This is a genomic window from Herbaspirillum sp. GCM10030257, from assembly GCF_042666555.1.
Lineage (GTDB): Bacteria > Pseudomonadota > Gammaproteobacteria > Burkholderiales > Burkholderiaceae_D > Noviherbaspirillum.
Genome location: NZ_JBHTDH010000015.1, coordinates 57,672 through 114,769, shown reverse-complemented (window position 1 = coordinate 114,769; position 57,098 = coordinate 57,672). Strand labels below are relative to the sequence as shown.

54 protein-coding genes, 2 tRNA genes and 1 pseudogene (1 of these 57 only partly in view) are annotated in these 57,098 nt (G+C 55.9%); 33 read left to right on the top strand and 24 right to left on the bottom strand.

The genetic code is table 11. The features are described from left to right. From ACFQUU_RS20550 to ACFQUU_RS20525, 6 genes are all read left to right on the top strand, one after another. Window positions 1-748, top strand: partial view of a porin gene (locus ACFQUU_RS20550; RefSeq protein WP_382249985.1) — the 3' portion only. Its footprint begins 200 nt before the window's first position; 748 of the gene's 948 nt are visible here — the last part of the coding sequence; its start codon lies off the left edge, out of view; it ends in the stop codon at window positions 746-748. A 164-nt stretch (window positions 749-912) separates the two neighbouring features. After that, window positions 913-1,779, top strand: coding sequence for an alpha/beta fold hydrolase (locus tag ACFQUU_RS20545; protein WP_382249984.1), 867 nt, complete (start codon window positions 913-915; stop codon window positions 1,777-1,779). A 131-nt stretch (window positions 1,780-1,910) separates the two neighbouring features. Next, window positions 1,911-2,981: an ABC transporter substrate-binding protein gene (locus ACFQUU_RS20540; protein WP_382249983.1), complete on the top strand. Its 1,071-nt coding sequence runs from the start codon at window positions 1,911-1,913 to the stop codon at window positions 2,979-2,981. Window positions 2,982-2,989: 8 nt separating this feature from the next. Beyond that, a complete protein-coding gene (locus tag ACFQUU_RS20535) occupies window positions 2,990-4,561 on the top strand; it encodes a sugar ABC transporter ATP-binding protein (protein WP_382249982.1) in 1,572 nt (523 codons plus the stop codon). Further along, on the top strand, window positions 4,558-5,475 hold the full coding sequence (locus tag ACFQUU_RS20530; RefSeq protein ID WP_382249981.1) for an ABC transporter permease: 918 nt from the start codon (window positions 4,558-4,560) through the stop codon (window positions 5,473-5,475). The genes ACFQUU_RS20535 and ACFQUU_RS20530 overlap by 4 nt, the downstream gene beginning before the upstream one ends. Window position 5,476: 1 nt before the next feature. After that, window positions 5,477-6,463, top strand: coding sequence for an ABC transporter permease (locus ACFQUU_RS20525; protein ID WP_382249980.1), 987 nt, complete (start codon window positions 5,477-5,479; stop codon window positions 6,461-6,463). Window positions 6,464-6,821: 358 nt separating this feature from the next. Here the strand turns inward: ACFQUU_RS20525 and paaY are convergent, their stop codons facing one another. Further along, window positions 6,822-7,427 carry a phenylacetic acid degradation protein PaaY gene (gene paaY, locus ACFQUU_RS20520; RefSeq protein WP_382249979.1) on the bottom strand — a complete coding sequence of 202 codons (606 nt, stop codon included), beginning with the start codon at window positions 7,425-7,427 and terminating at the stop codon, window positions 6,822-6,824. A 201-nt stretch (window positions 7,428-7,628) separates the two neighbouring features. Between paaY and ACFQUU_RS20515 the strand changes: the two genes are divergently transcribed. The 3 genes from ACFQUU_RS20515 (at window position 7,629) to ACFQUU_RS20505 (ending at window position 10,913) form a co-directional block, all read left to right on the top strand. Next, on the top strand, window positions 7,629-8,246 hold the full coding sequence (locus tag ACFQUU_RS20515) for a TetR/AcrR family transcriptional regulator (RefSeq protein ID WP_382249978.1): 618 nt from the start codon (window positions 7,629-7,631) through the stop codon (window positions 8,244-8,246). A gap of 62 nt (window positions 8,247-8,308) precedes the next feature. Then, window positions 8,309-10,357, top strand: coding sequence for a phenylacetic acid degradation bifunctional protein PaaZ (gene paaZ, locus ACFQUU_RS20510; RefSeq protein WP_382249977.1), 2,049 nt, complete (start codon window positions 8,309-8,311; stop codon window positions 10,355-10,357). 70 nt (window positions 10,358-10,427) lie between these two features. Then, entirely contained in the window at window positions 10,428-10,913 is a 486-nt protein-coding gene (locus ACFQUU_RS20505; protein ID WP_382249976.1) for an SRPBCC family protein, read from the top strand. Window positions 10,914-10,968: 55 nt separating this feature from the next. Here the strand turns inward: ACFQUU_RS20505 and paaX are convergent, their stop codons facing one another. Continuing rightward, window positions 10,969-11,904 (bottom strand): phenylacetic acid degradation operon negative regulatory protein PaaX, encoded by a 936-nt coding sequence (gene paaX, locus ACFQUU_RS20500; RefSeq protein WP_382249975.1) that lies wholly within the window; start codon window positions 11,902-11,904, stop codon window positions 10,969-10,971. 253 nt (window positions 11,905-12,157) lie between these two features. Between paaX and paaA the strand changes: the two genes are divergently transcribed. The 9 genes from paaA (at window position 12,158) to ACFQUU_RS20455 (ending at window position 19,946) form a co-directional block, all read left to right on the top strand. Beyond that, window positions 12,158-13,150, top strand: a complete 993-nt coding sequence (gene paaA / locus ACFQUU_RS20495) for a 1,2-phenylacetyl-CoA epoxidase subunit PaaA (RefSeq protein ID WP_382249974.1) — start codon at window positions 12,158-12,160, stop codon at window positions 13,148-13,150. Between the two features lie 24 nt (window positions 13,151-13,174). Continuing rightward, entirely contained in the window at window positions 13,175-13,459 is a 285-nt protein-coding gene (gene paaB, locus ACFQUU_RS20490; RefSeq protein ID WP_057291497.1) for a 1,2-phenylacetyl-CoA epoxidase subunit PaaB, read from the top strand. 46 nt (window positions 13,460-13,505) lie between these two features. After that, on the top strand, window positions 13,506-14,261 hold the full coding sequence (gene paaC, locus ACFQUU_RS20485; protein WP_382249973.1) for a 1,2-phenylacetyl-CoA epoxidase subunit PaaC: 756 nt from the start codon (window positions 13,506-13,508) through the stop codon (window positions 14,259-14,261). Next, complete coding sequence (gene paaD / locus ACFQUU_RS20480; protein ID WP_382249972.1) at window positions 14,255-14,782, top strand: 1,2-phenylacetyl-CoA epoxidase subunit PaaD; 528 nt, start codon at window positions 14,255-14,257, stop codon at window positions 14,780-14,782. Before paaC ends, paaD begins: the two co-directional genes overlap by 7 nt. A gap of 144 nt (window positions 14,783-14,926) precedes the next feature. Further along, window positions 14,927-16,003 (top strand): 1,2-phenylacetyl-CoA epoxidase subunit PaaE, encoded by a 1,077-nt coding sequence (gene paaE, locus ACFQUU_RS20475; RefSeq protein ID WP_382249971.1) that lies wholly within the window; start codon window positions 14,927-14,929, stop codon window positions 16,001-16,003. A 102-nt stretch (window positions 16,004-16,105) separates the two neighbouring features. Then, window positions 16,106-16,897, top strand: a complete 792-nt coding sequence (gene paaG / locus ACFQUU_RS20470) for a 2-(1,2-epoxy-1,2-dihydrophenyl)acetyl-CoA isomerase PaaG (protein ID WP_382249970.1) — start codon at window positions 16,106-16,108, stop codon at window positions 16,895-16,897. Window positions 16,898-16,939: 42 nt separating this feature from the next. Further along, complete coding sequence (paaI, locus tag ACFQUU_RS20465) at window positions 16,940-17,404, top strand: hydroxyphenylacetyl-CoA thioesterase PaaI (protein ID WP_382249969.1); 465 nt, start codon at window positions 16,940-16,942, stop codon at window positions 17,402-17,404. Between the two features lie 58 nt (window positions 17,405-17,462). After that, window positions 17,463-18,791, top strand: coding sequence for a phenylacetate--CoA ligase PaaK (gene paaK, locus ACFQUU_RS20460; protein ID WP_382249968.1), 1,329 nt, complete (start codon window positions 17,463-17,465; stop codon window positions 18,789-18,791). Window positions 18,792-18,944: 153 nt separating this feature from the next. Beyond that, a complete protein-coding gene (locus tag ACFQUU_RS20455; protein ID WP_382249967.1) occupies window positions 18,945-19,946 on the top strand; it encodes an MBL fold metallo-hydrolase in 1,002 nt (333 codons plus the stop codon). Window positions 19,947-20,017: 71 nt separating this feature from the next. On the opposite strand, the gene ACFQUU_RS20450 is transcribed toward ACFQUU_RS20455, so the two are convergent. Then, a complete protein-coding gene (locus ACFQUU_RS20450) occupies window positions 20,018-20,581 on the bottom strand; it encodes a flavin reductase family protein (protein ID WP_382249966.1) in 564 nt (187 codons plus the stop codon). A 409-nt stretch (window positions 20,582-20,990) separates the two neighbouring features. Here ACFQUU_RS20450 and ACFQUU_RS20445 point away from each other — a divergent pair, with 409 nt between their 5' ends. After that, window positions 20,991-22,313 (top strand): polysaccharide deacetylase family protein, encoded by a 1,323-nt coding sequence (locus ACFQUU_RS20445; RefSeq protein ID WP_382249965.1) that lies wholly within the window; start codon window positions 20,991-20,993, stop codon window positions 22,311-22,313. A gap of 592 nt (window positions 22,314-22,905) precedes the next feature. Here ACFQUU_RS20445 and ACFQUU_RS20440 read toward each other — a convergent pair. After that, a complete protein-coding gene (locus tag ACFQUU_RS20440; protein ID WP_382249964.1) occupies window positions 22,906-23,817 on the bottom strand; it encodes a LysR family transcriptional regulator in 912 nt (303 codons plus the stop codon). A gap of 135 nt (window positions 23,818-23,952) precedes the next feature. On the opposite strand from ACFQUU_RS20440, the gene ACFQUU_RS20435 reads away from it, so the two are divergent. After that, on the top strand, window positions 23,953-24,333 hold the full coding sequence (locus tag ACFQUU_RS20435) for a tautomerase family protein (protein ID WP_382249963.1): 381 nt from the start codon (window positions 23,953-23,955) through the stop codon (window positions 24,331-24,333). 291 nt (window positions 24,334-24,624) lie between these two features. Here ACFQUU_RS20435 and ACFQUU_RS20430 read toward each other — a convergent pair. Beyond that, window positions 24,625-24,777: pseudogene (locus tag ACFQUU_RS20430) on the bottom strand (hypothetical protein); the annotation flags it as partial. Between the two features lie 188 nt (window positions 24,778-24,965). On the opposite strand from ACFQUU_RS20430, the gene ACFQUU_RS20425 reads away from it, so the two are divergent. Further along, window positions 24,966-25,781: a cysteine hydrolase gene (locus ACFQUU_RS20425; protein WP_382249962.1), complete on the top strand. Its 816-nt coding sequence runs from the start codon at window positions 24,966-24,968 to the stop codon at window positions 25,779-25,781. An 18-nt stretch (window positions 25,782-25,799) separates the two neighbouring features. Continuing rightward, window positions 25,800-26,999: a nicotinate phosphoribosyltransferase gene (gene pncB / locus ACFQUU_RS20420; RefSeq protein WP_382249961.1), complete on the top strand. Its 1,200-nt coding sequence runs from the start codon at window positions 25,800-25,802 to the stop codon at window positions 26,997-26,999. A gap of 303 nt (window positions 27,000-27,302) precedes the next feature. Here the strand turns inward: pncB and ACFQUU_RS20415 are convergent, their stop codons facing one another. From ACFQUU_RS20415 to ACFQUU_RS20405, 3 genes are read right to left on the bottom strand one after another with little or no spacing between them, the layout of a single operon-like run. Continuing rightward, window positions 27,303-28,115, bottom strand: a complete 813-nt coding sequence (locus ACFQUU_RS20415) for a citryl-CoA lyase (protein ID WP_382249960.1) — start codon at window positions 28,113-28,115, stop codon at window positions 27,303-27,305. Further along, window positions 28,112-29,314: a CaiB/BaiF CoA transferase family protein gene (locus ACFQUU_RS20410; RefSeq protein ID WP_382249959.1), complete on the bottom strand. Its 1,203-nt coding sequence runs from the start codon at window positions 29,312-29,314 to the stop codon at window positions 28,112-28,114. The genes ACFQUU_RS20415 and ACFQUU_RS20410 overlap by 4 nt, the downstream gene beginning before the upstream one ends. A gap of 21 nt (window positions 29,315-29,335) precedes the next feature. Continuing rightward, the gene (locus ACFQUU_RS20405) at window positions 29,336-30,109 is read right to left on the bottom strand and encodes an IclR family transcriptional regulator (RefSeq protein ID WP_382249958.1); all 774 of its coding nucleotides are present in this window, start codon (window positions 30,107-30,109) and stop codon (window positions 29,336-29,338) included. A gap of 201 nt (window positions 30,110-30,310) precedes the next feature. Here ACFQUU_RS20405 and ACFQUU_RS20400 point away from each other — a divergent pair, with 201 nt between their 5' ends. The 3 genes from ACFQUU_RS20400 to ACFQUU_RS20390 all read left to right on the top strand — a co-directional run bounded on the left by ACFQUU_RS20400 (window position 30,311) and on the right by ACFQUU_RS20390 (window position 32,245). Next, entirely contained in the window at window positions 30,311-30,955 is a 645-nt protein-coding gene (locus ACFQUU_RS20400; protein WP_382249957.1) for a hypothetical protein, read from the top strand. A 90-nt stretch (window positions 30,956-31,045) separates the two neighbouring features. After that, a complete protein-coding gene (locus ACFQUU_RS20395; protein WP_382249956.1) occupies window positions 31,046-31,798 on the top strand; it encodes a hypothetical protein in 753 nt (250 codons plus the stop codon). A gap of 243 nt (window positions 31,799-32,041) precedes the next feature. Continuing rightward, complete coding sequence (locus tag ACFQUU_RS20390; RefSeq protein WP_382249955.1) at window positions 32,042-32,245, top strand: hypothetical protein; 204 nt, start codon at window positions 32,042-32,044, stop codon at window positions 32,243-32,245. A gap of 266 nt (window positions 32,246-32,511) precedes the next feature. On the opposite strand, the gene ACFQUU_RS20385 is transcribed toward ACFQUU_RS20390, so the two are convergent. From ACFQUU_RS20385 to ACFQUU_RS20360, 6 genes are all read right to left on the bottom strand, one after another. Next, complete coding sequence (locus ACFQUU_RS20385) at window positions 32,512-33,120, bottom strand: hemerythrin domain-containing protein (protein ID WP_382249954.1); 609 nt, start codon at window positions 33,118-33,120, stop codon at window positions 32,512-32,514. A gap of 258 nt (window positions 33,121-33,378) precedes the next feature. Beyond that, complete coding sequence (gene mdtD / locus ACFQUU_RS20380) at window positions 33,379-34,797, bottom strand: multidrug transporter subunit MdtD (protein WP_382249953.1); 1,419 nt, start codon at window positions 34,795-34,797, stop codon at window positions 33,379-33,381. A 68-nt stretch (window positions 34,798-34,865) separates the two neighbouring features. Continuing rightward, window positions 34,866-35,117 (bottom strand): hypothetical protein, encoded by a 252-nt coding sequence (locus ACFQUU_RS20375; RefSeq protein WP_382249952.1) that lies wholly within the window; start codon window positions 35,115-35,117, stop codon window positions 34,866-34,868. 445 nt (window positions 35,118-35,562) lie between these two features. Next, window positions 35,563-36,975 carry an MATE family efflux transporter gene (locus ACFQUU_RS20370; protein WP_382249951.1) on the bottom strand — a complete coding sequence of 471 codons (1,413 nt, stop codon included), beginning with the start codon at window positions 36,973-36,975 and terminating at the stop codon, window positions 35,563-35,565. Window positions 36,976-37,011: 36 nt separating this feature from the next. Next, window positions 37,012-37,467, bottom strand: coding sequence for a MarR family winged helix-turn-helix transcriptional regulator (locus ACFQUU_RS20365; protein WP_382249950.1), 456 nt, complete (start codon window positions 37,465-37,467; stop codon window positions 37,012-37,014). Between the two features lie 116 nt (window positions 37,468-37,583). Then, window positions 37,584-37,928: a hypothetical protein gene (locus ACFQUU_RS20360; RefSeq protein WP_382249949.1), complete on the bottom strand. Its 345-nt coding sequence runs from the start codon at window positions 37,926-37,928 to the stop codon at window positions 37,584-37,586. Between the two features lie 277 nt (window positions 37,929-38,205). Here ACFQUU_RS20360 and ACFQUU_RS20355 point away from each other — a divergent pair, with 277 nt between their 5' ends. Beyond that, complete coding sequence (locus tag ACFQUU_RS20355; protein WP_382249948.1) at window positions 38,206-38,499, top strand: hypothetical protein; 294 nt, start codon at window positions 38,206-38,208, stop codon at window positions 38,497-38,499. A 190-nt stretch (window positions 38,500-38,689) separates the two neighbouring features. Here ACFQUU_RS20355 and ACFQUU_RS20350 read toward each other — a convergent pair whose 3' ends face one another. Further along, window positions 38,690-40,123, bottom strand: a complete 1,434-nt coding sequence (locus tag ACFQUU_RS20350; RefSeq protein WP_382249947.1) for a PLP-dependent aminotransferase family protein — start codon at window positions 40,121-40,123, stop codon at window positions 38,690-38,692. 542 nt (window positions 40,124-40,665) lie between these two features. Between ACFQUU_RS20350 and ACFQUU_RS20345 the strand changes: the two genes are divergently transcribed. The 3 genes from ACFQUU_RS20345 to ACFQUU_RS20335 all read left to right on the top strand — a co-directional run bounded on the left by ACFQUU_RS20345 (window position 40,666) and on the right by ACFQUU_RS20335 (window position 43,149). Further along, complete coding sequence (locus ACFQUU_RS20345; RefSeq protein WP_382249946.1) at window positions 40,666-41,415, top strand: c-type cytochrome; 750 nt, start codon at window positions 40,666-40,668, stop codon at window positions 41,413-41,415. A gap of 40 nt (window positions 41,416-41,455) precedes the next feature. Continuing rightward, window positions 41,456-42,751: a c-type cytochrome gene (locus ACFQUU_RS20340; protein WP_382249945.1), complete on the top strand. Its 1,296-nt coding sequence runs from the start codon at window positions 41,456-41,458 to the stop codon at window positions 42,749-42,751. Window positions 42,752-42,975: 224 nt separating this feature from the next. Continuing rightward, window positions 42,976-43,149: a DUF2970 domain-containing protein gene (locus tag ACFQUU_RS20335; protein ID WP_382249944.1), complete on the top strand. Its 174-nt coding sequence runs from the start codon at window positions 42,976-42,978 to the stop codon at window positions 43,147-43,149. A gap of 31 nt (window positions 43,150-43,180) precedes the next feature. On the opposite strand, the gene ACFQUU_RS20330 is transcribed toward ACFQUU_RS20335, so the two are convergent. From ACFQUU_RS20330 to ACFQUU_RS20295, 8 genes are all read right to left on the bottom strand, one after another. Continuing rightward, the gene (locus ACFQUU_RS20330; RefSeq protein WP_382249943.1) at window positions 43,181-44,974 is read right to left on the bottom strand and encodes a PHA/PHB synthase family protein; all 1,794 of its coding nucleotides are present in this window, start codon (window positions 44,972-44,974) and stop codon (window positions 43,181-43,183) included. A 485-nt stretch (window positions 44,975-45,459) separates the two neighbouring features. Continuing rightward, window positions 45,460-46,392, bottom strand: a complete 933-nt coding sequence (locus ACFQUU_RS20325) for a crotonase/enoyl-CoA hydratase family protein (RefSeq protein WP_382249942.1) — start codon at window positions 46,390-46,392, stop codon at window positions 45,460-45,462. Window positions 46,393-46,535: 143 nt separating this feature from the next. Further along, complete coding sequence (locus tag ACFQUU_RS20320) at window positions 46,536-47,177, bottom strand: TenA family transcriptional regulator (RefSeq protein WP_382249941.1); 642 nt, start codon at window positions 47,175-47,177, stop codon at window positions 46,536-46,538. Window positions 47,178-47,232: 55 nt separating this feature from the next. Further along, entirely contained in the window at window positions 47,233-49,407 is a 2,175-nt protein-coding gene (locus ACFQUU_RS20315; protein WP_382249940.1) for an ATP-binding protein, read from the bottom strand. A 9-nt stretch (window positions 49,408-49,416) separates the two neighbouring features. Beyond that, a complete protein-coding gene (locus ACFQUU_RS20310; RefSeq protein WP_382249939.1) occupies window positions 49,417-50,646 on the bottom strand; it encodes an EAL domain-containing protein in 1,230 nt (409 codons plus the stop codon). Window positions 50,647-50,899: 253 nt separating this feature from the next. Beyond that, window positions 50,900-51,283, bottom strand: coding sequence for a hypothetical protein (locus tag ACFQUU_RS20305; RefSeq protein WP_382249938.1), 384 nt, complete (start codon window positions 51,281-51,283; stop codon window positions 50,900-50,902). A 213-nt stretch (window positions 51,284-51,496) separates the two neighbouring features. Continuing rightward, window positions 51,497-52,288 carry a universal stress protein gene (locus tag ACFQUU_RS20300; RefSeq protein WP_382249937.1) on the bottom strand — a complete coding sequence of 264 codons (792 nt, stop codon included), beginning with the start codon at window positions 52,286-52,288 and terminating at the stop codon, window positions 51,497-51,499. Between the two features lie 75 nt (window positions 52,289-52,363). Beyond that, complete coding sequence (locus ACFQUU_RS20295) at window positions 52,364-53,359, bottom strand: bile acid:sodium symporter family protein (protein WP_382249936.1); 996 nt, start codon at window positions 53,357-53,359, stop codon at window positions 52,364-52,366. 91 nt (window positions 53,360-53,450) lie between these two features. Between ACFQUU_RS20295 and ACFQUU_RS20290 the strand changes: the two genes are divergently transcribed. From ACFQUU_RS20290 to ACFQUU_RS20275, 4 genes are all read left to right on the top strand, one after another. Continuing rightward, a complete protein-coding gene (locus ACFQUU_RS20290; RefSeq protein WP_382249935.1) occupies window positions 53,451-54,251 on the top strand; it encodes an AraC family transcriptional regulator in 801 nt (266 codons plus the stop codon). A gap of 212 nt (window positions 54,252-54,463) precedes the next feature. Further along, a tRNA-Arg gene (locus ACFQUU_RS20285) sits at window positions 54,464-54,540 on the top strand. Between the two features lie 99 nt (window positions 54,541-54,639). Continuing rightward, a tRNA-Leu gene (locus tag ACFQUU_RS20280) sits at window positions 54,640-54,724 on the top strand. A 375-nt stretch (window positions 54,725-55,099) separates the two neighbouring features. Further along, window positions 55,100-55,222 carry a hypothetical protein gene (locus tag ACFQUU_RS20275; protein ID WP_382249934.1) on the top strand — a complete coding sequence of 41 codons (123 nt, stop codon included), beginning with the start codon at window positions 55,100-55,102 and terminating at the stop codon, window positions 55,220-55,222. 50 nt (window positions 55,223-55,272) lie between these two features. Here the strand turns inward: ACFQUU_RS20275 and ACFQUU_RS20270 are convergent, their stop codons facing one another. Next, a complete protein-coding gene (locus ACFQUU_RS20270) occupies window positions 55,273-56,214 on the bottom strand; it encodes a DUF4214 domain-containing protein (protein WP_382249933.1) in 942 nt (313 codons plus the stop codon). Between the last annotated feature and the right edge of the window lie 884 nt (window positions 56,215-57,098).

Sequence of the window (57,098 nt, the reverse complement as noted above, 5' to 3'; positions counted from 1 at the left end):
CTTCTTCGACCTGCTGCATCGTTTCAACCCGGACACCGGGCAGAACAATGGCGGCACGGGCGGCCCGACCGGGCCGTTCTGGGCCGGCGGCTCGCTGGTGGGATTGAGTGGCAACTTCGGAAAGCTCATGCTTGGCCGGGCGGTCGCGGAATCCGCCATGACCTCCCAGATCCTGCCGGATCCCTGGTTCTGGGATAACGTCACCAGTTCGTATCCGATCACCAGCGGCGCGATCGGCCACGTCTGGTACAACAATGCCGTCAGCTATGAATACAGCCAGGGCGGCTTCTCGCTCGGCCTGCAAGTCGCCGATACCGACAGCAATTCCCTGTATGGCACGACGACGAAGCGCCCGGTGAACGGCGGCATGCGTTATGCGGCCGGTGCCTATTCCTTTGGCATTTCGCATGAAAAGACCGGCGAGGCCGACGCGCGCTGGACCACCGTGGACGCCAGCGCCGCGTTGGGCCAGGCGACCATCCATGGCTTGATCGGCGTCGGCCGCAACGCCGCGTCGGCCGACGTCAAGAGCGTTTATGTCTCGGGCAAGCTGCCCGTGGGCGCGGTCAACCTCCTGGCGGCCTATGGCCGCGTCCGGACGGCCGATGTCACCACGACCTCGAAACTATCCTTTGGCGCCTACTATGGCCTGTCCAAGCGCACCAGCCTTTATACCAATCTGGCGCATGACGACAAGGCCGCGAGCAGCAAGGTCGGATACGAGCTAGGGCTGCGTCACACGTTTTAACGTACACATATAAAGTTTGGCGCGCGGCGACAAGCATGTGGCTCAGAAAGCCAAGACGCCGCGCGCCAAAGCCAATATCGTGGATTGCATGCTCTGTCTTTCCGCAACAACGAAGCTGCCGCGCGAAAACCGGGCATGAACAATAACGAGACATGGAGACAACAATGCAAATGCAAGAATCGCGATTCTTCGTGCCGGCTGCTGATGGCCAGGCAATCGAAACGTTCCAATGGTCCGGCGCCTTTGTCCCCAAGGGCGCCGTGCAGATCGTGCATGGCATGGCGGAACATTCACGACGTTACCGCCACGTCGCTGAGGCCCTGGTTCAGGCCGGTTATGTAGTCTATGCCAGTGAGCATCGCGGTCACGGCGAATGCGCGCGTAAAAGCAACGCCCTGGGTGACTTCGGGCCGCGCGGCTTTGGCGGCCTAGTCGACGACATGGTGCAAGTCACCTGTCGCGTGCGCGCCGACAACCCGAACATTCCCGTGATCATGCTGGCCCACAGCATGGGTTCGATGGCCGCGCAGGTGTACATGCTCGATCATGCGCACCTGCTGGATGGCCTGGCGCTCTCGGGCACGACGGCCATGGAGCTGCTGGACGTGCGCACCTCGGGCTGGACCCTGGAAACCGCCAATGCCACGGTCGCCGACCCGGCAACACCTGTCGACTGGCTCAGCCGCGATCCCGCCGTTCCCGTCGCCTACATCGCGGACCCCTTGTGCGGATTTCCGCTGACGGAAGCCTCCATGGCGTCGATCTTCGACACCGGCCTGCGAGCTGCCGATCCCAAGCAGCTGGCGCGCATTCCGGCGGACTTGCCGATGTTTCTCTTCACCGGCGATTGCGACCCCGTCAACGACTGCCTGCGCTGGTTCGATCCGCTCGTAGCGCGCTTGCGCAGCGCAGGGCTGCGCGATGTCTCCACCCACGTGTATGGCGGCGCACGTCATGAAGTCCTGAATGAAACCAACCGCGCCGAAGTCATCGCCAACCTGCTGGCTTGGGTCGACCGCGTGACGGGCTGACCGCCCTTCCGGCAACACCGGGCACACTCCATCCCATCTTGAGGCCGCTCGCGGGCGGCCCAGGGGAGAGTTTTGCCCATCGCATTCCGCAATTTCCTGACCACATAACAACCAATCATATGGAGACGTTCATGAAACGCTTACTCGCTTTGTTGTCCCCGCTCGCGCTAGCGGCATCCTTGTTGCTGCCCAATGCGGCGGCCGCCTCGGACGTTGAACTGCTGCCGAGCGATCTGCTGACGCCGACCACCAAGGAGCAGACGCCAGCCAACCAATACAAGAAAAATGCGCCCTGGCGTGTCGGTGTTTCCTTTGCCGGCATGGGCAACACCTGGATCGTGCAAATGATCCAGGAGATGCGCTTCGAAGCAGCCCGCAACAAGAACATTGCCGAATTCATCCTGGTGGAAGCGAACTGGAAGCCGGCCAAGCAAGTCGCCGACGTGGAAGACCTGCTGGCCAAGAAAATCGATGTCCTGATCATGGTGCCGATTTCCCAGGCGGTGGGCATGCCTCTGATCAAGAAGGCGGCGCAGCAAGGGATTCCCGTCGTGACGCTCGGCGCCTATGGCAGCGCGACCATGTCCACCACGGAAATCTCCGCCGGCGGCGAGGTGTTCGGCAAGCAGGGGGGCGAATACCTGCGGAAGGTCTTGAATGGCAAGGGCAACATCTGGGCCTTCCGCGGCATCGCCGGCGTGGACGAGGAACAGCTTCGGTACGACGGCTTCCGCAAGGCGATCGCGGGATCGAACCTGAAGATTACCAACGAAGTGTTCGGCGACTGGAGCTATGCCAAAGGCAAGCAGCTGTGCGAGAACCTGGTCCTGTCCGGCCAGCCGGTCGATGGCATCTGGTTCTCCGGCGCCGACATGACGCGGGCATGCATGGATGTCTTCAAGGAGACGGGCAAGCCGCTGGTACCCATGACGGGCGAGGCGAACAACGGCTTCCTGCGTGCATGGAAACAGGCCAACGCCAATAGCGTCGCGCCGGTCTTCACGCCCAGCCTGGGCGCCGCATTCGTCCGTGCCGCGACGTCGCTGCTGGAAGGAAAGCAACTGTACCGCTCCTACTTTTCGACGCCGGAGCCGATCACGCGCGACAAGCTTGACAAATACATCCGCAATGACCTCAACGAAGCGTACTGGATGCCGTCCTCCCTGCCCGAGCCGAAACTGAAAGAACTTTTCCATCAGTAAGCCCCGCCATGAAACCTGCCAACCTGTTATCGCCGGGTGCGCCCGCACTGGACATCCGGACCGTCTCCAAGCGGTTCGGGAGCAACCTGGCATTGGACAACGTCAGCCTGAGCGCCAGGCACGGAAGCATCCACGCGGTCACCGGCGAGAACGGCGCCGGCAAGTCGACGCTGATGAAGCTGCTGGCCGGCGTCCATGTTCCAGACAACGGCGAGATCCTGATGGATGGACATCCGCTGCGTCTCACCAGTCCGGCAAGCGCGCGGGCCGCCGGGATCTCGACGGTCTTCCAGGAACTGACCGTCCTGCCCAACCTGACCGTCGCGGAAAACATTACCCTGGGGCGCGAGCGCGGACGATTCGGCATTCTGCATCGGGCGGAACAGGAGCGGGTGGCGATCGATGTGCTGCTGCGCGCGGGCATCGAACTCGATCACCACGCGCTCTGCGGTCGCCTGTCGATCGGCGATCAGCAATTGCTGGAGATCGCCAAGGGCATTGCGGCGGAGGCGAAGATCTTCATTTTCGACGAGCCAACCGCGCCGCTGAATCGCGCGGAAGTGGATAAGCTCGAACGCCTGCTGCGCCAGTTGGCCGAGGCCGGCAAGATCATCTTTTACATCAGCCACCGGCTCGAAGAAATCTTCCGCTTCTGCGATCACGTCACGGTATTGAAGGATGGCCGACATGTCAGTACCCAGCCGATTGGAGAACTGACTTCAGATTGCCTGGTTTCCCTGATGGTCGGCCGTCCATTGCAGTCATTGTTTCCACCGCGCGTGGCACAGGCAGCGGGCGAGGTCGTGCTGGAAGTGAGCGAAAGCTCGGGGGCGGACAAGGCGGGCATGCCAGCCATTCGTTTGCGCCGGGGGGAGATCGTCGGTATCGCCGGCCTGGAAGGGCAAGGCCAACGTGAACTCATGCGTACGATCGCCGGCAGCTGCCTTTCTCCCCGTTACGAGGTGAGGCACGGCAAGGCGCTCGCTGGCGGCATGCGCCGCCATCCCGCGCGGACGACTCCCGCGGCGGCCGTAGAGGCTGGCATCGCGCTGGTTCCCGAGGACCGCAAGAAGGAAGGACTGTACCTCGACTTGTCCATCTACCGAAACCTCCAGCTCGGCCGATTGCGCAACTTGGGCCTGCTGCGGATCGCACCGAAGGCCAGGCAAGCAATGGACGACCTCGCCGCGAGCATACAGCTGCGAGCGAAGCGGGAACAGGCGGTCGGCGCGCTCTCCGGCGGCAACCAGCAAAAGGTGATGATCGGCCGCTGGCTGGCGTCTGGTGTCGGCACGCTGCTGATCGAGCAACCGACGCGGGGTGTCGACGTCGGCGCGAAAGCGGAAATCTACCGGTTGCTGCGCGAATTCACGGCACAGGGCGGAACAGTGCTCACCGTATCCGGCGACCTGCTGGAGCTGATCGGCCTGTGCGACCGCATCCTTGTCATCCGTGGCGGAACGATCGTAGCCGAGGTGGAGGCGGACAACGCGACCGAAGAAACGATTCTCACCCTGGCGCTGCAGGAAAGCACGAAGCCTGTGCAAGCCGAAGCCCTTTATTACGGAGACCGACCATGATGACCGAACGTACCGGGTTGACGAAGTACAGCCTCGGCTTTCCCGCGATGATCTTCGCGGCACTGATGCTGGCCACGTCCGACTTTCGCAGCCTGCAGAACTTCGCCAACCTCGGCGGCCAGCTTTGCGCGCCCATCGTGGCTGCGCTTGGACAACTCTTCGTCGTGCTGGTCGGCGGCATTGATCTGTCGATCGGCTCGGTCGTGAGCCTTGCCGGCAGCATCATGGCCACGCAATCCGATCCGATTACCGGCATGTTGCTTGTACTGGTGCTGGGGGTGGCGGTCGGGCTGGTCAATGGCGCAGGGATTGCCTATACCGGTGTCCATCCGCTGGTGATGACACTGAGTACAGGCACCTTTCTCCAGGGATTGGCCTACGTCATCCTGCCCATCCCCGGCGGGACAATTGCCCCGTCGTTGGTCGATCTGGCAAGCGGCGCGTTCCTGGGCGTGCCCAAACCCGTGATGTGGGCGGCGGGAAGCACCGCGGCGGTCTGGTTCATCCTGCAGCGCACCAGTTTTGGCATCCATGTGTACGCAATCGGCGCCCAGCCTCACAGCGCCTATCTGAACGGCGTGCCGGTCAAACGCACCCTGATCGGGGCATATGTAGCGTCCGCCTTGTTGGGAGCGTTGGCAGGAGTGCTTCTCTCCGCGCGCATCGCCACCGGCGATCCGACCATGGGGGCGTCCTTCGCCCTGGAATCGGTGGCCGCGGTGGCATTGGGAGGTGTTGCGCTGACGGGCGGGGTGGGCAGCGTCGCGGGCGTGATTGCCGGCTCCGTAGGACTGGGACTGCTCGCGAATGGAATCAATTTGCTTGGGATATCACCCTTCATGCGTGGGGCGATCACCGGGTTGCTGCTGCTGATCGCAGTCAGCATGCAACGCAGAAAGACATTAGGACTATGAGATGACAACAGCAACTCTGCCTACAACCGGCAAGGGGCTCCGCCTCAGCCGCGCGGTATCTTTTCTAATCGGCCTTCCACCGGCCTACCTGTGCACGGCCCTGCTGATCGCCTGCGCCGCGGCGTACAGGCAGCATCTGCTATCGCCGATGCTGCTCCTGTTGATCTTCCGGCAAGCGGCGCCGCTAGGCATGGCGTCCATCGGCCAGGCCCTGGTGGTGCGCTGCCGGTCGCTCGACCTGTCAACCGGCGGCGTGATCGCAGCGGTGTCGTATCTGCTCACCAGCGGCACCGTCGACTTGCCGCCAGTGGTTGCTATCGCGGCCAGCCTGCTGCTCGGCGCCTGCATTGGCGCTTTCAATGGCGCGCTGATCACGACGATACGCGCATCTTCCGTGATCGTGACGCTGGCGGTATCGATGATCCTGTCGGGCATCGTGATTGCTTTGAGTCAATTTCATTCCCCCGGCCCCGCGCCCGAACTGGTGAAAGCGTTCGGCACTTCCCGTCTCGGCGGCGTACCGTTGATGCCCCTGGTCTGGCTGGCCATCCTGGTGCCGTTCGCCGGCTTCCTGCGGATCAGCGTGTTCGGCAAGGTGGTCGATGCGCATGGCGCCAATCCGACAGCGGCCAGCCTGTCCGGCCTGCCTAATGTGAAGGTGCTGTTCCTGGCTCACGTGGTTTCCGGCGTCATGTCCGCGGCGAGCGGTGTCATGCTCATCGGATTCGTGGGCGTGGGCAACGTCACATTGGGCCAGGATCTGGCGCTTAACTCGCTCGCGGCCGTGATCCTCGGCGGCGTCAACTTTGGAAGCGGCAAGGGCGGGATGATGGGACCTGCGGTGGCGTCCTTCATGCTCATGCTGCTGTTTAACGTGCTCACCAGCATGGGCTTGGGAGAGGCCGGGCGCCTGATGCTGCAGGGCGTGATTATTGCCGCGGCCGCCATGGCCTATGCCGTGCGCCAGGGTGGCGTACAGCGTACTTGATGAGTAAGCAGGACATGTTTGTTCAGTAGCGTTGCGGGCTTGTTCTTGCTCGCCCAGGCGGCCGGACTCTGGCTATTGCATCGCGGAGGTTTGCGTGTTGTTGCAACGTTGTCTCGTTGGGGGATGTCGGAATGCGATTCTGCCTCTTCTTTTTCGGGTGCCTCCAAAGAGGCGCCCGTTTTTTTCCCCGAAGGGGCTTGGCGAACTCTCCCCCCTCGTCGCCCGCGCGGGAGAGGTGAGCGGTTGGCGCGGTAGTTCGCTATAGAGAATGCCGACAGGCCGTTAAGGATTGATACCGGTATTTTGCTACTCGATACCAAAGTTTCGTACTCTATTACGGCTTACCACGGGCTCTAACTCATTTGTCCCGCTTAGTTGCAATCAAAGGTTTTACATCCGGCGCACGTAGTCTGGGACGGTCTGCCTCGACAACGGTGAGTGGATGCACTTCCTGCATGGTCGCAAGACAGCGCCTCGTCAGATCCTGATAGGTCAGTGTGCCTTCAAGCTTCCACTTGATTTCTTCTTCGCTGAGATCGCGGATCACCTTCGCCGGTACACCGGCAACCAGCGAGCGAGGCGGAATCTTCATGCCGGCGCGTACGAAGGCGCTGGCCGCGACAATCGCCTTCTCACCGATTTCTGCCTCATCCATCACGACCGCATTCATGCCGACCAGTGCATCGCGTCGAACCACGCAGCTATGCAGAACCGCGCCATGCCCAATGTGGCCGTTTTCTTCGACAACGGTATCCGCCGATGGGAAGCCATGGACGACGCAGGTGTCCTGTACATTGGCACCCCTGTGCAGGACTATGCGGCCAAAATCGCCGCGCAATGACGCGCAAGGGCCGATGTAGCAGTCAGGTCCGACGATAACGTCGCCGATCAATACCGCGCTAGGGTGAACATAGGCGGTCGGATCGACTACCGGGACGACACCTTCAATGGCATAGCATGGCATGCTGCCTCCTGTGGATGCTGCGCTTGGTGAAAGGACTGGCTAGGGCGTATCGCTGCGCGCCTTGCAATTTGAACGGGTTTCAATATAATTTAGTCCGACCGGTCGGTCAAGAATGTAAACGGGAAACACGCTCCAGAAAAGTCGTGCGAACGTGAATGCCTGGAGCCTGCCCGTTTATTCTACAAACAATAAGGACAATGCATGGCCAGAGGACGCGCGCCGGGATATGACAGCCAAAGGGAAACCATACTCGCGCGTGCGGCGGAGTTGTTTGCCCAACGCGGCTATGCCGGGACCTCGATGAATGAGGTGGCCGAAGCCTGCGGCTTATCGAAGCCGGCGCTGTATCACTATTTCAAGGACAAGTATGCATTGCTCGTCAATATCGCCGAAGGGCATGTATTGCGGCTGGAAGCGGTGGTCGATGAAGTACTTGATCAACAGTTACCTGCACAAGAGCATCTTGGTCAGCTGATTCGCTGCTTTGTCGAAGAATACGCGGACGCGCAGCACGCCCACCGCGTGCTGACCGAAGACATCCGTTTTCTCAACGACGACGACAGGGAGCGCATTCTTGAACGCGAACGCCGCGTGGTGTCGGCTTTTTCAAATGTGATACGCCAGATCCGGCCCGAGATCGACGCGGCGCGCATGGCTACGCCACTGACCATGCTGTTATTCGGCATGATCAACTGGATGTTTACCTGGCTGAAACCGGATGGCGAACTAACCTATGAAGCAATGGCGACGGTCGTCGCCGATCTTTTCTTCGGTGGCATTCCCGCGGTCAGATTGCCGACGCAACCAACCCTGCCTTAGACTTTTTATTTGGCGCGGGTAAGGATGCGCGCCTGTTTTCACACGCAATCAGGAGAGTTTACATGAGCGCCGTACCCACCTTGCAAAGCTTTATCGGCGGCCGTTGGCTCGGCGCCGAAGCCGGTCAGATGCTGGCCAGTGCCATCGACGGTCGGGCCGTCGCGCATACTCACGCAGACCGGATCGATTTCGGTGAGGCAGTCGCATATGCGCGCAGCGGCGGAAAGGCATTGATCGCAATGGATTTCCAGGAGCGGGCCGCGCGGCTCAAGGCGCTCGCCGCCTATCTTGCTGAACGTAAGGAGCAACTCTACGCCATCTCTCACCATACCGGCGCAACCCGCGCGGACAGCTGGATTGATATTGAAGGTGGTACCGGTACATTGTTTGCCTACGCGAGCATGGGGTCAAACGAACTTCCGTCCGGTAACATCATCCACGAAGGCCCGCCGGTGCAGCTCGGCAAGCAGGGCAAGTTCTTCGGTTCGCACATACTTGTGCCACGCGGCGGCGTTGCGATCCATATCAACGCTTTCAATTTCCCCGTGTGGGGCCTGCTCGAAAAATTTGCGCCGACTTTCCTTGCCGGCATGCCGTGTATCGCCAAGCCGGCGACGGCGACCAGTTATCTGACCGAGGCGATGGTGCGCATGGTGCACGAGTCCGGCATCCTTCCCGATGGCGCGCTGCAACTGGTGATCGGTGGCACCGGCGACCTGCTCGACCGGCTTGACGGTTTTGATGTGGTTACATTCACAGGCTCGGCCGACACCGCTGCCAAATTACGCGCGCATCCCAATCTGCTGCAGAAAGGTATTCCGTTTAATGCGGAAGCCGACTCGCTCAACTGTGCGATTCTGGCGCCGGACGTTACACCCGACGATGAAGAGTTCGATCTCTTCGTGAAGGAAGTGGCGCGCGAAATGACCATCAAGGCAGGGCAGAAGTGCACCGCGATACGTCGTGCAATTGTTCCGCGTCAGCATCTCGATGCAGTGGCACAGCGCTTGCGCGAGCGACTGGCAAAGACGGTCATCGGCGACCCTTCGCGAGAGGGTGTCAAGATGGGAGCACTTGCTTCCAAGGCGCAACAGTCTGACGTTGCCGAACGTGTTGCCATGCTTGCGCAAGGCAATGAAGTCGTGTTCGGTGAGCGAGATGGTTTTGCGCCAGTCGGTGATGGCGTCGAGCGCGGCGCTTTCTTTGCGCCCACATTGCTGCTCTGCCGCGACGGCATGCGTGATGAGCGCGTGCATGACATCGAAGCCTTTGGTCCTGTCAGTACCCTGATGCCCTACGAGGACATCGACGAGGCGCTTACGCTGGCCGCGAAAGGAAAGGGAAGCCTGGTCGGGACACTGGTCACGCGTGACCCGAAGATCGCGGCGAAAATGATTCCTGTGGCGGCCATGCAGCACGGCCGCATGCTGGTGCTGGATCGCGAAGCCGCTGTCGAGTCAACGGGTCACGGATCGCCGCTTCCCATGCTCAAGCATGGCGGCCCGGGGCGCGCCGGTGGCGGCGAAGAACTGGGCGGTATACGCGCGGTCAAGCATTACCTGCAGCGTAGCGCTATCCAGGGTTCGCCGACGATGGTTGCTGCGGTGACCGGCGAGTATTTGCGCGGCGCAGCCGTCAATGAATCCGAGATTCATCCTTTCCGTCGTTATTTCGATGACTTGCAGATCGGCGACTCGCTGTTGACCCATCGCCGCACGGTGACTGAAGCGGACATCGTCAACTTCGGCGGCATTTCCGGCGATTACTTCTATATGCACTTCGATGAGATTGCGGCGAAGGAAACGCAGTTCGGCAAGCGCATCGCGCACGGCTACTTTGTCTTGTCCGCGGCCGCAGGCTTGTTCGTCTCCCCGGCGCCCGGACCGGTGCTGGCGAACTACGGCCTTGATACGCTGCGCTTCGTCAAACCTGTCGGGATAGGTGACACGATACAGGCACGCCTCACCGCGAAACGAAAGATCGACCGGCGCAAGAAGGATGCGAAAGGTGTAGGGCAGGGCGTTGTCGCATGGGATGTTGCTGTGACCAATCAGGACGGCGAGCTTGTCGCTAGCTATGACATCCTGACGCTGGTTGCCAAGCGCTCATAAAGATTCCGCGTCATGCGCACCATGACAAGCACGCGAAAATTACGCCAACATCATTGAGAGGGAATGAAACATGATGGCAACAAACAAGACCGAAACTTTCGCCGAAGGCCGTGATCTGGTCCTGACCCGCGTATTCGATGCGCCACGTGATAAAGTTTTCAAGGCGTGGACGGATCCGGACCTGCTTAAACAGTGGTTTACTCCCGCGCCATGGACTACGCCAGTGGTCGAAACTGACGTGCGGGCAGGGGGCTCGAACTTGATTATGATGCGTGGTCCCGACGGCAATGAGTTTCCCAACCGTGGTGTCTATCTTGAAGTGGTGGAGAATGAGCGCATCGTACTTACCGATGCATTCACCGAGGCGTGGGAGCCATCAGATAAAGCCTTCATGACGTTAGTGTTAAGTTTTGAAGATCAGGACGGCAAGACCAAATACACCGCGCGTGTAAAACACTGGTCAGTCGCCGATCGCGAAGCACACGAGCAAATGGGTTTTCATCAGGGGTGGGCGATTTGCGCCGAGCAACTCGCGGCACTCGTTGAGAAACAGTAGAATCGCAAGTAGGCGCCTGGCCTCAAATTCTTCATGCCGGCCGGCGCCCATCATATCAGCCAAGTCCACCAAAGCGCTGATAGAAATACGCAGCCGCCTCCGGCGCAACTTCATCCTCGCGTCGCAAAATCTCAGTGATATAGACCTCCGCCTCGGCATGCGTCGCAGCATAGAGTCGATGGCATAACTCGTAAGCGGTTTTTCCGGGCCAGCTATCAGGTAGCAACTGCAGCGGCAACTGCGGATCGTGCAACTGCACCCGGCGAAACTCGTGAATCAGCAGTGTACGCAAGATGAATGCCTGTTCGTTATCGAGCAGACGTTTGGTATCCAGCAGTTCTTCCAGACCGGCGAAGCACCGGATGAAGTGCTCATAATTTTCGACAATGCTGCCGAGTTCCCAGCACTGGCCCACCAGATCGCTGAGGGGTTTTGCAAAAGGCAGCCCGGATTCCTGGGCATGGCAGACAAACACATTTCCTTCGACACCTACGCGAGCCAGAATCTCCTTTACGGTATCAGGCTCCGCCGCCGGATGGCCAAACACCGACGGTGCGATCGTGCCGAAACCTTCCCACACCAACTCCTTCCTCAAACCGGAGCGCTGCTCCGCAGTAATGGTGCCCGATGTGGCAAACAGCAAGGTCCACTTTCCATCCCATGACTTGTAAGACGGCGTATAAACGCGCTGATACGCACGCTCGAAGCGACGTGCGGCAGATGGCTTGAGAGCGTATTGACTGCGACGTCCTTCGCGTTGCGCCTCCAGCCAACCTTCTTCGGCAAGACGGAAGACACTCGTTCTGACCAGGCGGTCACTGATACCGAAAGGCGCCAGCAATTCAATCAGGCTACCTAACCATACCTGGCCGCCATGGGGCGTGATGACATCGCCAAACAAGGTCATCACCATGGACTTTGCTCGCGGAGGATTGTCCGCCATGTAATGGTCAATCCATTTCCTGATCGCCGGATTTTTTGTTGTTGGCATAGGTAAAGCCGGTCAGTGATAACGATGTGGACGAAAAATGTTCTCGATGCGAACAAGCAATATGTGATCTTTCATGCAATGTTACCTCAAGATGCGATACAAGAATTTAATATGATACGAGAAAGCCTATTTACATTCACATTTACGTATCATATTATGAAGTCATCCAAGAGGCAGCGGCAAACCTGCGCAGCTTCAACCATGTGGCGTAGCCAACCCCGGCCAGGCCGCATAGCGACGAGAGGGTTTAACCATGTATGCACAGCTGGTCGACACCGGAAGTAAAAAGCTCCGATCCATGGAGGAGTTGGGGCCCGAGGAGCGCGCATTTCAGGAGCGCATCGATGAAGGCATAAAGATCGAAGCCAAGGACTGGATGCCTGAAGCGTATCGAAAGACCTTGATACGACAGATTTCCCAACATGCTCACTCGGAGATCGTCGGCCAGTTACCGGAAGGTAATTGGGTTACGCGCGCACCGACACTCAAGCGCAAGTCCATCCTCTTGGCAAAGATCCAGGACGAAGCCGGCCACGGACTTTACCTCTACAGTGCGGCGGAGACGCTTGGCGTTTCGCGGGACCAGTTGCTTGCAGATTTGCATTCAGGCAAAGCCAAGTACTCGAGCATCTTTAATTACCCAACGCTTAGCTGGGCTGACATGGGCGCCATTGGCTGGCTGGTTGACGGTTCGGCAATCATTAACCAGATTCCCTTGTGCCGCTGCTCTTACGGTCCTTATGCACGCGCAATGATCCGCGTTTGCAAGGAAGAATCTTTCCATGCGCGCCAGGGTTACGACATCATGCTGTCGCTGTGCCGTGGCACGCCAGAGCAAAAACAGATGGCGCAGGATGCACTCAACCGTTGGTGGTGGCCATCGCTGATGATGTTCGGTCCTTCGGATGCAGAATCGGTCAATAGCGCACAGTCATCCGCGTGGCGTATCAAGCTGTTCTCCAATGATGAGCTGCGCCAGAAGATGGTGGATCAGACTGTACCGCAGGCGGAATACCTCGGCCTGACCATCCCCGATCCCGATCTGAAATGGAACGAAGAACGCGGACATTACGATTTTGGCGAGATCGACTGGGAAGAGTTCTACAACGTCCTGAAAGGCAATGGGCCGTGCAACCGCGAACGTCTGCGTACCCGCGTCAAGGCCTACGAGGATGGCGCATGGTTTCGTGACGGACTGGTTGCGCATGCCGAGAAGCAGGCGCAACGTAAAAACAAGGCTGCCTGATTCAGGGCGTGATTGGAGAATGAGATGAGCAAGGAATGGCCACTCTGGGAAGTGTTTATCCGCAGCCAGCACGGATTGGCGCACAAGCACGTGGGCAGTCTGCATGCCCCCGACGCCGAGATGGCGGTCAACAATGCGCGCGACGTCTATACCCGCCGCAACGAAGGCGTCAGCATCTGGGTCGTGAAAGCGGCCGATATCACCGCCAGCAGCCCGGGCGATAAGGAAGCCCTGTTCGAACCAGCGAACAACAAGGTGTATCGTCATCCCACCTTCTTCCCAATGCCGGAAGAAGTGAAGAACCTGTAGTTCATTCATCAAGGCGTCACGTATTACGGCGGCGAACGGAGACAGTATGTCCGATCAGAAATTCATGTATGTGCTGCGCCTGGCCGATAACGCCATGGTGTTGAGCCAGCGGCTGTGCGAATGGTGTGGCAAGGGGCCGGCGCTCGAAGAAGACATGGCGTTAAGCAATGTCGGACTGGACCTGATCGGGCAGGCACGCTTCTGGTATGCGTATGCAGGCGAACTGGAAGGCAAGGGCCGCGGCGAAGATGCCCTCGCATTCCTGCGCGACGCGCATGATTACCGCAACCTGCTGCTGCTTGAACAGCCCAATGGCAGCTATGCCGATACGCTGGCGCGGCAGTTTTATTTCGACGCCTGGCATTTCCTGCTGCTGCAGCAACTGACACACTCGACCGATGAGCGTATTGCCGGCATTGCCGAAAAATCGCTGAAGGAAGTCAGCTATCACGCGCGCCGCAGCGCCGATCTCGTCGTGCGCCTCGGCGACGGCAGTGAGAAAAGCCATGCCATGATGCAGGCAGCTCTCGATGAACTGTGGATGTACACCGGCGAAATGTTCCGTGCCGATGCAGTCGATGACGCCATGGCGACACAAGGCGTGGCACCCGATCCGTCCGCCCTGCGCGAGCCTTGGCTGAACCACATGCGGGATATTTTCTCGGAAGCGACCCTCAAAATGCCGCCTGCTGACGCATGGATGCAAAAGGGCGGGAAGCAGGGAGTACACACCGAACACCTGGGCTACCTTCTCGCTGAAATGCAGTTCCTGCAACGCGCCTATCCGGGTGCATCATGGTAAGCACTTCGCCCGCTACACTCGACGAGGTATGGCACTGGCTATCCGAAGTGCCCGATCCGGAAATTCCCGTCATCTCCGTGGTCGACCTCGGCATCGTCCGCCATGTCGCGTGGACTGCCGACGAGGAATGCGTCGTGACGCTCACGCCGACTTACAGCGGATGCCCCGCCATGCGCGTCATCTCCGACTCCATCGGCGAAGCCCTGTCCAACCACGGTATCACACGCTTTCGCGTCGAGTCGCAGTTGTCGCCGCCATGGACAACCGACTGGATGAGCGAGAGCGGCAAGCAAAAGCTCAAGGCGTATGGCATTGCTCCGCCAGTTCACCAGGCGGTCAATGAACGGATCATAGACATCAGTAGCCTCAGCCGCCGGAACAAGGTGGAATTGCAGGTGACATGTCCGAATTGTGGCTCGGCCCATACGCGGTTGAGCAGCCAGTTCGGATCGACACCATGCAAGGCCTTGTATCGCTGCGAGGATTGCCTGGAGCCTTTCGATTATTTCAAGAGTCACTGAGCCACCGAGGTTCGGCCGCGCGCCGGAAACGCATCATGTAGCGCAGGGCATATGGACTGCGCCCGAACCGGAATGCCGAATGTGCCGCCACGCTGCGCGATAAAGCAGCTAGTCGTTGATCGCTGGAAATGGGAGCAGTTAGTCATGAGCAAGTTTCATCCGCTGACGGTAGCAAACGTGCGCAAGGAAGCGCGCGACACCATCGTCGTGACCTTCTCAGTGCCGGACGACCTCAAGGAGTCCTACAAGTATTCGCAGGGGCAGCACCTGACGTTGCGGGCGGGTATCAACGGAGAGGATGTGCGACGATCCTATTCGATCTGTTCCGCCGTGCAGGACGACAGCCTTCGAATTGCGATCAAGCGTACCTCCAATGGCCAGTTCTCAACATGGGCGAACGAGGCGCTACAGCCCGGCATGGTGATCGATGTGATGCCGCCAATGGGACATTTCCAGGCGCCGCTGTCCGCTGATAATCGCAAGCACTATCTGGCTTTCGCCGCCGGGAGCGGCATTACGCCTATTCTTTCCATCATCAAGACGACGCTGCTTGCCGAACCGCAGAGCCACTTCACCTTGTTTTATGGAAACCGTGCGTCCTCGACAGTGATTTTTCGCGATGAGCTTTCCGACTTGAAGGATCGTTTTCTGGACCGTTTCAAGCTTGTCTATGTGATGAGTCGCGAGCAGCAAGACATCGAACTGTTCAACGGTCGCATCAACAAGGAGAAATGCAGCCGCTTTTTCCAAAGCTGGATTGCACTCGATGATGTTGACATGGCCTTTATCTGCGGGCCGGAGCAGATGATGCATGAGGTGTCAGAAGCCTTGCAGGAACATGGACTGTCCAAAGACAAGATCAAGATAGAAATGTTTGCCGCCAGCGTGCCGAAGCGGCAGCACGTACCCCACGCCCAGCCGCTTCCAGGCAGCCATGATTGCGAAGTTACACTGCTTATCGACGGCAATCAGGTCAGCTTCACAATGGAAAAAGATAAGGAATCGGTACTCGATGCCGCACTGAAGCAGGGTATCGATATGCGTTATTCTTGCAAGGCCGGGGTCTGCTCGACCTGCCGCTGCAAACTGGTCGATGGAAAGGTCGACATGGATGCCAACTATGCCCTAGAAGATTATGAGGTGGCGCGCGGCTTCGTGCTCTCCTGCCAAAGCTTTCCGGTCAGCGACAAGGTTGTCATGGACTTCGATCAGGATCACTGAATCATTGCATACTGAACCCGTTGATCCCGTTGAATCGGAAATCAGCCCGTCACCGACCGACAAAATCACGCAACAATAACCATCATCGTTCTGGAGCAGACAATGGCATTCCAACATATCCTGTTCAGCGTCACCGAAGGCGTCGCGAAGCTGACGTTCAACCGTCCGGACAAGCTCAATAGTTTCACGACCGCCATGCACGTTGAAGTGCGCGAGGCACTGGAGCAGGTCAAGGCTGACCCGTCGGTGCGCGTCCTGGTCGTGACGGGAGCCGGCCGTGGCTTCTGTGCCGGTCAGGACCTGAGTGATAGCACCGTCGCGCCTGGCCAGGATGCGGTAGACCTTGGTGAATCCATTCAAAAATATTACGGACCTCTTGTGCTGGCACTGCGCAACCTGCCAGTGCCGGTGATCTGCGCCGTCAACGGTGTGGCCGCAGGTGCGGGCGCCAACCTCGCATTGGCTGCCGATATCGTGATTGCCGGCAGGTCGGCATCGTTCGTCGAAGCGTTTTGCCGTCTTGGTTTGATTCCCGACACCGGCGGTACCTACTTCCTGCCGCGTCTTGTCGGTACCGCGCGTGCAATGGGACTGGCAATGCTGGGCGACAAGCTGAGCGCCGAGCAGGCGGAAAACTGGGGCCTTATCTGGAAATGCGTCGATGATGACCAGCTTGTCGCCGAAACCGACAAACTTGCCACGCACTTTGCCTCGGCGCCAACGCTGGGCCTGGCGCGCACCAAGCAGGCGATCTACGCGAGCCCGGCGAATACGCTTCCACAGCAACTCGATCTCGAACGTGATTTCATGCGTGAACTCGGGCGCAGTGAAGATTATCGTGAAGGCGTCAACGCTTTCATTGAAAAGCGCGCTCCCAAATTCAAGGGAAAATGACTGCGGTTACCTCAACAATTTGACACACAGGAGAGTCGGTCCATGCATGAAGCTGATCAGGCAAGTCCCGCGCAGGCAGTGGCGGTCGCCACATCGGCCGCGATGTACGAACGTGATGAGGCGACAAAGTCGCTTGGCATGCAAATCGTCGGCATCGGCCCGGGCTATGCACGCCTCAGCATGCCTATCCGACGCGACATGCTGAACGGGCACAAGACCTGTCACGGTGGCTTCATTTTCGCGCTGGCGGATAGCGCGTTCGCGTTTTCCTGTAACAGCTATAACCTCAATACGGTGGCGGCCGGATGTTCGATCGAATACCTCGCCCCCGGACGCGAAGGCGACGTGCTTACCGCTGAAGCGGTTGAGCAGGCACGTGCCGGAAAGTCGGGGGTGTACGACGTCACCGTGATCAACCAGAACGGCGAGCGCATCGCACTGTTCCGCGGCAAATCGCACCAGATCAAAGGCGAAGTGGTAGAAGGCCTGATCCAGCGGCAGGCCTGAGAGTCGCGGGGTTGGAGATTCATCGAGATACGGACACACAGAATACAAGGAGACAGCCATGCCACAGCGCAATCCGACAGACAATGACCTTGACCCGATAGAGCGCGCCAGCAAGGACGAACTTCAGGCGTTGCAGCTTGAGCGCATGAAGTGGACGCTCCGTCACGCGTACGACAATGTGCCGCATTACCGGGCGTCGTTCGACGCGGCCGGTGTACATCCGGACGACCTGAAAACCCTGGGCGACCTTGCGAAGTTTCCGTTTACAACCAAGAAGGATTTGCGAGACAACTATCCTTTTGGCATGTTCGCCGTACCGCGAGAAAAAGTAGTCCGTGTCCATGCCTCCAGCGGTACCACCGGCAAGCCGACCGTCGTCGGCTATACGCAGAACGACATTGATACCTGGGCCGATGTCGTCGCCAGGTCGATCCGTGCAGCAGGCGGCCGTGCCGGTGACATCGTGCATATCGCCTATGGTTACGGGTTGTTTACCGGCGGTCTCGGCGCGCACTATGGCGCTGAACGCCTTGGATGCACAGTAATCCCCATGTCCGGCGGGCAGACCGAAAAGCAGGTGCAGCTGATCCAGGATTTCAAGCCGGACATCATCATGGTGACACCGTCGTACATGCTGAACATCGTTGAAGAGTTTCAGCGGCAAGGCCTGGATCCGGCAAAGAATTCGCTACAGGTTGGCATCTTCGGGGCGGAGCCATGGACTGGCGCAATGCGTACGGAAATCGAGCAGCGCGCAGGCATCGACGCGGTTGATATCTATGGCCTGTCCGAGGTAATGGGACCGGGCGTAGCGAGTGAATGTATCGAAAGCAAGGATGGCCCGGTGATCTGGGAAGATCACTTCTATCCTGAAATAATCAATCCGGACACGGGTGAAGTGGTTGCCGACGGTGAGGAGGGCGAGCTGGTGTTCACCTCGCTGACCAAAGAAGCCTTGCCCATCATTCGCTACCGGACGCGCGACCTGACGCGCCTGTTGCCGCCGAGTTCGCGGTCGATGCGCCGTATTGCCAAGATTACCGGCCGCTCGGACGACATGCTGATCATTCGCGGCGTCAATGTCTTTCCCTCGCAGATTGAAGAACTGATCCTCAAGCAGCCCAAACTCGCTCCGCAATACCAGCTTGTCCTGACGCGTGACGGTCACCTTGACAAACTCGAGGTGCTGAGCGAGTTGCGTCCCGAAATGTCAGGCCAGTTGTCTGCCAATGAAGTCGATGCCGTTGCACGTGAGTTGCAACATCAGATCAAGACCTATGTCGGCGTGACGACCGATGTTCGTGTGCTGAATTCCGAGGCGATCGAGCGCACGGCAACCGGCAAGGCGCGACGCGTTGTCGATAAACGCCCGAAGCTGCACGGATAACTGTGACTTGCTCCCGATGCAGAGAACGCAAAATCTCCATGCGCTCTCTGCCTTTCCTGCATTGCTTGCTCCGAAGCGTAAAGCCCACTACACCTGAATGCCATATCCATTTGCGTTATGATCGCAAACTCCGTCAATACGATATGGAAAGATATGGCTCAGAACAATTCAAGAAATGCCCGCAAAATCCTTCTCGCTGCCATGATCGCAGCAACTGCCGCAGCGACAGCATTTCTGCCCGCAACGGCATCAGCGGCCCCTCCCGCGAAGCAAACCACCCAGGTGCCCGGCTATTACCGCCTGAATGTCGGTGACATTGAAGTTACCGCCCTGTATGACGGCTACGTCGCGCTCGACAATAAGCTTCTCAAGGGTGCCAGCGCCGACGATATTCAGCAGTTGCTTGGCCGGATGTTCATCGCTTCGTCCAAAAGGGTGCAGACGGCAGTCAACGCATTCCTGATCAATACCGGCAAGAACCTGATTCTGATCGACACCGGCGCAGCTAAATGCTTCGGCCCGACACTGGGTGTCATTGGCGATAATCTCCGGGCAGCGGGATACGACCCGGCACAAATCGATTCCGTATTGCTGACGCATCTGCATGGAGACCACGTTTGCGGTCTCATCGCGGCAGATGGCAAGCCAGCGTTCCCCAATGCGACTGTTTACGTATCCAAGGATGAGGCCGGATTCTGGCTCAACAAGGATGTCGCCGCAAAGGCACCCAAGGAGGCGCAAGGTTTTTTCAAGATGGCCGACGACTCGGTTGCACCTTATGCGCGTGACGGCAAGCTCAAGCAGTTCGCTGCCGGCGACAAGCTGATGGAAGGCGTTGTGTCCGTGCCCACGCCGGGGCATACACCCGGCCACGCGGGCTATATGTTTTCATCGGGTGACCAGCAACTGTTGGTGTGGGGTGATATTGTGCATAGCCACGCCGTACAGTTCGCGCGACCTGAAGTGGCGATCGAGTTTGACGTCGACAACAAGAAGGCAATTGCAACCCGCAAGAAGGTATTTGCGGACGCTGCTAAGAACAAGCTCTGGATCGCCGGCGCGCATCTTCCCTTTCCCGGGATAGGCCACGTACGTGCGGAAAAGAAAGGGTACGCCTGGGTGCCACTGGAATACTCGCCCGTGGTTCCGAAGTAAGTCTTGGGAGATTGCGTAGCTTAGTGCGTCATTAAAACTGAAACGGCTGGCTACGTAATTCCCTCCTTACTCTATTTTTTTACGTCAAAAGATTCCCCGGTTTCGAAGAAATTTCCGCCAGCAATGTAATGAATGCTGCGAGGGCCACCGTCATTGAATGACCAATGGCCTTCTGCGAAGGCTGCTGGATCGGCCCAGGCAGCGATCACTTCAGCGAGGAAAAGATCGTAGCGCTCCTGGATATGTGGTTCCGGAATGACCCGGCATTCAAGCCAGCCAAGGCAGCCGTTTATAAGCGGTGCAGCAATTTTTTCGGCAGCGGACGTGGTGATGCCGTACTCGTTGAACTTGTTCACATCACGCCCTGACCGCGAGCCGACCGCCAGGGTTTGCTGGGCAAACTCCCTTGACGGCACGTTCAGTGCGAACTCGCCGGAGCCTTCCACCAGACGGCGTGTCCATGTGTTGCGATCGATGACAACAGCCACCTTGGGCGGCGAAAAGTCGAGCGGCATCGACCAGGCAGCAGCCATTACATTGACTGTTCCGTCGTATGCGCTGCTGACTAATACTGTAGGGCCGTGATTAAGCAGCCGATAGGCTTTGGATAGTTCGACTGCTATTCGATGAGACATATCGGTTTCCTGTGATTCGTTGAATTGTTATGGCATGCATGCAATTTGCACCGTGACCTTCTTATTATGAACCTTCAAGGTTCAGGTTTCACGGCGATGCATTCTGTATGGCGCGGTGAACCGAAAGACGACGCAGGTTTCGCTGTGTCATCAACTTTTTCTCTCTACTGAATTCTCTCTACTGAAATTACTCAAGTCGGTAAAGTTAATTGCGCCCAATCGGCAGGCATACCAATAAAAGATGCCTTGCGCACCCGCTATTGATACAGGTCCGGTACCCAGTGCATATCGCATGATTTGTCACAATTCCCCAGGCGACATGGATCATAGCGACCCCTGCCCATGTCCTCGATCATATGCGTAAGGGAGATCACTCCCGAATTCGATCAGAACAAACAGGGGGAAGTGAATGTTGCGTGCAAGCGTAGTGCCGGTAGTTGTGTTGGGAGCTGCTTTGGGATTGACAGCATGTGGTGGCGGAAGCGGAGGATCAGCTGCCGATGGGTCAGGCTTAACGGGTACAGGCATCAGTGTTGCGGGAAATCTTGGCACAAATGCGGGCGCCAGTACCGGTACCGACACCGGTGGTAATTCAGGCACTGCTACGGATACAAATGTAGGGCCAGGCACCGGCACTACTTCCAATGCCGACAGCAGCGGCTCGGATACGGGGCAGGGCGGAAGTGGATCAGAGTCGAACGCCGGCACAGATGCTGAAACAGGCAACGGCTCGAATGAAGGAACCAGTACGAGTGACACAGTGTGTCCCGACTTAAGTCGCTGCGTGGACTTTACCGCACTGCGTATTGCGAAGTACAAAGACAACAAGCGGGCAGCGGCTTCCTATACCTTCGATGATGGTTATGCGACCAGCACCGCGATTGCTTCCATCTTTGAGAAGGCGGGGGTGCGCGCCACCTTCTATATCATCCCCGGCATCATACGCGCCGATGGCTGGTCGATGTGGAAGACGCTTGCGGGCAAGGGACATGAAATCGGAAATCATTCCATGACCCATCCGGATTTTCGCAACACGGTGTTGAGCGACCAACAGCTCGACGCGGAAATCAATGGGGCGCAACGACTGATTGAGCAAAAGTTGGGCATCCGGCCACAGACCTTCGCTTTTCCATATCATCTCTATTCCGATCGCGCATTGAAAGTCGCACAGCAGAACCACGTTGCCGTCCGCAAGATGAACTTGGGCGATCCGGGCTATCAGTTTGCTTTCTTTGACACGGATCACGGAACTGACCTTGCTGGCACTCTGGTGACAGTGAACCGCCAACTCGACGAAGCCGTCAAGGCGGGCGGATGGTTTGTGGCCGGCGGACATGGCATTGACGGCGACGGATGGAGCCCGGTCACGACCGAATTCCTGCAGAAACATCTGGCCTATGCGGCGCAGTATTCGTCTGCGTTATGGACAGACACGTTTGCCAACGTGTCGCGCTATAGGCTTTGCCGGGATATGGTCAAGGCGGAGGTGTTGCTTCCGTCGTCAACCCAGGCTAATGTGCATTTGACCGGGACCTATGACCCAGCGGTATGCAATGCGCCTATGACGGTTACGGTGCCTGTTTCAATTCCATCTGGTGCCACGCTACGGACCAAGACCGTTGATGGTACCGAGGTTGCGACCTCGGTAAGCGCCGGAACCGCCTTCTTCAGCCTGCGTCCGGGTGACAAAGTATCGCTGCAAGTTGTGCCGGCTACGAAAACTACAAGGTAAATAAAACGGGGCGCATGCTGCGCCCCGTTTTAATGGATGAACTCTATCCACCATAAATTTATGCAAACCAGGAGCTTGGTAATCCAGGAGCCTGGCCGATTGGGGCTTGGAGCGCATGGTAGCTTAAGCGGTCAGGAAAAGGAGCGCCGCGAACACCCCGCCGATTAGCAGCAAGGCCTTGGAAAATCCACTCATATTTTCCTTCTTCGTTGGCCATTGACGATGACGCAAAGGTTGTGGCGGAGTCAGCGGAAAACCGCAGGCGGGGCATACATGTGCGCTGGAAGCGGTTTTCGCTTTGCATTGGGGGCAGGATGCCTTTGCCATGGGAGCCTCTCGGTTTTCAGAATGACAATTAGACCGTAAACGTTCCAGCCGGTAAAGAACTGACTGAGTTGGCTCGGACAGTGTGGCGGCAAACGCGGACAACCGTTTTTCAACCGCACCATCGTTACACCATCAGCCATACGCTGATGCACAGCTTTTCGTCACTTAGAGCACCTATCAAAATGCCGCTTGCCGCGTTGTTTGGGGCCGCCGAGGCCTCCTAGCCGTACGCCTGTACTGTCTTCGTCGGCGCGCCTTGCCACCGTCATTTTGATAGGCGCTCCTCGTTGGCAGGCAGCGCGTCCGCCGATGTCTGGAGGACCTCCGGTGGAAGATTTTCATGCAACACTTCCAATATCACTTCACGCAGCCGTGCGATCGCAGGTGTTATCGGTTTGTGCCCGTGACGGATCACCAGGCCGATGCCAGGCAACGTGGGCAACCGGCGTTCGATGCCGATGTTCGTGAGGCCCCGTGGCGCCGATACGCCGCATCTGACTGTGACGCCAATGCCGGCTTCCGCTGCCGCCCACAATCCTCCAAGGCTGGGGCTGGTCACCGCGATACGCCATTTAATACCAGCATCGTCCAGCGACTTGATGGCCGCCTGCCGGAATACGCAGGGCTGTTCCAGTAGTAAAAGCGGCAGCGGCTCATCCGCCGCGAGCGACAAATCCGGCCGGCCTATCCACACCATGTCGAGTTCGGCGATTGGCTCAGCGCCTTCCGCTTTTTCATTGGAAAAGATCAGCGCGATATCGATTTCACCGCGATCCACTTGAGCGGCCAGTGCGGAATTGCGGTCCATGCGGATTTCGATGGCAACTTGGGGATGCGAGCGGGCAAACCTTGCCAGTGTGGCGGGTAGCCAGGTGTTTTCAAAATCCACCGACATGCCGAAGCGTACACTGCCCATAATGGCCGAGCCGCGCACAGCAGCGACCGTTTCCTCGTTGAGCTCCAGCATGCGCTGAGCGTAATCATGCAGGGTTTTTCCCGCAGCGGTCAGGGTAAGCGAGCGCCCCTGCTTTTCGAAAATCTCGACGTCCAGCTGCTCTTCCAGTTTTTTCATTTGCAGGCTTAACGCCGATTGCGAGCGGCCAATCTTGTCCGCAGCGCGCGCAAAACTGCCCATGCTGATACCCGTTACAAGCGTCCTCAGCAAATCAAGGTCCAACAAAAGTCTGCTCATATATGAGTAAATTAAAAGTATTTCTTTAAAACTTCGAATTTTACAAATATATATTAGCTACCTATAGTCCTTCTGTCACCTAGTTACTCGCAACCGGGTCCCATTGAAGAGGAGTAAGTCATGCCATTTGTACGAATTTATTTACCGCAGGGAAGTTCGCCGGAGATCAAGCGGCATGTGTCTGATGCAATCCACCGAGCTTTGGTAGAGACCTTCAAGGTTCCGGAGGACGATCGTTTTCAGGTCATCAGTGAGCACGGTCCGGATGACCTGGTTTGTACACCCGCTTATCTGGGTATCGCGCACTCGGCCCACGTCGTCTTTGTACAGATCACCTGTAGTGAAGGCCGCAGCGTTCAGGCGAAAAAAGATCTTTTTCAACGCATGGCGGAACTGACCGCGCTTAACGGAGCCTTTGCGATTGCCGACGTCATCATCAACCTGGTCGAAGTCAAAAAGGAAAACTGGTCGTTTGGCGAAGGCATTGCGCAATACGCCTGATATCAGCTTCAAGAGTATTTTTATCTTTTAATTTACGATGGAGATAACCATGAACACCAACCCTACCTCTGATGTCACATCCGATTCACGTGCATTGCCTGTTGAGGACAAATGGCGCATCGCGAGGTGTGTCGTGCTGGTTTTAGTATGTTCGGTAAGTGCGGCCTCAGTGTCAATCCACTGGCTCACGACGATTGTTTAGCAGTTCCCGTCCCAACAATCGCAGCTCCGTCAATGCCCTCGTTCCCATAAGGACATCACGTCGCTGAACTCTGACGTCAGCCGATACAACTATGTGGGGTGGCTGTTTGCGGTGCTGCGATATTCCCCTGTACGTTCATCGAGCGCGCCACGGTCATCGACCTTCCGGTGAAGATCTGCATTATTGAGTGGCTTCCCAATGATGGCTTCATAAGTCGCCCGCAGTTCGGACTGCGTGAATTTTTCCGGAGCAAGTACATCGGCAACGAGGTATAGCTGACCTTGCTACGTATCCGCAACACGGCAGCCTTGACGATCGCCTTATGATCTAGGGCGATCCTGGATAGATGATCTGCCGGATGTAAGCTGATCCAAGTAGGATACACTGAACCTCATCCGCAAAGACTTACCGTTTTTGAAACGCATCTGCCATGAACGTCAACCTGCTTATCATTGATCCACAGAATGATTTCTGCGATATTCCGGGCGCCGCCCTACCTGTTACAGGTGCCGATGGAGACATGAAACGACTTGCCGCTTTTATAGCGGGACATGGATCGGCACTGTCCTCCATCACGATAACGCTCGATTCTCACGCCAGTGTCGCGGTCGAGCGTACCACCTTTTGGGCTGCACATGATGGAGGGGAAGTCCCTCCGTTTACCGTCATCACCCTCGACAGCGTGCGTACCGGGATATACGTTCCACGCGATCGCAGCTTGCTGCCGTCGGTAACCGGCATGCTGGAAAAACTCGAACAGCGCGGAAAGCACCAGCTGATTGCCTGGCCCGTACACTGCGTAACCGGGACATGGGGGCACAATATCCATACTGCGTTGTCACAACAACTGAATGCCTGGGAGTTCGCTCGTCAAACTCCAGTTACCAGGGTGCTGAAGGGGCAATATCCCCTGTCGGAGCACTATGGCGTCTTCGAAGCCGAAGTGCCCCATGAAGACGAGGAAGCGACGAAATTCAATGAGCGTCTCGCAACAGACCTGCTTAGGAACACGGATCTTTTGCTGATCGCTGGCGAAGCTTCCAGTCATTGTGTGGCGGCGAGCGTCGAACAACTTCTCGGTTATGCTATGGGCAAAAATCTGCGCCTGCCACGCATGGTGCTGCTGCGAGATTGCATGAGTGCAGTCACGGGTTTCGACGCAGCGGAGCGTGGATTCTTTGAGCGGGCAGGCAAACATGGCGTAGAACGCTTGACGGCAAATGAGGTTGCTGAACTGCTGGACTAGATAAGGAAAACCATTGACATGAAAAAACCCTTTCAGCAGGTGATTCAGAGCCTGCTCGACACGGACCTGTACAAATTCACCATGTGGCAGTCACTGCTGCATGCATTCCCGGCCAACCAATCCGAATATCGCTTCAAATGCCGCAACAAACCGGCGTATCCCTTGAGTTCGCTTCGGCACGATGTCGAGACACAGCTTGATGCTTTGTGTGCGATGCGTTTTACGGATGACGATCTGGAGTATCTTCGTAAGCGGCCGTACTTCAAATCGGACTTCATCGACTTCCTGCGGATTTTCCACTTTCAGCGGCGCTACATCAGCATTGAGGAACACGGCGACGATCTTGTGATCGTTGCGCAAGGACCGCAAATCCATGTAATGGGTTTTGAGGTCTATGTACTATCGATCGTCAATGAGCTCTACTTCCGTAGCATGGACCAGGATGCCGCGGTAGCGGAAGGACGAAGGCGCCTTCAGGCAAAGGTTGAACTCCTGCGGCAGAAGGGGCCTGAGACGGCCGAGCGCGTACATCCATTCCAGTTCTTTGACTTCGGCACGCGCCGGCGGTTTTCCGCTAGCTGGCATGACGAAGCGGTGGCTACGCTGAGCCGTGAGCTTCCTGCGTATTTCAAGGGAACTTCCAACGTTCACCTGGCGCGCAAATATGGTCTGGTACCTATCGGTACGATGGCGCACGAATACCTGCAGACATTCCAGGCAGTCGGTGTGCAGCTCAAGCAGTTTCAAAAGGCTTCGCTCGAGGCGTGGGTGCAGGAATATCGAGGCGACCTTGGCATCGCACTGACCGATGTGGTTGGTATGGATGCTTTCCTGAATGATTTCGACTTGTACTTTGCCAAACTCTTCGACGGCTTGCGTCACGATTCCGGCGATCCTGCAGAATGGACCAGAAAGGCACTCGCCCATTATGCGAAGCTTCGCATCGACCCGCATACGAAGAGACTGGTCTATTCCGACAGCCTGAACCTGCCAAAGGCATTGGCATTGCATCGGGAATTTGCCGATTACGTGCAGATGGGATTTGGGATAGGAACAAACCTGACCAATGATATGGGTATCGACACGCTGAATATCGTCATGAAGCTCACCACGTGTAATGGACAACCTGTGGCGAAGCTTGCCGATGCGGAAGGAAAGACCATGTCCGTGGACGAAACCTTTCTTGCTTATCTGCGGCAGCAATTCAATCGCACTTAGAGGGTCAGGTTGAAGACCCCTCGAACGACTTCTTTGGCAAGAGTCGGTGGAGGGAAATCCCCAGCTTGAAGTGCCGTTGCAAGAAGCACACGCTGCCTACCTTCCATTCCAATTCGACGCCCGTCCCAGGCTCCTGCTACCCCAAAAGGGATGCTGCTGTCACTGGCAGGTCCGCGATGTTAGCGGAAGGTATCCATTAGGCGGTTGATACCGGGAAAATTTTTTTCGAAGCGAACAAGCCAAGTCGTCGTTTCAGGAGCGCTGAAACGGGAAATCCAACACCCGGGAATTGTTAAAGGGTGCCTATTTCCCGGTATAGCGATAGCCCATATCCGGTGGCATTGGCCCCTTTATACGGCCACCCTGTTGTTTCTGTTCCCACGCGTGTGCCAGGATGCCGACCGAGCGCGACAGGACAAACAAGCCTCTCGCGAGTTCCGGCTCGAAGCCGAGTTCACCGTAGACGACGGCGGTCGCACCGTCGATATTCATAGGAATGTGGCGTCCGCTTCGCTTGCCAAGAGAAGTTTCTACCTGTCGACCAATCTCTGCGTAATGTCCTGTAACAACACCGGCTTTGGCCGCTTCGTCGATGAGGGAAAGCAACCTGACCGCACGTGGATCTACCGGGTGAAAACGGTGCCCATATCCCGGAATGATTTTTCCATGCGTGTTGCTGTACTCATCAAGCGCCTGTTCAGTTGCATCCGACATGGGTTTTGAAGCAGCATAGGAACGAATGCACTCAAATAGCGCGAGGCACTGTTCGCCCGCGCCGCCATGGACGTCGTCCAGCACGTTGATCGCGGATGCCATCGCGCCATTAAGCGGAAGGCCGCAGGTCACCGCCATGCGCGAAATTGCGATCGAAGGAGCCTGCGGACCGTGATCGACAGCCGAAACGAGCGCGGCCTCTAGCAGCCTGGCCTGTGCCGGACTTGGTTCGTCATCGCGGCACATCAGCCATACCATATGTGCATAGCTGATGTTACCAATCAGGTCTTCGATAGGCTTGCCCTTGACGCGGATGATGCCAGGGCGAATATCGATAATTTTGGTGCTCCACCAGTCCTTTGCCCTGGCGAGCCAGTCCTTGTTTTCCGCTCCGGTAGTCATATGGCTCCTTCCGATCGCAACTGATCGATTTCCTCCGGCGTGTAGCCAGCTTCCTGCAAAACAGTTGTCGTATGTTCCGCGAGGCGCGGTGGTCCTTGTTCAACGCAGGTGACATTACCGTCTACCTTAAACCCGCTGCGAGTTACCGTGATGCTGTCTCTGTTGCCGTCGTTGAAGGGCAGGTGCATCAGCAGTTCACGGTGGGCAATCTGCTCCTGGTTCAATGCCTGTTCCACGCTGAGCACCTGGCCGGCGGGAACGCCGGCTGTGGTCAGCACCTCTTCCCAGTGGGCGGCCGTGTTTTCCGACAGCGCGTCTTCGATAGCCTGGGTCAGTGCAGCGCGATACTGCTTGCGCGACTCACGTGCAGCGAATCGCGGATCTGCGATGAGTTGGGGCCGGCCGACGATCTGGCACAGCGTTTCAAACTGCTCCTGCTTGTTTGCCGCGATATTGAGCAGGCCTGACCCAGTACGGAAGGTGCCGGAAGGACTCGCTGTAAAATTGTTATTCCCCATCGGTACAGGCGCCTGTCCGGCGATCAATTGATTGGAAACGATCCACCCCATGGTGACGATGGCCGAGTCCAGCATCGATACGTCGAGAAAGGCGCCTTCGCCGCTGCGCTCCCGCCGCACCAGCGCCGATGAAATGGCGAAGGCCGCCGTCATGCCGCCAATGGTGTCGCATACCGGATAGCCGACCCGCAGTGGTGCTGTCGCCTCGTCGCCGGTGATACTCATCACCCCGGACCGGCCCTGGATGATCTGGTCGTAGGCAGGTGCGCTTGCCAGTGGACCGGTCTGTCCGAATCCTGAAATTGCGCAGTAGATCAAGCCTGGATTAATCAGTCTTAGGGCGTCATAGCCGAGGCCGAGGCGATCCATGACGCCGGGGCGGAAATTTTCGAGAACGACATCCGTTTGCTGCACCAGCCTGGCAAATACCTTCTTGCCTGCAGCGGATTTAAGGTTCAGGGCGATAGAGCGCTTGCCCGCGTTTTGCGCAAGGAAGGATGTGCCCATGTTCTCCTTGTTCAGACCGGCATCGGCACCGAGCTGTCGTGCCAGATCCCCGGAGCCAGGTGTTTCCACCTTGGTGACCTCGGCACCAAGCAGTGCCATCTGATAGCCGGTAAAGGGGCCGGCAAGTACATTGGTCAGGTCAAGTACCTTGATGCCAGAAAGTAGCGTTGTCATTGATTTCCTGTACTGGAATTGCTATTCAAGATGGAAGGTCTCATTCGCAGATGAGAATATCGACGGGTTGCCTTTGAAGCGTATTGTCAATGTTCTTGCCGCGGCAATCAGGGCCGGAATCATCGCCGCCACCTCGGCATCGCCAAACCGTGTAATTGGCCCGGACAGACTGAGTGCACCCTGCAGCGCATTTTTTTCACCGAATACCGGGCAAGCAACTGCGGCGGTTTCCGCATCTCGCTCGCCGCGCGTAATCCGTATCAGGTTATCGGCGCTGAGTGTGTCTGCGTCCGATGCCAAGCGCTCGAATTCGACGAGTACATGGCCAGCTGCTCCCTTGTCCAGCGGCAGCAGTTCGCCGACCTGAACGTGGTCGCGTACGGCGCGGGGTGAATCGACCCTGAATGAGCAAAGACGCATCGTGCCGGAGCGCACGTAAAAGGACGCGCTTTCACTTGTCGCCTGCACCAGTTCACGCAATACGGGCATGACCAGCTCTGCCGGATGCAATGCCCTAGTGGCGAGAGCGGCGAGTCGGATGGGCGAAGGCCCGAGCATGTAGGCGCCACTGTCGAATCTATGGATATATCCGTAGGATTCGAGCGATTGCATCAGGCGCAAGATCGTGCTCTTGTAGAGACCAGTCCGCTGGCTGAGTTGGGCTAGCGTCAGCATTGGCGCGTCTTCTGTGAATGCATTGAGGATATTGAGCGCGCGATTCACGGCGGCGACACCAGGTTCGTCGGAACTGCCGTCCTCGTCGGTCTTGATCTTTACGGAAACCTTGCTTGTCATGTGATTATCATTCTGTCTGATAGAACAGAAGAGTGCAGAATAGAACAATGCCGAGGCATCGTCAATTGTGGCGAATAGATTATGTTTCTGGGTATTAACATTCCCTTACAGCTGATACAGCTTTACGCCATCATGTTTCAGCGCTCCATGGTTAGTATTCTTCCGGCAATGCCTACTTGATATCCGCCTTTGGAGACCGCTATGAAAAGTAATAAGACTGCACGTCCTGCCTTTATCCTGACCGCGCTTACAGCAGCGCTGTTGTCTACCGGTACCGCATTTGCACAGACCGCGTCGACAACTGCATCGTCAACCGCTGTGACAGAAACAACGACGACGACGGCAACCACGCCTGTAACGGCGACTACCACACCAACGACCACGCAGGTCACCGCAACGACAAACATGGATTCGGCAAGCACCACAACAACGGCAACCGCTACAACAGCGCCGACCACAACAACGACTCCAACAACGACCACCACCACCACCACGGCTCCCGCAACAACAACTGCCAGAAAAGGCGCAACCGTCTACAAAGCCGGCGCAACTGTCCCCTCCGGCGTCACAGCAAAAACCCATGGCGCTACGGTTGTGCTGCCTGAATCGGCACAGGCCGGTCAGACGCGTGCGGCCGAGAACAAGGCCTTGGCTGCAGAGAAACGTGAAGCCCTCGCTGCGTTCAAAGCAGAGAAACCTGCCAAGGTCGACAAAATAGAAAAAGTGGAAAAGGTCGAGAAGGTGGACAAAGTTGAGAAGGTCGAAAAGCTTGAAAAGGTGGAGAAAGTCGCAAAGGTCGAAAAAATCGAGCGTCCCGAAAAAGTCGAGAAGGCTCGCCGCAACTAATCAACCCAGCCAGCCATTTACTCATTAGCTCTACCCAGCCGGGCAACAAGCGTTGCCCGGTTTTTTATTGAAACAACGATTGTTATCAACATGAAAAAACTGAGTCTCCTCGCAGCCGCGCTGCTGTCCCAGGCAGCGTTCGCCGAAGGCAATTTCACTTTCAAGACGGGATACGACTACACCACGGGCAAGTACGGTACCGATACCCGTACCGAGATTACGGCCATCCCGTTTATCGGCACCTACGAGAGCGGCAACTGGACATTGAAAGCGTCCATTCCCTACGTGCGCATCACAGGCTCCGACAACGTTGTCGCTGGCGTGGGCGCCGTGCGGCAGACCTCGACCACGACGCGTACGGACTCCGGCATGGGAGACTTGACGACGAGTGCGACCTATTCCTTCATGGTCGACCTGAAGTCGCAGACTGGTATCGATGTCACGGCAAAGATCAAGTTTGGTACTGCCGACAGCGACAAGGGCCTTGGCACCGGTGAAAACGATTACTGGATCATGATCGACCCCTACACCAGGATGGGCAACGTGACATGGTTCGGCGGCATCGGCTATGGCATGCTGGGATCGTCAGAAGCACTGAAGCTCAAGGATGTCATCAGCGCTAACGCAGGCCTCTCCTACAAGCTCGATCAGCAGGCAAGTATTGGCGCGATGCTGGACTATCGCACCAAATCTACCGACGTCGGCTTTGCACAACGTGAGCTGACCGCGTTCTATTCGCGCAAGCTTGGCGGCGGTTACAAACTGCAGGCATATGCGACGAAAGGCTTTTCTGATGGAAGTCCTGACTGGGGCGGTGGTGTCAACGTAGCCTATAACTTCTAAATGTTTACATCGCCCGAGCGTGCGGCATGCGGCGGGAGAAAATTACCCGGGATATCGAGGACAGCGAAATCGAGAACCGTTCTTTTCTGGAAAGCGCTGACCCAAATGCCGTCGGTGTAACGGTGTCGGGATCACAGCTTGTGCCTCGGCACCGATACTCTTTAATTGTGCTTGTTGTCCAAACTTTCTACCTCCGAATGGTTCTATCGAAAATAAGCTCGATTTAAATTTTCGGAGAACGCAATGGCAGAAAGTACCAGACAGCAAGACGCTCAGTCCGATACAAGGGATGCGGCGACTGAAGCAGCGGAGCGGGAGAAAGCCACGTCCCCAGGTGAAGTCCCTGTAAAGCAACATAATCCCGGCGATCAGGGGCTTAACCCAGGGCAGAGAGGCCCTGCGCAACCTTCAGGAACCGGCGACGCCGCGGAAGCAGGCAGCCTCTGAAAGGCGGGCGTAAAGATCGGAAGCGTATAACGAGTTTCTCACTGCTAAAGCGAACGCAAGGTGTGCGGCAAAATGCGTCGCAACATGAGCTTGTTAAAGGGATACAGGGTAAGCCATGCATCGCTGCGTCTCGTTCGTCTGCTTCTTCGAGCGCCTATCAAAATGTCGCTTGCCGCGTTGTTCGGGGCCGCGGAGGCTCCTACCCGTACGCCTGTACTGTCTTCGTCGGCGCGCCTTGCCATCGTCATTTTGATAGGCGCTCTTAGTTACAGCGCCGGACCTACGCCAATCGGAGAGGGAGCAAGGTTAACGATCAGTGAGAAAAGCTTCTCCATGCTGTCCTTGTACTGGCTGCCGATCAACGGGTCTTCATGATTGGTAAAGGCTGCATCCAGCTTTTTCCAGTCTTCGTCGGTCAGGACCTCCGCCGCAGTCGTCAGTATCTTGTCTTCTTCAAGACGCATGTGCGCCGAGTAAAAGCCGGCGTACTGTTCGACCATCAGATAGAAAGTCTCAAACGCCGGCTTACCCTCAAGTTCGTAGCGGGCAAGGGCATGCTCCAGATGCAGCACCAGCCGGTCGCCTAGCGTATGCTGGGCTTCCAGTTCCGTGATGGCCTGATCCACTTCATCCGTGCGCTTTCGCACAATCGGAAACAAGAGATGGTCTTCCTTGGGGTGGTGCATTTTCTCCGGATATTCGCGGATGTAAAAAAGCATCGCCCGAAACACCTTCAGGTCAGGCGCTTTACCCCCTTTGTCAATGGCACGCACGATTTGCACCATGGCTTGTATGACTGCGTCGAGCAGATCATGGTCTGCCTGAATCGACCTGACGGAGGCGTGGGAAGAACGCAAACGCATACTGATACTCACTTGTCTCGAAGTGTGAAAGGGTTGCCGGCACACCGTGGTGAATGCATGCACACCATGCCTGCCGTCGAATCGTTGATGCTCTTTGCGGATGCTATGCATTCAGATGTTGCAAAACCATGATCTGCATCAAAAATTTCCAAACGCCGGTATTTTGTGGGACTGATGGCGGTGCGAGCTAGCTATATGAGCCTACAGCGCAAACCCGTTACGCGATAGGCGCTAGGCACGGTAACTACGGGGGCGGGGATAAGTATCAGATCAACCTTGCTCGGTTTCGTCTTTCGCTATGGCGCCCTTGTCACTCGTCACATCGGGAGACAGTTGCCAGAAGATCCACGCCGAGGCGATGGTGATAAGGCCCATGCACACAAAGCTTGCGTGGAAAGCAGCTAGCGATTGTCCACCCGGTGCAGAGCCGAAGAATCCGCCAAATGTAGCCAGCAACCCTCCGGCTGCCGCGACGCCAAGACTCATGGCAAGCATCATTACCATGGACAGCAGGCTATTGCCGCTGCTCGCGAGCGGACCGCTCAAATCTTTGAGGGTCAGTGTGTTCATTGCAGTAAATTGCATGGAATTGACTGCACCGAACACGGCAAGCTGCACCAGCTGCAACCAGTACGGTTGGCGTTCGGAAAACAAGGAAAAACTGGCGATCGTGATGCCCACGAGCACCGTGTTGACGATCAACACAGGGCGATAACCAACACGTGCGATCAGCGGAGGGCCTATGCGTTTGATGAGGATGCCGCTTGCCGCCACGGGGATCATCATCATGCCTGCCTGAAATGCGGAATACCCAAGATTAACCTGTAACAGCAGGGGAATCAGAAACGGCATGCTGCCGCTGCCGATACGCGAAAAAAGGTTGCCGATGACCCCGACGCTGAACGAGTTGATCTTGAAGAGATCCAGCGAAAACAATGGCGACGGATGGCGTACCGCACGTAGCCAATAGGCAGCGAGGTTCACTAGTCCGAAAATCATCAGGATCATTACGGTGGCGTGGCGGAACCCCAGTTCGGATAAGCCATCCAGCGCCAATGAAATCATGACCATGCTGGAGGTCAGAAGGACATAGCCCGCGAAATCGAAGGGCGCGTCAACCCCGATGCGACTGTCCGGCATCGACGTCAATGTGGCAAGGCAACCGATCAATCCTATCGGGATGTTGATAAGAAAGATCCAGTGCCACGACGCATATTCCACGAGCCATCCGCCGAGGGTCGGGCCGATCAAGGGTCCGATGAGACCGGGGATGGTGACGAAACTCATCGCTTGCAAAAACTGTTCCCGCGGGTAGGCACGCAGTACGGCAAGGCGGCCAACCGGCAGCAACATTGCACCGCCTATTCCCTGGACGATACGGGAAGCGACAAGGTAGGAGAGACTTTCTGAATACGCACACAACAGTGACCCAATACTGAAAAGGATTAGTGCGCCGAGAAAAATGCGTCGCGTCCCGAAACGGTCGGCAAGCCAGCCTGAAGCAGGGATGAGCATGGCCATCGCCAATGAATAGGCAATCACCACTGATTGCATGCGCAGGGGACTTTCACCAAGACTGCGAGCCATCGCCGGTAAGGCGGTGTTCACAATAGTGGCATCCAGGGTTTGCATGAAGAAGCCGATCGCGACCAGCCATAGCAGGATGGGGTTCGAGCGCGATGCAGGCATGTTCTTCAGGTCACTCAACTCAGATTACGAGAAGAGCCGCAGAAAAAAAAGTAAAAACGGAAAATGACTTAACTAGCTTTCGCCCGGCGGCGCTCTGCAGGATGCAACAACACACGCTTGGCAACGTGGAGCGGGACCTTCCTTGCATAAATGAACTCGGACGCCTCACGGAGGCCACGCGTTCCAAGCAAGGCGATGGCTTCCTCCACGATTACTTCGGTTTCCTTATCGACGCGTTCAATGATCACATCAGGAAAAAGCATCTTCCTGATCTGATTCGAAGTTGTCCATGATTCTCCGTTGTCCTGAATGGAATTCACTGCTTTCCTCCAATGCTTAATTTTCCGGAGCGGACCAGACATACGGTCATGAAGCGGCATCTCACATCACACCTGACGATGAACGACGGCATGTGCAGGCAAGCGATTGATGCCATACCGATATGACCTGAAAATGTCGGTAGCGCCTACATGGCAAAAATAGCATCAGTCTGCCGTCAGGCTTTTGTGGATTCTCTATTCGTGGACATAAATTCGATCGATTGCAGCCCGTGAGGCCGGCGCCCATGGCACTGCCTGATTTTTCAGCAAAGTACCTCTCACCGCATAAACAAAAGGCCTGGATGAGAGGACTTTAAAGATATCCACATGGTTTTCCACTGGAAATGTGGATGGAAGAAGGGTGTGTCCGAAGCATCTGATCATGTGTGGCGCTACATACCTGTCCATAATCACACCACGCACCGTCGCGGTGTCGCACGAGCACTCAGCTTTGCTGCAAGCGTTTCATCAAGGTTGATGGACTGCTTGGCCATCCAATTGGACCGAACCAGGCTCCACCCGCGATAGACAATGCGTTGATCAGGCCATAGATCACCAATGCTACCGCCTGGACGGCAAAGATATGCATCAGCGTTCCGCCGTACCGCAAGGCGACCCAACCGCCGATAGCGGCTACTGCCAGCCGCGCCGCATTGCCGGCGACCGGCCACTTGAGACGTCCCGCACCTTGTGAAGCAAAGTACAGTGTCAAGCCTAGGCCAAACAGGCCATATACCGGCCCGACCGCTTGCAGGTATTGCGTGCCGGCGTCGAGCATGGCCGGATCGCTGTCGAACAAGGTCAGCCAGGCATGGGGAAAAGTTGCTGCCCACAGGCCGATTGCCTCTGTAATGACTGCTGCCATACCTGCCCCGATCCAGGTGGCATGTAGTGCGCGCTCACGCTTGCCCGCACCAATGCAAGTGCCAACGATGGCAACAAGTGGGCCACCGAAACCAAAGACCAGCGGTACCAGAAGATATTCAAGACGGGAGGCGGTGCCATAACCGGCAATGGCGGCGGTGCCGAAACCGCCGACCAGCATGGTCGTAATACCGATCGCGAGATTGGTGGCGACGGTCGAGATCGCGCCCGCCAGGCCGACACGGAGAATATCCTTGAACAGTGTCCAGCGAAACTGGACTGCCTCGAATGATGGACGCAGCAGACTGTGTGGCGACCACAGGTACCAGGCCAAAGCGATACTGCCCACCAGGTAATACGACAACAGAGCCGCTGCGCCTCCTGCGATCCCCATACCCTGAATTGGTCCCCAGCCGAAAATCAGCAGTGGTGAAAGAGGAACCAGTACGACCACCCCGGCGCAGGTGACGATCGCCGGAACCGCCATGTTGCCGGTGCCACGGATTACCGCCGCCAGCGAATTGAAAATCCATACGATAACCGCACCGGCAAACACCCAATTGGAATACTTCAGTGCCGCGTCCAGTGCCGCGCCGCTACCGCCCATCTTGCCGTATAACCAGTTGCCGCCCGGTAGTACGACCAGCATGAAAATCAGTCCAAACAACACCGCGAGCAGCATTGAGTGCAGGACAAGGTCATTGGCATCGTCACGACGCTTGGCACCCAGCGCGCGTGCAATCGCGGATGCAATGCCGCCACCAATGGCGCCGGCAGACATCATTTGCATCAGCATGACGACAGGAAAGACCAATGCCATGCCCGCCAAGGCCTGGGTGCCGAGTTTTCCGACGAAATAGGTTTCGATCAGACCAACCGATGCCTGGGCCACCATCACCAGGACATTGGGTGCCCCCAGACGCAGCAGCGTAGGCAAGATGGGAGCCTCTAGCAAAAGGCGGGTGCGGGGATCCAGCGAAGGGGTTTCGTTCATGTTGGGCTTCCGTCTCTTTGCCGTGACGCGGCGTGTTTACTCTTCGGTCTTCGTATCGAGGGTGGAAAGCAGATCGAGGGAATCGTCGATCAGTGCATGCAGGGCAATCACCCGTTCCACGCCCAAGGTGCGATTAAGCGTTTCCTGCGCTTGTTTCCAGTGATGCTGCGCTTCTTCGCGTTTCTGCCGCCCCAACTCTGTAATGCTGATGCTGCGACTCCTGTCGTTTGTCCCGGCGCCGATGACAATCCAGCCCGCATCGGCGAGCGGGCGCAGATTACGGGTCAATGTTGACGCGTCCATCCGCATGGAGCGGGCAAGGACGTTCGGTTGGATTGGGCCAAGCTTCAAGATGTGTGAGAGCAGGGAATACTGGGTGCTCTTCAGGCCGGCACGCTGCATCGCTGCATCATAATGTTGGCCCACGCTGCGCATCAGCTGGCGCAGTTTGAAGTTGGTGCAACCCTCGGGCCGGGCTGGATTGGATGTCATATCGAGGTCCGGTACTTTTGCATCGAAAGATGCATATGCAAGCATATTACATGCAACAATTGTATATGCAAGTAAAATTTGCGTTCAGGAGCAGCGACGATACTCCGTTTTCTCGGTTAACTCGGCGTCATCAATATAAGGTTGTACCATCCTGCATAGGGTGTATTTTTGGCCAGATGCCGATTGAAGTCCGGCGTTCCGTCATCCCACCATACCGGGCCGCGCTCGCCTAATGCGATTTTCGCCTTATCGACGGACATACGTGCCATGGCAAGTTGTTGCGCGTCTCCAGCACGCAGGGCGGCTGATACGGCGCGCCGTGCGCGCATCAGTTCCGCAGTGAGGTGCCGACGTGTTTCCTCGTCAAGCGATGGATTGGTTGTCCTCCACAACCGTCCGCGCACGACAAAATAACGGCCATCCGGGGTCACGGGAAAAGGCGTGGATTTTTTACCTGTCATGTGCTTAATGACCTTCGACCGAAAGCCGGGTTCGCGTATTTTGCGAAGTCCATATCCTGGAAACATATGACATGTTTATGGGAGGTAACCCGATAAAGCTTTCCTCATCGGGCAATGAATAAAGACCACCTGCGCACCGATATGGGGCGCAAAGCACCGGACTGGGAAAACCTCCATATTTTATTTAATTAATAGATCGATTCCCGTATGAAATTGTTGTATTCTCAATACGATGAAACCCATGCCACAGAACATGGGCAAAGCCAGGGAGAAGCGAGTGAACCCACTTATCGTACGAGCGATCGAGGCAAAGCGGCGACTCAAGCTAAGGTATTACGGTGGAGATCGGATTGTTGAGCCCTGCGTATACGGCCTGGACAAGCTTGGCGACGCGCTGCTGATTTGCTATCAGGTAGGCGGCACCGGCCATGCCGAACGCGACAAGGGTTGGCAGCAATTCAGACTCTATGAAGTGGTCAGCGTGTCGGAACTTGACGAATGGTTTGTGCATGAGCGAGGCAGCTATGACCATCTTCTGTCAAACATCGTCACCATTTACGCTCAAATCTGACGCTGACGTCTCTATCGGTTTAAGCCATGGCTCACGCACATCGTCAGCGACAGCGATTGTGACTCCCACTGGTTTCGTAGGTGGCAGCCGCGCTATCCCGGGACAGGCTAACGGGCACGCATCCGCTTGGAATTCTAGGTGAGCGCACTAACAAAGCTACGTACAACAATCAAATTAGAGAGCACAGGGATCAACCCGTTCGGTGATTCTCCATTGACGTTGTGACCAATCGTCCCAGCGTTGCCACAGCCTGCTCCGCACGCGCATCCCATTCATGTCCGTAATTCAGGCGCAAGCAGTTGCTGAAGTCGCGATGCGCCGAAAACAATGGGCCCGGCGCCACGCTGATGCCGAGCGCGATCGCCTTGTTTTGAATTTCCAGCGTATCCAGCTTGCCGGGCAGTTCTATCCACAGAAAATACCCGCCTGATGGACGCGTTGCCTTGGTGCCGCGCGGGAAGTGCCGAACGATGGCCTGCATCATTGCGGTCTGGTTGGCTTCCAGGGTGTGCCGCAACTGGCGCAGATGTTTGTCATAACCGCCCTTGGCAAGATACTCGGACAGCGCGACCTGTGCAGGCGCAGAGCTGGCAAGAGTCATGGTCAACTTGAGACGCACGACATCGTCGACATACCGGCCCGGGGTGGTCCAGCCGACACGGTATCCCGGGGCGAGGCATTTGGAAAACGATGAGCAATGCATTACCAGTCCCTTGGCGTCAAATGCCTTGGCCGGAACAGGGCGCTTGTTTCCAAAATACAGTTCGCCATAGACGTCATCTTCGATGAGCGGCACGTTATGTTCGGCAAGCAGCGCTACCAGTGCCTTTTTTTTGTCGTCCGGCATCAGGCTTCCCAAGGGATTCTGAAAATTGGTCATCAGCCAGCAAGCCTTTGGTTTGTGTCGCGCGATTGCCAGCGCGAGCGCATCGAGATCCACCCCTTCGCGTGGATGCGTTGGCACTTCGATGGCACGCAGCCCGATGCGTTCGAGCGCCTGCAACGCGGCATAGAACGTGGGCGATTCAATGATGACGGCGTCGCCGGGGCGCGTGACCGCCTGGAGGCAAAGATTCAGCGCTTCGAGCGCGCCTGTCGTGATAATGATGTCATCAGGATGCACATGCAGGCCATCCGCCAGATAGCGCAGCGCGATCTGGCGACGTAGCTGCGCATTGCCTGGCGTAAGATCGTCCAGTGTACTCCATGGGTCCATGCGGTGAATGCTTGACGCCATGGCACGTGCCAGGCGCGGCAGGGGGAACAGATGCGGGCTGGGAAAGGCGGAGCCAAACGGGACCACATCCCGCAGCTTGGTCGATCTCAGGATATCGAAGACCCGCTTGCTGACATCGACGACTGTTGCGTCACCGTGTATGGGCTGCGAAATACCCGGTTCGGGTGGGAGGGCCTTGCCACCCGCGGTAACGAAATAACCGGAACGCTCGCGGGCTCGAATCAGCCCGCGCGCCTCCAGCAGATAATAGGCTTCGAACACCGTGGACGGACTGACGCCTCGGCTTGCGCTGGCATGACGTACCGACGGCAAGCGATCACCTAGCTTCATCACGCCGGTGCGGATAGATTGCGCGATTTCCTCTGCTAATGCCTCGTAACGTTTCATGAATTTACTTATTCCAAGGTGGTTGCAACGCCGTTTCAACCGGCAAGTGGCGGACCTTTGTCAAACCATGTCAATCGCTTCCTGTAACTGATCATCCTTATCCTTCGGCCGTGTGCGAGCCTGTTGGGTGTATGGCGCTCATCATTGCGGAGTCTGGCGTCAAACCCCCTCAAAGTGTGCGATACATCGTTCGCCAAGAACAGATGCAGGCAGATGCAAAAACAGCATATCAGATAGACGGATTACCGAAATTTCTTGCATTGGCGACAGAGCAGGGATCCAGGACGGGCTGCTCAGGAAAGTGCTCAGGATTACCAATAGTCCTGCGCATAGCAGCTTTTCGACCGCATCTGATCTGCAAAAATATACGCCGGCTGAATCTGTTTTCTCCGTCTGGACCGGCTCAGAATCGTTCTGTATCGGGAAGCCATAACAACTCCCGAGCGTTACATCATTGGCGGAGCAGCATAGTGCACATACCCTTTTGCAATTCCCTTCAGACGTCCAGCATTTGGACCGAAAGCGATGTCAGGCAAGTCCTCATGTCAACAGCCAAGACAACAGTTATCGCAATCCTAATCTCTTTGCTATGCATCGGTATTGGCCATGCGGCAGAGAATGACACCAGCGTTTTGACCCGACCCGGCTCGAATTCCGGGCCTACCGTTCGGCAAATTGATACAACCGCCGAGCGCGTCGCCGCGTGCGCGGCATGTCACGGCAAGGCGGGACGTGCAACGCGGGACGGATTTTTTCCACGTATTGCCGGCAAGCCGGCGGGCTACCTGTACAACCAGCTTGTCAACTTCAGAGAAGGGCGGCGCCAGTATCCGTTAATGAATGCCATGGTTGCGCACATGTCGGATGCTTACCTGAAGGAGATCGCTCAGTATTTCGCTGACCAGCAACTGCCATATCCGCCCGCACAGCCGTCAGCGTTTTCCCGGGCGACGCTGGAGCATGGACGCGGACTGGTCATTCACGGTGACGCGTCGCGCAACATCCCCGCATGTATCGCTTGCCACGGCAAGAATCTGACTGGCGCCACATCGAATATTCCCAGTCTTGTCGGACTACCGAGGGATTACCTGAACGCGCAGTTCGGTGCATGGAAGTCGGGTGCCAGGCACGCAGCCATCCCGGATTGCATGGCACAGATCAGCAGGGCTCTGCAGCCGGCCGATATTCAGGCAGTGTCCGCATGGCTGGCATCTCAACCCGTGCCGGATGATATGACGCCTGCCTCGGCCGCGAGCATGAAACTGCCGCTGGATTGCGGCAGTGCGCCGTAACGATGAAGGATGCAAGGAAGTCAGGAGCTTAGGAGCCCACATGAAACGATTTTTATTGCCGATAGTTGCCGGTGTTTTCATCCTTGTTGCCATTCCGGCTTTCATACTGATGCGGGATATGTTTGTCGACCCGCTGAAAGTAAGCACAAGCAGCGCGCCGACCGAAATGGCTGGTGAGGCCTCGCGTGGGAGCTACCTTGCGCGTGCAGGTAACTGCATGGCGTGCCATACCGTACGTGGCGGCATGGCGTATGCCGGCGGGCGGGCTATCAGTACGCCGTATGGTGACATCTATACGTCCAATATCACCCCCGATCCAGAGACTGGAATCGGCACCTGGTCGTCCGACGATTTCTGGAGAGCGCTGCATCATGGCAAATCGAAGAGCGGCCGCCTGCTGTATCCCGCATTCCCTTATACAAATTACACCAACGTCACGCGCGCGGATTCGGATGCGCTGTTCGCCTATCTGAAAACCATTCCTCCCGTGCGGCAGGAGAATCGCACACATGCCTTGCGTTTCCCATATAACCAACCGATTGTGTTAGCTGCATGGCGGGGACTGTACTTTCGCCCGGGCGAATATGTGCCCGCCGATCACCAGAATGCACAATGGAACCGCGGCGCCTATCTGGTAAAAGGGCTTGGCCATTGCAGCGCCTGCCACACCGCTAGAAACGCACTAGGTGCCAGCTCAACGAAAAATGATTTGGCCGGAGGAATGATGCCGGTGTCAAACTGGTATGCCTCCGCGTTGACTTCAAGCGGCGAGGAAGGTCTTGGCGATTGGCGGGTTAAGGATGTGAGGGATTTTCTGCATACCGGGGTGTCGGCACGCGGAGCCGCTTTTGGTCCAATGGCAGGAGTCGTCAGCACCAGCCTGCAGCACCTGTCGGGTGACGACATCGAGGCGATGGCCATCTACCTGAAATCCATAGCGCCTGGCACCATGCCCGTAGCACGAAGCGCTCCGACCGAAAGATCGCCTGAAGCAACTGCCGTTCTCGAGGACGGCGGGCGCCTTTACGAACGTCACTGCGCTGAATGCCATCTGGCGAACGGAAAAGGTGCGGGCATCGCCTATCCCCCGTTAGCCGGCAGTTCCACGTTGCATGCGCCGTCACCGGTTAACGCCATACGCATCGTCCTCAATGGAGGATTCGCGCCTGTGACACACGGCAATCCGCGACCTTATGGCATGCCGCCATTTGGCACAACGCTAAGCGATTACGAGATTGCCGCAGTCGTTTCTTATATTCGGACAAGTTGGGGAAATGACAGTCCTATGGTCACCCCGATCGACGTCATGCGTTTTCGTGGCATACCCGCAGATTAGAAACGCGACCAGGTATTCATGGATTTGATGGTTACGTGCGCTGACCAAAAACGTAGCGAGGAAAGGGACATCAGGAAAAGCAATCATGGATTCTTCTTGTGCTTCCGGATGCCTGTTCCTGCGACCGTGCACCGGCTCCGATCAAGGGTAGAAGCGTGCATTAACTAAAAGGAGTATTGACTATGACCGACAGGAACAACAACACAACGAATGCCCGATCTTTTATGAGCACGATGATTGCAATTGCGTGGTCATTCATCGGACTTCGCCGACGCAAGGATTTCGATGAGGATGTCGCAGGCGGATTTAATTATGTCTACGTCATCGGCTGCGCACTGATTACGGTGAGCGCGTTTATCGGTGTGCTTCTGACCGCTGTGCATTTCGCAGTGACGTGACAGGCCAGTCTATGGCCTCGCGCGGTTTTCCTTACGTCACCATTACGTAGGTGCCGGGTGCGGAGCATAGGGCTTTACCCATGGGCGGCGGGCGCACGGATTCACCCGAACTTGCTTTCAGCCACAATTCCCATGCTGGCCACCACGAGCCATCAGTTGTCGGCACCATCGCTTCCCATGTGTCGGGATCGATGTAGGCATCGTCGTGCCGATGCCGGGCTACCTGATAGCTTCGTTTCGGCTGCCCGGGTGGCGAGACCACACCCGCATTATGGCCACCGCTGGTCAGCAGGAATGTCACCTCGGTATCGGCAAGCAAGTGGATCTTGAATACCGACCGCCATGGTGCAACGTGATCGGTTAATGTACCAACCGCGAAAATCGGGACACGGATATCCGTGATTGCGATCGTTCTTCCGTGGACCCGGTACCTTCCTTCGGCGAAGTCGTTTCCTAGAAACAAGCGACGCAAATACTCGGAATGCATGCGGTATGGCATGCGCGTCGCGTCGGCGTTCCATGCGGCAAGATCATTACGGCGCTCAGGCTGCCCGAGGATATACTGGTTTAACCGGCGTGACCAGATCAGGTCGTTCGAGCGCAATAGCTGAAAAGCGCCTGCCATCTGTTTGGTATCGAGAAATCCCTGATCCCACATACTTGCTTCGAGCTGCGCGATCTGGCTCTCGTCGATAAACAGGGAAAGCTCTCCCGGCTCGGTGAAGTCCACCTGGGCGGCAAAAAGTGAAATGCTCGACAGGCGCTCGTCGCCGTCGCGGGCCATGGTTGCTGCCGCGATCGACAGCAGGGTGCCGCCGAGGCAGTAGCCGACTGCATTGAGCTTGTCGCAGCCGGTGACTCCCGTGATGGCATCGATAGCCGCCATGATGCCTAACTGACGATAGTCTTCCATGGACAAATCGCGGTCTTTAACACCTGGATTTTTCCATGAGATCATGAATACCGTATAACCCTGGTTGACCAGGTAGCGCACCAGGCTGTTTTCAGGCGATAGATCGAGGATGTAGTATTTCATGATCCATGCCGGCACAAAGAGGACAGGGCGGGCATGCACCGCAGATGTCGTCGGCGTGTACTGGATCAATTCAATGAGGCGGTTCCGGTAAATCACTTTGCCCGGGGTTATTCCCAGCGACTTGCCGACGCAAAGGTCGTCCGCAAAGCTATGCGGAATGCCCGTCATCAAAGCTTCAATATCTTTCCATTCCTTGACCGCGCCACGGACCACGTTCGCTCCGTTGCTGCGGACGGTCTCCTGAATCGCGTCCGGATTGGTAGGTAGATAATTGGATGGCGACAGTGTGTCAAGCAATTGGCGTGCAACGAAGGTCACGACCTGCTCGTGGTGACGAGACACACCGACCACACCGGTTGTTGCACGATGCCACCACTGCTGCGTCAGCAAAAACCCTTGTGAAAACACGTCAAACGGCCATTGATTCCATCCTTCGCCCGCGAAGCGCTTATCCTGTGGCAGCGGTTCAACGCGCTGCCGGTGCACATCCTCTAAATGGAGGAAAGAGTGTGCATGGAGCGACTGCCACTGCCAATATTTCCTCCATGCTTCAAGTAGTAACTGATGCTGCTTGGAAGGGGAAAGCTGTAAATGAATAATCCAATCGCAGTACGCCAACCATAGCGAAGCCGGCGAAATATTTGCCGTCAAACGTCCCAGATAGGCGTTGAATGCACGATCCAGACTGTCTGCAGTCCCGTGGTACCAGGGGTCGTCGTGCGGAATGGTCCCAAGCCAGGCGCTACCAAGACGTTCCGTCTTGCCGGGTTCAGGTGCTGATGTGTCCATAGGTTTTCTCCCGGCGTACACAAGGTACAGGGGATTACAGGGGAATATTTGCGTTCCTGTGCCGACATCATGATGCAACTACAGCGACTCGAATCACAATGTTTAGTCGTTCTACGAGCAGTATCTCTCTCTTGCTGCTTAAGAACGTTAACGTACGTGCGCAAAAGGGAATTTGATTGATCCGCGTCAAATTGATCGGAATGAGTAAACAAGGGCCGAAGCCTTCGGCTCATTCCGGCAGGTGGGTGAGACGCGACCTCGTGCTACAGGGAACGCAATACCAATCCCAACCCATAACGCAACATGAGATCGCCTCATATTGCGCACGGATACGGCGCATTCGGGGTCAGCAGCAGGGCTGTTGGCTCCTCCTGCGCCTTGCAAAGCAAAAACCATCGACATTACTGGTTATGCTACGGGTTGGAACTGATATGAGTTCTCAGTCGGCCAATTCAGGCCTACAACACAGAAAAATCTTCTGGCTGTCACTCCACAAAGTCGTTGGCTGGATTGATCGGTTGTCCTTCCATGCGTGATGCGAGCTGACGTTGCTGCGACCGTACAAGTCGTCCCATCATCTTAAGATCCCGGTCTTCGAGCCTTAGGGCAGCATCGACCCAGACTTCGGTGATGTTCATGAGCTCATCATAGGTAACAGGATTGGTATGCCGACGACATTCATACATTGCGCGCATGCCGTTCTTCTTGCGGTTGTTGGTATGAATGAAGTCGTACACTGCGTTTTCGCCTTGACCGTCGGGTACCAGCACGTCCACCAAGCCAAGCTGGTGTAGTTCCGATGCGCTGTAAATTTTTCCACTCAAGATCATTTCTTCGGCCATTTTTGCACCGAGGCGACGCGCAAGCAGGCTGTACGCACCCATGCCCGGGAAAAGGTTGAACAGGATTTCCGGAAAACCCATCCGACTGCTTTCTTCGGCAATGATCACGTTGCTGCTTAACGCCGATTCAAACCCGCCGCCGAGTGCATCGCCCTGTATAAGTGAAATCGTCACCGCGTTCGTATCGTAACTGGTCAGGCGACCATGCAGGCAGTCGATACACATCTTGGCATAGTGCAGCAGTGCCTGGCGATCCCGGGACTTGATCAGTAAGACGAATAACGCAAGGTCACCGCCATAGTTGAAGATATGTTCCGTTTTCGACGCGCCGACGAAGTACTCAATCGGCTCAAGAGAGCCTTCGCACATGGCCTTGCCGCCATTGGCCTTAAACGATTTATGATTATCGATCAAATCATTCAACAGACCCAGATTGAAGCAAGGAGTGCCGGTGGGGTTCAGGTAGGTCCACACAGCCTTCGTTTCACGATCGTATTCGACGACGACCTGTTTGTAAGGTTTGCCGATAGTGTGGCGATGAGGTTGGAGGAATTTGACATCAGTTAAAGCATTCATTATTTAGTCCTTTTTAAGAGTTAGTGCTGCGGGACTAATGTAAATGAAGTTTGCCTTAAATGAATGCAGTTGTTTAAATTACCATCGTGCTGCCGGCCGGTTGATGGCCGCGCGCCGGCAGCAAAGAGAAAAACCTGACCGTCTTATTGCGAAAGAAACTGGCTGAACAGGTAGAAGTTCATATGAATCGCGTTGATGACCATCTTTTGGACGGACTCGTCCTCGATGGTTTGCAACAATTCGCGAAGCCGGGCCATATGGTCAAGATCCATTGAGGCGTGCGACTCAAGGAACGAAAAGCCATCCGGAAGGGGTTTGTTCAGACCATTGGCTATCGACGATGCAACCTGTCCGCCATATACCGACGAGATAATTTCGAGCACGTACAACATACCAAGTACGCAGCAAGGATGGACCCGTTCCGACACGTGGTAGTTATAAGCGATCATCGCTTGCACGCTGGGAGATGGCATTGCATTTTTTGCAATTTCGGCAGGCACATTGAAATGCGCAAGGTCGTTGAGGACCATATTCTCATGACCTTTTTCTTCGTCGATATTATGGTACAGGTGATTGCGCACATCGATAAACCCGTCTGGGCAGCGGCTCGCTGCTGTGGCCATGATGGGGCAAAAGTGCCAGACAATATGGTAAAGATCCATCAGGAAGGCCTTGTAGGCGTCTTCGGTCATGCGGCCGTTCAGCATGTCCTGTACTTTAGGCAGCGCTTCCATTTCACGGCGGCTGGTGTCGGTTGCTTCTATCAGTTCAATGAAAAATGACATGGTGTTCCTGGTTGTTTCTTGTTGATGATAAGGGTGGTTTGATCAGAGACGCTGATCAATGAAGACGCGTCGATGAAGGTGTGGCATGCCGTGACCTGCGATAGGGAACGAGCAAATGATCAGTTCGTAAGAGGGCGCTGCGCAGTTCGGATACGACCGGCCCGGCGTTCTGGACAAGGTCGGATATTGCAAGTTTATCTATGCGTTCGCAGACGGCGCACAGGCCGATTGCGCCCACACCCAATGCGGTGCCCTTCAGGGCATGTGCAATACGTTTTGCTTCGGCAGGGCGCTGCAGTGCTAGTGCGTTTTCAATTCTCGAAATAATTACTGCCACTTCGGTTGAAAAATCGTCAATCAGGCCGTCGACAAAATCACGGGTATGGCTTATCCGGTCAAGCTGATCCAGGGTGGAAAAATCGACAAAGTTACTCACCGATGTATCCGGTTCGGGGGCAGGCTCAGGCACTGAGGCCGGAATTGCAGTGACAAGTTCACCGATGGTCTTGAGCAAGACATCAGATTGGATCGGTTTGGAAAGAAATGCATCAAAACCGGCACCCAGGCATTCTTGCTGAAGCTCGTTGCTGACGTCGGCAGACAGCATGATGAAGGGTAAGCGAGTGCCGGCGGGGCGCGTGTATTGATAGGCGCGGAAGACATCGATGCCGTTCATGTCCGGCATATTCATGTCCAGGATGACCAGATCGAATGTGCGGTGCTCAAGTATTTCGAGCACTTCATCTCCGTTCTCAACCGTCTCGGCGTGATGTCCCGCGCGTTCCAGTATCTGAGCCACCACGCGCCGGTTGGTTTCGTTGTCATCGGCAATCAGGACTGTGTAATGCTTGAATGAATCAGGTGTGCGTAAACTGACCGGTGAAGCCGATATCAACGTTGTCGATGGCTCAGCAAGGAAAGTAGGGGCATGTGTAGGGGTATGTGTATCGGCATGGCGCCCAAAGCGCAAGTCAAACCAGAAAGTGCTTCCCATGCCCTCGACGCTGCGGAAGCCGATGCGGCCACCCATCAACTCGACCAGCTGTTTCGCAATCGTGGTGCCAAGTCCGGTCCCACCATACTTGCGCGTCGTTGACGGGTCGGCTTGTGTAAAGCTTTCAAAAATATGGGCCTTTGCCTTGGGATTGATGCCGATACCGGTATCTTCGACCTCGAACAAAATCTGCGCTTGCATATCCTGCACTGCGAGTGCGGCAATGCGAAGGGTCACGGAACCCTGGCTTGTAAACTTGATTGCATTTGACAGGAAATTTGTCAGAACCTGCCGCAGGAGAGTGGGATCACCGACCAGTTGCAATGGTACGTCTCTCTGTATTTCTATCCGCAGGTCGAGCCCCTTTTCTTCTGCCTGGTGCCTGAACAACCTGCGCGTATCTTCGATCACCGTGACCAGATCGAATGCGGTGGCCTCGACAGTCAGCTTGCCCGCTTCAATCTTTGAAAAATCCAGCACGTCATCAACCAACGCCAACAAGAGCTTGGACGCACTGTCCAGGCTACGCACCATTTCTTTCTGGTCTCGGTTCAGTTCAGTGCTTCGCAATAGATCCGACATGCCGATAATGGCATTCAGCGGAGTGCGCATTTCATGGCTGACCGACGACACGAAACGACGTTTAGCCAGGTTTGCTGCTTCTGCCGTTGCGAGTGCCTGCGTCAGTCGCCGAACCAGCGTAGCGAGGTAAAGCGAAATCACGACCATGCCAACGGCCAGTCCGAAGCCGATTGCCTGCTTGTCATCCCAATAAGACTGCGTTGCCACGACTGTTGTAAACCCCGCAAACGCGAGCGTCAGTGTGTAATACAGATAAGCGGTGCCAAACCGAAATCCGTGCCCGATGATGAACCACAGATAAAGACAGAATAGCGGCGCGGCAAGATCCGGTGTCGCGTAGATAAAGTAAGTCGTATTGGCGACATCGGTCGTGATCGCGGCGATCCGTCGGAAGGTGCTGTAGGGCTTGCCGATACGGATGGCGACGATAAGGCTGATACACACAACCAGCCAGAGCGCCATGACGAGGTCGTTGACCAGCCACCATGCTTCCTGCCGCTGAGGCGAACCCCAAGTGCCGAAGGTGTAATAACTGATCAGGAGGAGACCGATTGCCAGCCTGATTACAGCTTGCTCCAGTTCGGGTCGTTTGATCGCCCTTTCCGAAAGATCAGTTCTGGACCCGCGTCCCGAATCCCGAAATCCCGTAGTCATCCGACGCGACTAACCAGGCCGCCGGGCCGATGCGAGGAACTTCATCAGGTCCATCTGATTCATCGGCTTGGCAAGGAAGTAGCCCTGACCGGTCTCGCAACCGAGCTTGCGGATGAAGTCAAGCTCGGCACGGGTTTCCACGCCTTCCGCGACAGTATGCAAATCCAGTTTTTTCGCCAGGTCGACAATCGACTCGGCGATGAGCGTCGTTTTTCGGTTTTCGGTTGCGCCCGAGACGAAGTTGCGATCGATCTTGATTTCGGTAAAAGGCATTTCGCTCAATTGAAGCAGCGATGAATATCCTGTCCCGAAGTCATCGACTGAAATGGCGAAGCCTTGCATGCGCAATCTTGTCAGCGACTCCATCAGCCCTGACACATTCTGTGACACTGCGGTCTCGGTGACTTCGATTGTGATCCTGCCGGGCGCAATGCCGTAGCGCCGTACGAGGCTGCCGATCTGGTTCGGCATATCAGTATTTTGCAGTGTTAACGGCGAAAGATTGATTGCCATGCCGATATCGCAACCAATCTGCGACCACTCCCTGGCGCACTTTAAGGCGTGTGAAAACAGGCTGTCGCTCAATGCATCGATCAAGCCTGCTTCTTCCATCGCCGGCACAAAGGCTGCAGGTGACAGAATGCCAAAAACCGGATGTGCCCATCTTGCCAACATTTCGACACCACTGGGCATGCCGGTTTCAAGGCAGAATTTCGGTTGAAAGTAGGGAATAAACTGGTCCTTGGTCAATCCTTCACGGATCTCTGAGGTGGTATGCACCACCTTAACGGCACTCGCAGAACCCGTCGCCTCCTGCGCCTCGGCCTTTTTGCAATCGACCAGCATGCCCTTTAGAGAATCAATGTTTACCGGCTTGGGAAGCACGCCAAGCAACCTGGTGTTATAGCTGCGCAATACCGCCTCGGCAGAAGCCAGCAAACTGGTGTCGATTGCAGAAGTAACAATAAAGGACTTGACGCTATAGTTGGCTGCGCGGCGGATGAATTCGATGCCGTCCATGCCCTCCATGCGGAGATCGCAGATCGCAACGTCAAATTCACCTTGCGTTCGTTTCAGCGCATCCAATGCTGCGGAGCCGTCACCTGCGCTTTCGACAGCGGTAATGCCGAGATGATGAAGGACACCAACCAGCAGGTTGCGCTGGAAGGATTGGTCTTCAAGGACCAGGACTTTCAATCCTGATATGGTATTGGCGACTGCGTCAGGTTGTGATGTCATGCCGATTGTGAATTGGTTAGTCAGTAGACAGGATCTGCTTGCATTGCTGGAATCGCTGACGACACACCACTAAATTGCTTTACATCAATATTACTGCATTCTACGGCACAACGTCGCCGTCAAAAGCTTGATAAGACGTATTTTTTAATTGACACCCCAAGACATCATGCCATATGACGAGCTTCCTAAAACAAAAAGCGTTGCCGGAGTTGCAAAAGTGCGACCGTTGATACTTCAGGATAAACGGTCCGTTTTAAAGGCTATTAAGAATACGCCGTACTGTTGCATGTTCGATTATTAGTGCCGGATCGTTTTGAAGAACGTCCAGATAGCGCCTGGTGAACTCCAGGGGGTTATCGTCGTCCGACGATATCAGTCGGCGCGCCTGGGCGTAGATTGCCACAACACTCGGTTCATCGATAGTTTCAGCGTCGCTCAGTGCATCGACATCAACCATGAATTCGCTAAGCCCATGCAGCCATTCGAACTGCGGATGGCGGGTCAAAAGCTGTAACAGTTGACTGGCGTCGACTTGCCCCCATTCACGCTCATAGTCTTTCTGTACAACTTTCACCAACGCCTGGTGCAGGCTCCTCAGTGCTTGCGTTAAGTCGACTAATGCCTTCTTCGTGTCCATGCTACCCTTTCTGTGAAGTGGATCGAGACCCACGAGACATCCTTTTCAAATGGCGGTGAACGAAACACATCAATGCGGCCCTCGGAATTGCTGAGGAATCCGCGCAGTTTCTACTATGATGATATGCAATTTCAGCCAATCGCGTCGGTGCCGGGATACCCTGTGTTCATCGCCGCACGGACCAGTTCCTCCGCGACATGACGAAAGCGGTTCTTAGAGTTTGTAAGAGGACAGCGCGGGCATTATCCGTTGGGGCTTACGTGTCGTACCGTTGGGAGCCGCCGGAGAAATGCCTTGCTTGCTCATTCGGCGCGGCACAACCAGCACATCGGCGCTGGTACAGTTTGCGATACGTGATGCTGCACTTCCAAACAGAATGTCTTTCAGACCTCGCTGCTCTTGAGGGGCGATCAGTATCAGGTCCGCGTCCATCCTGGCGGCGTAATTAGCGATCACGGAAAACGTAGGGCCAAAATGTGCAACGTGAGATACCAGATTGTCAAACGGCTGAAGTTGATCGGTGAAGTGCACTAATTTCGCAATTATCTGCTCATGTGAATTCAGACGTTGCGAACAAATATCCCCCGATGCACGACTAGCCTCATGCAGTGAGTCCTCAGGCCCATGAAAGGCGTGCAGAAAGACAATTTGGGCGTAAGGAAAACAGGCGACAGCGAACTCGGCTGCAATTCTCGCTCTCTCGGTAAAGTCAACCGGAACAAGGATCTTTCGATGGCAAGCCCGGCTGTCTGCCCTACAGAGAAGTATGGGGTGCGTCGCAGTCCACAGTACCCGGTCGTTGTACCGCTCAAGCAGAAACTTGCCTACAGCATTGGTACTGCCCGTCCGTCGAACCATGAATTCTGACACCGAAGTTCTGTACTGTGCGGGAAACTTGAATGGAATCTTGCCATCCGTTGTTAGTGAAAAATGTTTTGCAGTTGGCGGGGACTCGATAGTGCCCACAATGCTTTCCCTGGGCAGACGTTTTCGGGGCTGCTTCATTTTCCACCTCGCAGAAAACAACAGACGTTCGTCAGCACACGCAGCTTGTCCGGCAACCCGGACTTACGTGGTAATTTATTTAGCGAATGCTGCCCCGACATCCGCCGCGTTATCGCGCCGCGCGTATCGCTGTGCCAGCACCGCGCAGACCATCAATTGGATCTGATGAAAAATCATCAGCGGCAACAGGAGCGGACCGATCGAAGCACCCGCGAACAGCATGTGCGCCATCGGAACACCGGTAGCCATACTCTTTTTCGATCCACAGAAAACGGCCGTGATCTCGTCTTCCTTGCTGAACCCTAATGAGCGTGAGATGGTCGTCGTCACAAAAAGCAGTAGGGCAAGCAAAAAGCAGCATACCAACGTTAATGAGATCAACGCCAAAGGAGGCACGGCTTGCCACAGGCCACCGATCACGGATGCACTGAAAGCGGTATAGACCACAAGCAGGATTGAGCTCTGGTCCACGCGAGCCAGCGTTGAGCGATGCCGTTCGATCCACTGCCCGATCCATGGGCGTAGAAGATGACCAGCTAGAAAAGGCAACAGCAACTGAACCGCGATATGAACGATGGCGTCCACGGTAGAACGCCCCGTGTCGTTTGCGTGCAGGAGGATGCTCAGCAAAAGCGGCGTAACGACAATCCCGATCAGACTGGATGCGGAGGCACTACATACGGCTGCCGGAACATTGCCGCGGGCAAGCGAGGTAAATGCGATTGCTGACTGGACGGTTCCCGGCAATACGCACAGATACAGGACCCCCATGTACAGGTCTGCGCCAAGCAAGGGTTCCAGAACAGGCTTGAGCGCCCAGCCAATAGCGGGGAAAAGCACAAATGTAAATCCAAAAACCAGCACGTGCAGCCGCCAATGCATCGCACCGGCAATAATCGCCTGCCGTGACAGTTTGGCTCCGTGCATGAAAAAGAGAAGAGCAACGGCAAAGCTTGTTACCGCCTCGAAGATCACCGCACCTTCACCGTAAACCGGGAAGAAACTGGCGACAGCGATCACCACGATAAGTAACACGGTGAAGTTGTCAAATAAGGAACGCAGACGTGACATGAGAACCATAAAATCAAATATAAAACCCGCTTGCAGGGCGACTGCCGATACATTACCGTGTTGTTTTGCGAACGTTTATCGCTAAACTGATATGAAACATCGTCAATCGGACACGTCTGCTGTTTCCCAAGCTGAGCTCGACGCCCTGACCGCGTTGCCTAGACCAGTCTATGGGAGCGTTCAGGGCCTTCCAAACGTTGCTATCGGACATCGGCATATTCATAAGTGGGTGCAACTGTCGTATGCAATTCGTGGTGTCATTGAAGTATCCACCGCAACAGGGCGGTTCGTCGCGCCGCCACATCGCGCAATCTGGATACCCGCGTGCGTATCGCACTCCGTACGCAGTGCGCCCGACACAGAAATCAGAAGCCTTTACATCGATCCGGATGCAGTTGCCTATCATCCTGCGTGTCGGGTGCTCGTGGTAACACCGTTAATGCGGGAACTGATCCGCACCTTTAGTGAGTTTCGCGTTGAATACGACGAAGAGGGCAGCGAAGGACGTCTCGCCCGTGTCCTGCTTGATCAGCTAGCTGCGGCACCGGAGGCTGATCTCGCTCTACCATGGCCGAATGACCGGCGCCTCCGAAAGTTGTGTGAGGAACTGCAGGCAAAGCCGGATAGTCGCAAAAATCTGTCCGACTACAGCCAGCAAATGCAGCTGTCGGAACGCTCGCTCAGCCGCTTATTTGTCCAGGAAACAGGCTTGAGTTTCCGGCGCTGGCGGCAGCGATCAAGGCTGCTTAGTTCCTTACCGTTGCTTGAACGTGGCGACCGCGTGACCGACGTGGCTTTAGCCTGCGGATATGAAAGCATGTCTGCTTTCGTTGCCGCGTTTCGCGAGCAGATGGGGATGACGCCAGGTGAACTGGTTGCGGGAAAAACCTGACACAACACGCTTGGAGCTTTCAGATCAGCGGCTCGGTTTATGCTCGGTCGAAAATTCTTTCGATGCGTGGGGGCTCGATTAAATGGACTTTAAACGAATAGCTATTACGTCCATGCTGGCTGGACTTCGTACAACGACATAGCCATTTTGGAATATTGTCATCATGATCAGATTTCCGATTTTGCCTTCTGCATGCTATACTCCCGCGCTTTGCGGCTGTAGCTCAGCTGGATAGAGTACTTGGCTACGAACCAAGGGGTCGTGGGTTCGATTCCTGCCAGCCGCACCAGTATTTGTCATGAAAGGGATTGTGGTTATCTCCTCAATCCCTTTCTATTGGTTCCATGCGATTTTGTTTTGAGTGCATGGACATGACAATCTGTGGAATGCCCAGATGGTGGAATTGGTAGACACGCAGCGTTGAGGTCGCTGTGCCGAAAGGTGTGGAGGTTCGAGTCCTCTTTTGGGCACCAACGAGTTTTAAGATTTATCCCTCGTTTTACCGCACAGTCAGTAAATTCAACTTAAGGCTGTCCGGCTTTTCTATTCCCCTAAGTTCGCACGACACCGCGTAAAACCGCGCGTTCCTGTTTCCCATTACGCCAAATCGCCACTTTTGCAACTTTGCAAAACTTTGCTTGGTTGTAATCACTTCATTTCTTAAAAAACCAAACGGCGCGTGCTGAGTTGCTTGCCGAGAGTCCACGCGAGTCGGCCATCTGATCTGCACCGCGATGTCTGGTTGATGGACCAAGAACCAACAATGCAATAAGAATCCTATTCAACGCGGCGTGCGGGTATCAGTGATCTAGAGCGCTTTCACCCTGACCGGGCCAGACGAGGCTGAGGTGATTTGGCTGCGGAACAAGGCGCGCCGACGCGACATGGCGAGCCATGGCAAGGAGGCGCAACGCCGTGCCGCGGACAAAGCATCCGGCATCGTCGGTACGGTCAGGGTGAAAGCGCTCTAGTGTCCCGGAAAATACGTCCGGGACGACAATACGGTCAGGAAGAAGTGGCTTTAAAACCAGAAAGCCGGCAGCTGCGGCCCTTGTGCGACGAGCAGATCGTAGACGCTGGCCGACGCTAGCGTATCCTGGACATAAGCATCAAAATTTTGCGTTTCCTGATAGGTAATGGAACGATTGATGTAGGCGTCTATCTCCAGCACTTGTACATACTCCGCCATGTCGCTCGCAGTCAGTTTCCAGTTATGGTTATTGTCACCGTATAACTGCACCGTGATGTATCCCGGTGTCGTCGGTGACACATCCGGATGAAGGTCCATCGAAAACAGATCTGCGAATCCCGTATGCGTTGTGCCCGGCTGTATTTCCAAACCGTCGAAACCTTCCATGATGTACGACTTTTTGTCGATCTGCCAGTGGATCGCGGCATCGATGAACTCAATTGCGAAAGCTTTAGCAACGGCGCCAACCACATTCGCCAGCTCGGTATTCGTAGCCGCATTGACAGCCGGCACGGAGTGAATACTGTCCGTCACTTGGGCGAGAAGGGATTTGAGCGTGTCAGGCGCAAGCTCCTTTTGCTGCAAAATCTGTACTTCCGCAGCAAAGCTGGCAGTAGAAACACGATTGACGATAAAGGCTTTTCCAGGCGTGCCTTCAGGCGAATTCATCCCGGCATTGATCATATCGAGAACCAGTTGGCCACGCTGTCCGCTTTTATCTAAACCATCAGTCCAGTATGCCAAGCCATTCGCATCAGGGGCTTTATTGAAGACATTTTGATAAATCTTGGTCACAAAATCGGCGTTGGACAGGCCAGCTGGATATACCTGCTCGACGATCGGTAACTTGAAAATGATGTCAGCCACCTCCGCCATGCTCGTTCCTCCGGCAAGCAATGACGACCAGTATTCGAAACCGCCTTTTTCGGGCGCCCGAAGAAATCCGGCGACGTAGAGTTTGACTAATTCATTCTGCTGGCTGGTAAGCGCCATTGTTACTCCTGTTCTGTGGTGAAGTGATTTGACAGGCATTTACAAATCCCTGGGATGTCGTTGACGAATTGCAAAGTCGGTATATTATAAAACTGAGTGTTTCTATAAGACAACAACCAAAAATCACCTTTTTAAATACAGCCTTTAATCACCAATTTTGCTTAGTCGGACATGCTGGTCTTCGAAGTTTTTACTGAAGTCTTTTTGTCTTCACTTCCCGCTATTTGTCTGCCCATGTGAGTACTGCAGTGGCTTTCCACAATGGACGTGTGCGACCGTCGGACTTTGCTGGAAAGCGAATTGCCTTGGGAAAGCCCTTCAGGCAGACATCACCCACGCGTATATGGTTATCGCTGTGCTTTAGCTCTTGGGCGGTTCAACGCGAGACAGAGCTGCCGCAGCAAAAAGATACCGGGATCACCAACGGTAAAACCATCCGAGATGCCCTTGATAAGTACGAAAAGGAAGTCTTCAGAACGAGAAAGGCGCGCCGTTAGGGAGCGCTTAGGATGGGCCTCCTTGCGAAGACAGAAATCGGCGATCACAAAGCGCAGTTCGGAGCCATCAAGCTAAGCGAATTGACTGCTATGCATATCGCAATGCTGAGAGTCGCAAGGCTTGTGATGACAGTCCGCCAGTAGAATAACCGGCAGCCGTTCGATGCATACATTGGTCACATTCAGATCGATGCGGGTTAGGACAGACGGCATGTGAATGCTTGGCCTCCAAGTGATCTGGTCCGCCGCCGGGATATTTTCGTAGTGGCTGGTAAACAGGCCAAGTAATCAGTCCAGCCCAGCCATCGTAGAAGCGGCCACCACGCGAACTACAGTGCCTGACCTCCCGCGCGTCGGCTGGCATTTTGCAAATCAGCGTGACTGCCT

Bases quoted from the DNA above. Each gene is read 5' to 3' on its own strand.
- ACFQUU_RS20365 (WP_382249950.1), bottom strand. From the start codon at position 37,467: ATGACATCCAATCCAGCCCGGCCCGAGGGTTGCACCAACTTCAAACTG.
- ACFQUU_RS20310 (WP_382249939.1), bottom strand. From the start codon at position 50,646: ATGACATCACAACCTGACGCAGTCGCCAATACCATATCAGGATTGAAA.
- ACFQUU_RS20525 (WP_382249980.1), top strand. From the start codon at position 5,477: ATGACAACAGCAACTCTGCCTACAACCGGCAAGGGGCTCCGCCTCAGC.
- ACFQUU_RS20505 (WP_382249976.1), top strand. From the start codon at position 10,428: ATGATGGCAACAAACAAGACCGAAACTTTCGCCGAAGGCCGTGATCTG.
- ACFQUU_RS20535 (WP_382249982.1), top strand. From the start codon at position 2,990: ATGAAACCTGCCAACCTGTTATCGCCGGGTGCGCCCGCACTGGACATC.
- paaY (WP_382249979.1), bottom strand. From the start codon at position 7,427: ATGCCATGCTATGCCATTGAAGGTGTCGTCCCGGTAGTCGATCCGACC.
- ACFQUU_RS20435 (WP_382249963.1), top strand. From the start codon at position 23,953: ATGCCATTTGTACGAATTTATTTACCGCAGGGAAGTTCGCCGGAGATC.
- ACFQUU_RS20390 (WP_382249955.1), top strand. From the start codon at position 32,042: ATGGCAGAAAGTACCAGACAGCAAGACGCTCAGTCCGATACAAGGGAT.
- ACFQUU_RS20350 (WP_382249947.1), bottom strand. From the start codon at position 40,123: ATGAAACGTTACGAGGCATTAGCAGAGGAAATCGCGCAATCTATCCGC.
- ACFQUU_RS20540 (WP_382249983.1), top strand. From the start codon at position 1,911: ATGAAACGCTTACTCGCTTTGTTGTCCCCGCTCGCGCTAGCGGCATCC.
- paaD (WP_382249972.1), top strand. From the start codon at position 14,255: ATGGTAAGCACTTCGCCCGCTACACTCGACGAGGTATGGCACTGGCTA.
- ACFQUU_RS20340 (WP_382249945.1), top strand. From the start codon at position 41,456: ATGAAACGATTTTTATTGCCGATAGTTGCCGGTGTTTTCATCCTTGTT.
- ACFQUU_RS20395 (WP_382249956.1), top strand. From the start codon at position 31,046: ATGAAAAAACTGAGTCTCCTCGCAGCCGCGCTGCTGTCCCAGGCAGCG.
- ACFQUU_RS20400 (WP_382249957.1), top strand. From the start codon at position 30,311: ATGAAAAGTAATAAGACTGCACGTCCTGCCTTTATCCTGACCGCGCTT.
- ACFQUU_RS20330 (WP_382249943.1), bottom strand. From the start codon at position 44,974: ATGGACACATCAGCACCTGAACCCGGCAAGACGGAACGTCTTGGTAGC.
- ACFQUU_RS20455 (WP_382249967.1), top strand. From the start codon at position 18,945: ATGGCTCAGAACAATTCAAGAAATGCCCGCAAAATCCTTCTCGCTGCC.
- ACFQUU_RS20405 (WP_382249958.1), bottom strand. From the start codon at position 30,109: ATGACAAGCAAGGTTTCCGTAAAGATCAAGACCGACGAGGACGGCAGT.
- paaB (WP_057291497.1), top strand. From the start codon at position 13,175: ATGAGCAAGGAATGGCCACTCTGGGAAGTGTTTATCCGCAGCCAGCAC.
- ACFQUU_RS20320 (WP_382249941.1), bottom strand. From the start codon at position 47,177: ATGTCATTTTTCATTGAACTGATAGAAGCAACCGACACCAGCCGCCGT.
- ACFQUU_RS20425 (WP_382249962.1), top strand. From the start codon at position 24,966: ATGAACGTCAACCTGCTTATCATTGATCCACAGAATGATTTCTGCGAT.
- pncB (WP_382249961.1), top strand. From the start codon at position 25,800: ATGAAAAAACCCTTTCAGCAGGTGATTCAGAGCCTGCTCGACACGGAC.
- paaX (WP_382249975.1), bottom strand. From the start codon at position 11,904: ATGCCAACAACAAAAAATCCGGCGATCAGGAAATGGATTGACCATTAC.
- paaZ (WP_382249977.1), top strand. From the start codon at position 8,309: ATGAGCGCCGTACCCACCTTGCAAAGCTTTATCGGCGGCCGTTGGCTC.
- ACFQUU_RS20325 (WP_382249942.1), bottom strand. From the start codon at position 46,392: ATGAATGCTTTAACTGATGTCAAATTCCTCCAACCTCATCGCCACACT.
- ACFQUU_RS20410 (WP_382249959.1), bottom strand. From the start codon at position 29,314: ATGACAACGCTACTTTCTGGCATCAAGGTACTTGACCTGACCAATGTA.
- ACFQUU_RS20545 (WP_382249984.1), top strand. From the start codon at position 913: ATGCAAATGCAAGAATCGCGATTCTTCGTGCCGGCTGCTGATGGCCAG.
- ACFQUU_RS20370 (WP_382249951.1), bottom strand. From the start codon at position 36,975: ATGAACGAAACCCCTTCGCTGGATCCCCGCACCCGCCTTTTGCTAGAG.
- ACFQUU_RS20300 (WP_382249937.1), bottom strand. From the start codon at position 52,288: ATGAAGCAGCCCCGAAAACGTCTGCCCAGGGAAAGCATTGTGGGCACT.
- ACFQUU_RS20445 (WP_382249965.1), top strand. From the start codon at position 20,991: ATGTTGCGTGCAAGCGTAGTGCCGGTAGTTGTGTTGGGAGCTGCTTTG.
- mdtD (WP_382249953.1), bottom strand. From the start codon at position 34,797: ATGCCTGCATCGCGCTCGAACCCCATCCTGCTATGGCTGGTCGCGATC.
- paaK (WP_382249968.1), top strand. From the start codon at position 17,463: ATGCCACAGCGCAATCCGACAGACAATGACCTTGACCCGATAGAGCGC.
- ACFQUU_RS20450 (WP_382249966.1), bottom strand. From the start codon at position 20,581: ATGTCTCATCGAATAGCAGTCGAACTATCCAAAGCCTATCGGCTGCTT.
- ACFQUU_RS20360 (WP_382249949.1), bottom strand. From the start codon at position 37,928: ATGACAGGTAAAAAATCCACGCCTTTTCCCGTGACCCCGGATGGCCGT.
- paaC (WP_382249973.1), top strand. From the start codon at position 13,506: ATGTCCGATCAGAAATTCATGTATGTGCTGCGCCTGGCCGATAACGCC.
- paaI (WP_382249969.1), top strand. From the start codon at position 16,940: ATGCATGAAGCTGATCAGGCAAGTCCCGCGCAGGCAGTGGCGGTCGCC.
- paaE (WP_382249971.1), top strand. From the start codon at position 14,927: ATGAGCAAGTTTCATCCGCTGACGGTAGCAAACGTGCGCAAGGAAGCG.
- ACFQUU_RS20415 (WP_382249960.1), bottom strand. From the start codon at position 28,115: ATGACTACCGGAGCGGAAAACAAGGACTGGCTCGCCAGGGCAAAGGAC.
- paaG (WP_382249970.1), top strand. From the start codon at position 16,106: ATGGCATTCCAACATATCCTGTTCAGCGTCACCGAAGGCGTCGCGAAG.
- ACFQUU_RS20295 (WP_382249936.1), bottom strand. From the start codon at position 53,359: ATGTCACGTCTGCGTTCCTTATTTGACAACTTCACCGTGTTACTTATC.
- ACFQUU_RS20290 (WP_382249935.1), top strand. From the start codon at position 53,451: ATGAAACATCGTCAATCGGACACGTCTGCTGTTTCCCAAGCTGAGCTC.
- ACFQUU_RS20515 (WP_382249978.1), top strand. From the start codon at position 7,629: ATGGCCAGAGGACGCGCGCCGGGATATGACAGCCAAAGGGAAACCATA.
- ACFQUU_RS20345 (WP_382249946.1), top strand. From the start codon at position 40,666: ATGTCAACAGCCAAGACAACAGTTATCGCAATCCTAATCTCTTTGCTA.
- paaA (WP_382249974.1), top strand. From the start codon at position 12,158: ATGTATGCACAGCTGGTCGACACCGGAAGTAAAAAGCTCCGATCCATG.
- ACFQUU_RS20315 (WP_382249940.1), bottom strand. From the start codon at position 49,407: ATGACTACGGGATTTCGGGATTCGGGACGCGGGTCCAGAACTGATCTT.
- ACFQUU_RS20530 (WP_382249981.1), top strand. From the start codon at position 4,558: ATGATGACCGAACGTACCGGGTTGACGAAGTACAGCCTCGGCTTTCCC.
- ACFQUU_RS20335 (WP_382249944.1), top strand. From the start codon at position 42,976: ATGAGCACGATGATTGCAATTGCGTGGTCATTCATCGGACTTCGCCGA.
- ACFQUU_RS20305 (WP_382249938.1), bottom strand. From the start codon at position 51,283: ATGGACACGAAGAAGGCATTAGTCGACTTAACGCAAGCACTGAGGAGC.
- ACFQUU_RS20270 (WP_382249933.1), bottom strand. From the start codon at position 56,214: ATGGCGCTTACCAGCCAGCAGAATGAATTAGTCAAACTCTACGTCGCC.